This window comes from Microbispora sp. NPDC049125, from assembly GCF_040802045.1.
Lineage (GTDB): Bacteria > Actinomycetota > Actinomycetes > Streptosporangiales > Streptosporangiaceae > Microbispora.
The window spans coordinates 55373-110024 of record NZ_JBEZDW010000022.1 but is presented as its reverse complement, the minus strand read 5'-3'; the positions used below and the strand labels follow the sequence as shown (position 1 = coordinate 110024).

General features: G+C 71.2%; 58 protein-coding genes, 2 tRNA genes and 1 other RNA gene (2 of these 61 cut by a window edge). 30 read left to right on the top strand and 31 right to left on the bottom strand.

Going from position 1 to position 54652, the window contains the following annotated elements:
- Positions 1 to 702 carry the 5' portion of a hypothetical protein gene (locus AB0B72_RS24555; RefSeq protein WP_367741263.1) on the bottom strand. 264 nt of this gene lie to the left of the window's left edge, so 702 of the gene's 966 nt are visible here — the first part of the coding sequence; its start codon is at positions 700 to 702; the stop codon falls past the left edge of the window.
- 1056 nt (positions 703 to 1758) lie between these two features.
- Positions 1759 to 2043: a zinc-binding dehydrogenase gene (locus AB0B72_RS24550; RefSeq protein ID WP_367741262.1), complete on the bottom strand. Its 285-nt coding sequence runs from the start codon at positions 2041 to 2043 to the stop codon at positions 1759 to 1761.
- Between AB0B72_RS24550 and AB0B72_RS24545 the strand changes: the two genes are divergently transcribed.
- The gene (locus AB0B72_RS24545; protein ID WP_367741261.1) at positions 2042 to 3145 is read left to right on the top strand and encodes a hypothetical protein; all 1104 of its coding nucleotides are present in this window, start codon (positions 2042 to 2044) and stop codon (positions 3143 to 3145) included. The genes AB0B72_RS24550 and AB0B72_RS24545 overlap by 2 nt on opposite strands.
- Before the next feature lie 86 nt (positions 3146 to 3231).
- Here AB0B72_RS24545 and AB0B72_RS24540 read toward each other — a convergent pair whose 3' ends face one another.
- On the bottom strand, positions 3232 to 3765 hold the full coding sequence (locus AB0B72_RS24540) for a PadR family transcriptional regulator (RefSeq protein WP_367741260.1): 534 nt from the start codon (positions 3763 to 3765) through the stop codon (positions 3232 to 3234).
- A gap of 92 nt (positions 3766 to 3857) precedes the next feature.
- On the opposite strand from AB0B72_RS24540, the gene AB0B72_RS24535 reads away from it, so the two are divergent.
- The gene (locus AB0B72_RS24535; RefSeq protein ID WP_367741259.1) at positions 3858 to 4415 is read left to right on the top strand and encodes a hypothetical protein; all 558 of its coding nucleotides are present in this window, start codon (positions 3858 to 3860) and stop codon (positions 4413 to 4415) included.
- Positions 4416 to 4484: 69 nt separating this feature from the next.
- Here AB0B72_RS24535 and AB0B72_RS24530 read toward each other — a convergent pair whose 3' ends face one another.
- From AB0B72_RS24530 to AB0B72_RS24500, 7 genes are all read right to left on the bottom strand, one after another.
- Positions 4485 to 5234 (bottom strand): metallophosphoesterase, encoded by a 750-nt coding sequence (locus AB0B72_RS24530; protein WP_367741258.1) that lies wholly within the window; start codon positions 5232 to 5234, stop codon positions 4485 to 4487.
- Positions 5235 to 5261: 27 nt separating this feature from the next.
- Complete coding sequence (locus AB0B72_RS24525) at positions 5262 to 5708, bottom strand: SRPBCC family protein (protein ID WP_367741257.1); 447 nt, start codon at positions 5706 to 5708, stop codon at positions 5262 to 5264.
- A 75-nt stretch (positions 5709 to 5783) separates the two neighbouring features.
- Entirely contained in the window at positions 5784 to 6575 is a 792-nt protein-coding gene (locus tag AB0B72_RS24520) for a helix-turn-helix domain-containing protein (RefSeq protein WP_367741256.1), read from the bottom strand.
- Between the two features lie 121 nt (positions 6576 to 6696).
- Complete coding sequence (locus AB0B72_RS24515; RefSeq protein WP_367741255.1) at positions 6697 to 7449, bottom strand: SDR family NAD(P)-dependent oxidoreductase; 753 nt, start codon at positions 7447 to 7449, stop codon at positions 6697 to 6699.
- 28 nt (positions 7450 to 7477) lie between these two features.
- Positions 7478 to 8053 carry a TetR/AcrR family transcriptional regulator gene (locus AB0B72_RS24510; RefSeq protein ID WP_367741254.1) on the bottom strand — a complete coding sequence of 192 codons (576 nt, stop codon included), beginning with the start codon at positions 8051 to 8053 and terminating at the stop codon, positions 7478 to 7480.
- A 39-nt stretch (positions 8054 to 8092) separates the two neighbouring features.
- Entirely contained in the window at positions 8093 to 8941 is an 849-nt protein-coding gene (locus AB0B72_RS24505) for an ABC transporter permease (protein WP_367741253.1), read from the bottom strand.
- Positions 8942 to 8950: 9 nt separating this feature from the next.
- Positions 8951 to 9814, bottom strand: coding sequence for an ABC transporter ATP-binding protein (locus AB0B72_RS24500; protein WP_367741252.1), 864 nt, complete (start codon positions 9812 to 9814; stop codon positions 8951 to 8953).
- A gap of 131 nt (positions 9815 to 9945) precedes the next feature.
- Here AB0B72_RS24500 and AB0B72_RS24495 point away from each other — a divergent pair, with 131 nt between their 5' ends.
- The 3 genes from AB0B72_RS24495 to dnaN all read left to right on the top strand — a co-directional run bounded on the left by AB0B72_RS24495 (position 9946) and on the right by dnaN (position 13254).
- On the top strand, positions 9946 to 11442 hold the full coding sequence (locus AB0B72_RS24495) for a sensor histidine kinase (RefSeq protein WP_367741251.1): 1497 nt from the start codon (positions 9946 to 9948) through the stop codon (positions 11440 to 11442).
- Positions 11433 to 12080 (top strand): response regulator, encoded by a 648-nt coding sequence (locus tag AB0B72_RS24490; protein WP_367741250.1) that lies wholly within the window; start codon positions 11433 to 11435, stop codon positions 12078 to 12080. The genes AB0B72_RS24495 and AB0B72_RS24490 overlap by 10 nt, the downstream gene beginning before the upstream one ends.
- Before the next feature lie 82 nt (positions 12081 to 12162).
- On the top strand, positions 12163 to 13254 hold the full coding sequence (gene dnaN, locus AB0B72_RS24485; RefSeq protein ID WP_367741249.1) for a DNA polymerase III subunit beta: 1092 nt from the start codon (positions 12163 to 12165) through the stop codon (positions 13252 to 13254).
- Between the two features lie 24 nt (positions 13255 to 13278).
- Here dnaN and AB0B72_RS24480 read toward each other — a convergent pair whose 3' ends face one another.
- The 6 genes from AB0B72_RS24480 to upp form a co-directional block, all read right to left on the bottom strand.
- Positions 13279 to 13968: a FadR/GntR family transcriptional regulator gene (locus AB0B72_RS24480; RefSeq protein WP_367741248.1), complete on the bottom strand. Its 690-nt coding sequence runs from the start codon at positions 13966 to 13968 to the stop codon at positions 13279 to 13281.
- Between the two features lie 97 nt (positions 13969 to 14065).
- Entirely contained in the window at positions 14066 to 15391 is a 1326-nt protein-coding gene (locus tag AB0B72_RS24475; RefSeq protein ID WP_367741247.1) for a helix-turn-helix domain-containing protein, read from the bottom strand.
- Between the two features lie 132 nt (positions 15392 to 15523).
- Complete coding sequence (locus AB0B72_RS24470; RefSeq protein WP_367741246.1) at positions 15524 to 16054, bottom strand: PH domain-containing protein; 531 nt, start codon at positions 16052 to 16054, stop codon at positions 15524 to 15526.
- On the bottom strand, positions 16051 to 16227 hold the full coding sequence (locus AB0B72_RS24465; RefSeq protein WP_367741245.1) for a hypothetical protein: 177 nt from the start codon (positions 16225 to 16227) through the stop codon (positions 16051 to 16053). Before AB0B72_RS24465 ends, AB0B72_RS24470 begins: the two co-directional genes overlap by 4 nt.
- A 76-nt stretch (positions 16228 to 16303) precedes the next feature.
- Positions 16304 to 16522, bottom strand: coding sequence for a hypothetical protein (locus AB0B72_RS24460; protein ID WP_367741244.1), 219 nt, complete (start codon positions 16520 to 16522; stop codon positions 16304 to 16306).
- A gap of 109 nt (positions 16523 to 16631) precedes the next feature.
- Entirely contained in the window at positions 16632 to 17270 is a 639-nt protein-coding gene (upp, locus tag AB0B72_RS24455; protein WP_367741243.1) for a uracil phosphoribosyltransferase, read from the bottom strand.
- A gap of 135 nt (positions 17271 to 17405) precedes the next feature.
- On the opposite strand from upp, the gene AB0B72_RS24450 reads away from it, so the two are divergent.
- The 4 genes from AB0B72_RS24450 (at position 17406) to AB0B72_RS24435 (ending at position 19023) form a co-directional block, all read left to right on the top strand.
- Entirely contained in the window at positions 17406 to 17900 is a 495-nt protein-coding gene (locus AB0B72_RS24450; RefSeq protein ID WP_367741242.1) for a tRNA adenosine deaminase-associated protein, read from the top strand.
- A 15-nt stretch (positions 17901 to 17915) separates the two neighbouring features.
- Positions 17916 to 18404 carry a tRNA adenosine deaminase-associated protein gene (locus AB0B72_RS24445; protein ID WP_367741241.1) on the top strand — a complete coding sequence of 163 codons (489 nt, stop codon included), beginning with the start codon at positions 17916 to 17918 and terminating at the stop codon, positions 18402 to 18404.
- 32 nt (positions 18405 to 18436) lie between these two features.
- The gene (gene tadA, locus AB0B72_RS24440) at positions 18437 to 18883 is read left to right on the top strand and encodes a tRNA adenosine(34) deaminase TadA (protein ID WP_367741278.1); all 447 of its coding nucleotides are present in this window, start codon (positions 18437 to 18439) and stop codon (positions 18881 to 18883) included.
- A 53-nt stretch (positions 18884 to 18936) separates the two neighbouring features.
- Positions 18937 to 19023 (top strand) — tRNA-Ser (locus tag AB0B72_RS24435).
- A gap of 68 nt (positions 19024 to 19091) precedes the next feature.
- Here the strand turns inward: AB0B72_RS24435 and AB0B72_RS24430 are convergent.
- A complete protein-coding gene (locus AB0B72_RS24430) occupies positions 19092 to 19403 on the bottom strand; it encodes a type II toxin-antitoxin system VapB family antitoxin (protein ID WP_367741240.1) in 312 nt (103 codons plus the stop codon).
- Between the two features lie 69 nt (positions 19404 to 19472).
- Positions 19473 to 20339 (bottom strand): neutral zinc metallopeptidase, encoded by an 867-nt coding sequence (locus AB0B72_RS24425; protein ID WP_367741238.1) that lies wholly within the window; start codon positions 20337 to 20339, stop codon positions 19473 to 19475.
- A gap of 159 nt (positions 20340 to 20498) precedes the next feature.
- On the opposite strand from AB0B72_RS24425, the gene AB0B72_RS24420 reads away from it, so the two are divergent.
- Complete coding sequence (locus AB0B72_RS24420; protein ID WP_367741237.1) at positions 20499 to 22088, top strand: dolichyl-phosphate-mannose--protein mannosyltransferase; 1590 nt, start codon at positions 20499 to 20501, stop codon at positions 22086 to 22088.
- Positions 22089 to 22094: 6 nt separating this feature from the next.
- On the opposite strand, the gene AB0B72_RS24415 is transcribed toward AB0B72_RS24420, so the two are convergent.
- Positions 22095 to 23270 carry a lipase family protein gene (locus AB0B72_RS24415; protein WP_367741236.1) on the bottom strand — a complete coding sequence of 392 codons (1176 nt, stop codon included), beginning with the start codon at positions 23268 to 23270 and terminating at the stop codon, positions 22095 to 22097.
- Between the two features lie 305 nt (positions 23271 to 23575).
- A tRNA-Ser gene (locus AB0B72_RS24410) sits at positions 23576 to 23661 on the bottom strand.
- Positions 23662 to 23745: 84 nt separating this feature from the next.
- Between AB0B72_RS24410 and ffs the strand changes: the two genes are divergently transcribed.
- Together ffs and AB0B72_RS24400 are read left to right on the top strand one after the other, a co-directional pair.
- Positions 23746 to 23844, top strand: an RNA gene (gene ffs / locus AB0B72_RS24405) — signal recognition particle sRNA small type.
- Between the two features lie 40 nt (positions 23845 to 23884).
- A complete protein-coding gene (locus AB0B72_RS24400) occupies positions 23885 to 26443 on the top strand; it encodes a DNA polymerase III subunit gamma and tau (RefSeq protein ID WP_367741235.1) in 2559 nt (852 codons plus the stop codon).
- Between the two features lie 79 nt (positions 26444 to 26522).
- On the opposite strand, the gene AB0B72_RS24395 is transcribed toward AB0B72_RS24400, so the two are convergent.
- Entirely contained in the window at positions 26523 to 27929 is a 1407-nt protein-coding gene (locus AB0B72_RS24395; RefSeq protein WP_367741234.1) for a GAF domain-containing protein, read from the bottom strand.
- Positions 27930 to 28344: 415 nt separating this feature from the next.
- Between AB0B72_RS24395 and AB0B72_RS24390 the strand changes: the two genes are divergently transcribed.
- From AB0B72_RS24390 to AB0B72_RS24325, 14 genes are all read left to right on the top strand, one after another.
- Positions 28345 to 28692, top strand: a complete 348-nt coding sequence (locus tag AB0B72_RS24390; protein ID WP_367741233.1) for a YbaB/EbfC family nucleoid-associated protein — start codon at positions 28345 to 28347, stop codon at positions 28690 to 28692.
- 3 nt (positions 28693 to 28695) lie between these two features.
- Positions 28696 to 29295 (top strand): recombination mediator RecR, encoded by a 600-nt coding sequence (gene recR / locus AB0B72_RS24385; protein ID WP_367741232.1) that lies wholly within the window; start codon positions 28696 to 28698, stop codon positions 29293 to 29295.
- On the top strand, positions 29288 to 29818 hold the full coding sequence (locus AB0B72_RS24380) for a DUF5063 domain-containing protein (protein WP_367741231.1): 531 nt from the start codon (positions 29288 to 29290) through the stop codon (positions 29816 to 29818). Before recR ends, AB0B72_RS24380 begins: the two co-directional genes overlap by 8 nt.
- 135 nt (positions 29819 to 29953) lie before the next feature.
- Entirely contained in the window at positions 29954 to 31228 is a 1275-nt protein-coding gene (locus tag AB0B72_RS24375) for an aspartate kinase (protein WP_367741230.1), read from the top strand.
- Complete coding sequence (locus tag AB0B72_RS24370; protein ID WP_367741229.1) at positions 31225 to 32292, top strand: aspartate-semialdehyde dehydrogenase; 1068 nt, start codon at positions 31225 to 31227, stop codon at positions 32290 to 32292. Before AB0B72_RS24375 ends, AB0B72_RS24370 begins: the two co-directional genes overlap by 4 nt.
- A gap of 207 nt (positions 32293 to 32499) precedes the next feature.
- A complete protein-coding gene (locus AB0B72_RS24365) occupies positions 32500 to 33147 on the top strand; it encodes a TetR family transcriptional regulator (RefSeq protein ID WP_367741228.1) in 648 nt (215 codons plus the stop codon).
- A 99-nt stretch (positions 33148 to 33246) separates the two neighbouring features.
- Positions 33247 to 34191, top strand: a complete 945-nt coding sequence (locus AB0B72_RS24360; protein ID WP_367741227.1) for an LLM class F420-dependent oxidoreductase — start codon at positions 33247 to 33249, stop codon at positions 34189 to 34191.
- A 127-nt stretch (positions 34192 to 34318) separates the two neighbouring features.
- Positions 34319 to 35347 (top strand): PHB depolymerase family esterase, encoded by a 1029-nt coding sequence (locus tag AB0B72_RS24355; protein WP_367741226.1) that lies wholly within the window; start codon positions 34319 to 34321, stop codon positions 35345 to 35347.
- Between the two features lie 91 nt (positions 35348 to 35438).
- Positions 35439 to 35765 carry a YkvA family protein gene (locus AB0B72_RS24350; protein ID WP_367741225.1) on the top strand — a complete coding sequence of 109 codons (327 nt, stop codon included), beginning with the start codon at positions 35439 to 35441 and terminating at the stop codon, positions 35763 to 35765.
- Between the two features lie 129 nt (positions 35766 to 35894).
- Complete coding sequence (locus tag AB0B72_RS24345; protein ID WP_367741224.1) at positions 35895 to 37418, top strand: ABC transporter substrate-binding protein; 1524 nt, start codon at positions 35895 to 35897, stop codon at positions 37416 to 37418.
- A gap of 72 nt (positions 37419 to 37490) precedes the next feature.
- Positions 37491 to 38456, top strand: coding sequence for an ABC transporter permease (locus AB0B72_RS24340; RefSeq protein WP_367741223.1), 966 nt, complete (start codon positions 37491 to 37493; stop codon positions 38454 to 38456).
- Positions 38453 to 39316 (top strand): ABC transporter permease, encoded by an 864-nt coding sequence (locus AB0B72_RS24335; protein WP_367741222.1) that lies wholly within the window; start codon positions 38453 to 38455, stop codon positions 39314 to 39316. The genes AB0B72_RS24340 and AB0B72_RS24335 overlap by 4 nt, the downstream gene beginning before the upstream one ends.
- On the top strand, positions 39313 to 40125 hold the full coding sequence (locus AB0B72_RS24330; RefSeq protein WP_367741221.1) for an ABC transporter ATP-binding protein: 813 nt from the start codon (positions 39313 to 39315) through the stop codon (positions 40123 to 40125). Before AB0B72_RS24335 ends, AB0B72_RS24330 begins: the two co-directional genes overlap by 4 nt.
- On the top strand, positions 40122 to 40940 hold the full coding sequence (locus AB0B72_RS24325; protein ID WP_367741220.1) for an ABC transporter ATP-binding protein: 819 nt from the start codon (positions 40122 to 40124) through the stop codon (positions 40938 to 40940). Before AB0B72_RS24330 ends, AB0B72_RS24325 begins: the two co-directional genes overlap by 4 nt.
- Before the next feature lie 100 nt (positions 40941 to 41040).
- Here the strand turns inward: AB0B72_RS24325 and AB0B72_RS24320 are convergent, their stop codons facing one another.
- A complete protein-coding gene (locus AB0B72_RS24320; protein WP_367741219.1) occupies positions 41041 to 41925 on the bottom strand; it encodes a sigma-70 family RNA polymerase sigma factor in 885 nt (294 codons plus the stop codon).
- Between the two features lie 83 nt (positions 41926 to 42008).
- On the opposite strand from AB0B72_RS24320, the gene AB0B72_RS24315 reads away from it, so the two are divergent.
- Positions 42009 to 42458 (top strand): carboxymuconolactone decarboxylase family protein, encoded by a 450-nt coding sequence (locus tag AB0B72_RS24315; protein WP_367741218.1) that lies wholly within the window; start codon positions 42009 to 42011, stop codon positions 42456 to 42458.
- Positions 42459 to 42489: 31 nt separating this feature from the next.
- Here the strand turns inward: AB0B72_RS24315 and AB0B72_RS24310 are convergent, their stop codons facing one another.
- From AB0B72_RS24310 to AB0B72_RS24290, 5 genes are all read right to left on the bottom strand, one after another.
- Positions 42490 to 43686 (bottom strand): amidohydrolase family protein, encoded by a 1197-nt coding sequence (locus AB0B72_RS24310; protein WP_367741217.1) that lies wholly within the window; start codon positions 43684 to 43686, stop codon positions 42490 to 42492.
- A gap of 159 nt (positions 43687 to 43845) precedes the next feature.
- On the bottom strand, positions 43846 to 44085 hold the full coding sequence (locus AB0B72_RS24305) for a helix-turn-helix domain-containing protein (protein ID WP_367741216.1): 240 nt from the start codon (positions 44083 to 44085) through the stop codon (positions 43846 to 43848).
- Positions 44086 to 44730, bottom strand: coding sequence for a hypothetical protein (locus AB0B72_RS24300; RefSeq protein ID WP_367741215.1), 645 nt, complete (start codon positions 44728 to 44730; stop codon positions 44086 to 44088).
- Between the two features lie 73 nt (positions 44731 to 44803).
- Positions 44804 to 45586: an SURF1 family protein gene (locus AB0B72_RS24295; protein WP_367741214.1), complete on the bottom strand. Its 783-nt coding sequence runs from the start codon at positions 45584 to 45586 to the stop codon at positions 44804 to 44806.
- Between the two features lie 9 nt (positions 45587 to 45595).
- Entirely contained in the window at positions 45596 to 46099 is a 504-nt protein-coding gene (locus AB0B72_RS24290) for a winged helix-turn-helix transcriptional regulator (RefSeq protein ID WP_367741213.1), read from the bottom strand.
- 207 nt (positions 46100 to 46306) lie between these two features.
- On the opposite strand from AB0B72_RS24290, the gene AB0B72_RS24285 reads away from it, so the two are divergent.
- Positions 46307 to 46909 carry a TetR/AcrR family transcriptional regulator gene (locus AB0B72_RS24285; RefSeq protein WP_367741212.1) on the top strand — a complete coding sequence of 201 codons (603 nt, stop codon included), beginning with the start codon at positions 46307 to 46309 and terminating at the stop codon, positions 46907 to 46909.
- Positions 46910 to 46943: 34 nt separating this feature from the next.
- Here the strand turns inward: AB0B72_RS24285 and AB0B72_RS24280 are convergent, their stop codons facing one another.
- Positions 46944 to 47261, bottom strand: coding sequence for a hypothetical protein (locus AB0B72_RS24280; protein WP_367741211.1), 318 nt, complete (start codon positions 47259 to 47261; stop codon positions 46944 to 46946).
- A 122-nt stretch (positions 47262 to 47383) separates the two neighbouring features.
- On the opposite strand from AB0B72_RS24280, the gene AB0B72_RS24275 reads away from it, so the two are divergent.
- Positions 47384 to 48853: a methyltransferase gene (locus AB0B72_RS24275; protein ID WP_367741210.1), complete on the top strand. Its 1470-nt coding sequence runs from the start codon at positions 47384 to 47386 to the stop codon at positions 48851 to 48853.
- A gap of 268 nt (positions 48854 to 49121) precedes the next feature.
- On the opposite strand, the gene AB0B72_RS24270 is transcribed toward AB0B72_RS24275, so the two are convergent.
- The gene (locus AB0B72_RS24270) at positions 49122 to 52136 is read right to left on the bottom strand and encodes a BTAD domain-containing putative transcriptional regulator (protein ID WP_367741209.1); all 3015 of its coding nucleotides are present in this window, start codon (positions 52134 to 52136) and stop codon (positions 49122 to 49124) included.
- Positions 52137 to 52359: 223 nt separating this feature from the next.
- Here AB0B72_RS24270 and AB0B72_RS24265 point away from each other — a divergent pair, with 223 nt between their 5' ends.
- On the top strand, positions 52360 to 52911 hold the full coding sequence (locus AB0B72_RS24265) for a hypothetical protein (protein ID WP_367741208.1): 552 nt from the start codon (positions 52360 to 52362) through the stop codon (positions 52909 to 52911).
- Positions 52912 to 53001: 90 nt separating this feature from the next.
- On the opposite strand, the gene AB0B72_RS24260 is transcribed toward AB0B72_RS24265, so the two are convergent.
- Both AB0B72_RS24260 and AB0B72_RS24255 read right to left on the bottom strand, forming a co-directional pair.
- Complete coding sequence (locus tag AB0B72_RS24260; RefSeq protein ID WP_367741207.1) at positions 53002 to 53649, bottom strand: GNAT family N-acetyltransferase; 648 nt, start codon at positions 53647 to 53649, stop codon at positions 53002 to 53004.
- A 251-nt stretch (positions 53650 to 53900) separates the two neighbouring features.
- On the bottom strand, positions 53901 to 54652 hold the final stretch of the coding sequence (locus tag AB0B72_RS24255) for an FAD-dependent monooxygenase (RefSeq protein WP_367741206.1). Its footprint extends 928 nt past the window's final position; only the last 752 of its 1680 coding nucleotides appear in the window; its start codon lies beyond the right edge, outside the window; it ends in the stop codon at positions 53901 to 53903.

The following is a 54652-nucleotide window of genomic DNA, read 5'->3' as shown; positions in this document are numbered from 1 at the left end:
TTGATCATTCTGATCCTCGAAGGGCACGAAGTTCGGCTCACGAAGCAACCGAAAACGCTGTTGCACAACCCGAGCAAGATCTTCGATGTATACAGCCCCCTGAGCCGCCTCGAGGACCGCTTCTACGACCGTCAGGAGAGTCTCCGTGGTCGCACGCGGGGTCTTACCGGAATGGTTCCACCGAGTGATCTCCACGCCGCGCACGCCGAAGGCGGCGCGCTCCAAGGTCGCGAGATCACCTTGCCATCTAGTAGGGGGCCCACTGGCCAGCATCCAGCAGTCTTTTGCAATGGGATGGAACCGCTCGTCGGCTTCAAAGAGCGTCTGCAGCCTTCGCCGGAGTTGGCCACGGGCGGTGCCCTTGGCCTGGTCCTTGAGGAAGTTCTCGATCGTGGCCAGCAGCAGCCGTTCTAGGGATGGCCCACCCGTGGCCCGGAGGTAGCAGTTGAGAAGGAACTTGTGTCCCTGTCCGGGATTGTCTCGATCTTCCCGGTCGAACATGTCGGCGAGCAGGTGGTCGACGGCGTCGTCGCTCCACCAGGTGTAGCCCTCAGGCGGCGGGAAGTTGGTCCGTAAGGATCGCGTGCATTGGCGTCCCATCTGCTGCAGTAGCGCCACGGTCGCCGGGCCTGGCTGACCATGGTTCAGCTCTACCAGGGCGGCCTCGGCGGTAGTGCCTGTGGCCAGCTCGTCAGACGCCATACTCGCCTCGCCATTCGTCGTAGATCCAGCGAACTCCGCACCCGCAGGGCGCTTCGGCAGGCGAGAACCGCGAGGCTCACGAAGGGTGTTGGTCCGGGCATGCCGAAGAAACACAAGTTGTGGAGTTCGCCATCGCTGACACCACTACATGTTGTGGTTCTACGCTAGGAGCCCGTATCTCTGGCATGCAACCGCAAACGGTGGTCTCCAAGAAAGAGCCAGCTCATCGCCTACGGAACAGAAACTCGGGCGTGTCGCGGGGAACCAGGCCGCAGATCATGATCGCGGCTTTCGAGAGCTGCGCGCCGCTCGTCTGGCGCGCGGCTGCACTCCTTGATTGGTCTGGCCCCAAGGTGAGCGGCTCAGTAGGGGCTCCTCGCCTGATCGTCCCGTCCACTGGCTGGGATGCGAGTCGCCAGGTAGCCGGCGTGGCGGGAAAAACGCCCTTCGGCCGCCCAAGGGCCTCGATTCACCCTCTTGCACCAAAACTTGTTCGCCTCGTGCTGGCGATACGGCGGCGGCCACGATAGCCTCCGCGCAGGAGGCAACTCCGATGAGCCTTAAGCCCCGCCCGAGCGCGGGGCCTTCGTGCATCTACGGCAGCGGCACCCAGCAGTGCCGGTGAACGACACGATTTGCGATCCGCTGTCGCAAGGCCGCATCTGCGCGCCTCAGGCGGGTTGTGGCAGATGATCCACCGCCGAGCGAGGGTGCCGTCCAGCTTGACCTCCTTGATCCGGAGGTTATCGGCGATCTCGGTGTAGCGACCTTGGCGGGCGAGCCCTGCTTGGCCCGGGCGCTGCCCTCGCGCATCTTGATCCAGATGGTGAAGTGCCCGCTGGCACGTATCAGATAGGTCAGGTTGTCGGCGGAGAAAAGCCGGGGTCGACCACAGTGACCGCCTGGCCCAGCCGTCGGTGCTGCCGACGGAGATCACGCGAGGAAAATGCCAAATCGGTGAGACAAATCAGCCGCCAAACGCTTGAGACAGGATCAAGCTTTGCAGGTCACCGACGCGCCGTATGCCATGAGCTTTGAGACCCTACAGAGAGCCGGTCAGGAATGGACGACCACCATCTTGCCGCCGGCTTCGCCGGCCTCCATCACGCGATGCGCCTCGCGTATCTCCTCGAAGCGGAACACCCGTGACGGCTTCGCGTTCAGGCGGCCGTAGACCGGCCGGGCCGCCTGGATCAGCCGGTGGTGCCGCCCGTGCCTTCGTCGTGTTCCCGCCCGCCACCAGCCGTACCTCTGGGATGGCGGCTGCGCGGGCCGTCGATGGTGGACGAGTAGCTCAAAGGTGACGATGCGGTCATCGATCGCCCAATAGCATCGCCCCATGCGTCTCACCCGCGGTCTGGTCGCCGTCATTTCCGTGTTGTCCGTCCTACCGGCGTGGGCCTCCGCGGCCTCGGCCGCCCCCTCCGCCGAGGGTCGTGCAAGCACGCGGCCCGCGTCGGCCCCCGGCAACCCGAGCGGGCGGGCCGTCGTGCCTCCCGAGGCGCGGGCCGTGAACACGTCCCGCCCGACGCGGGTGGTGGGGAACGGCACGCCCGGCAGCTGCACCTCCCAGGCGGTCGTCTCAGCCGTCGCCAAGGGCGGGATCATCACCTTCTCCTGTGGCCGGAAGCCGGTGACGATCAAGATGAGGGCCACCGCCAAGGTGCGGAACGTCAGCGCGCGCGTCGTGCTCGACGGAGGCGGGAAGGTGACGCTGAGCGGCGGCGGCACCCGGCGCATCCTCTACATGAACACCTGCGACAAGGCCCAGGGGTGGACGACGTCGCACTGCCAGGACCAGGAGCGGCCCCAGCTCGCCGTGCAGAACCTGACGCTCGCCGACGGCAACTCCACCGGTCAGCGGGCCGAGGGCGGAGGCGGCGGTGCGATCTTCGTACGGGGCGGCCGGTTCAAGGTGGTCAACTCCAGGTTCGTACGCAACCGCTGCGACTCCACCGGCCCCGACCTGGGCGGAGCGGCCATCCGCGTGCTCGACCAGTCACGCGACCTGCCGGTCTACGTCGTGCACAGCACGTTCGGCGGGGCGGCCGGCCAGGGCGGCGTCTGCTCCAACGGCGGCGCGCTGAGCAGCATCGGGGTGTCCTGGGTCGTGCTCAACAGCGTCATGACGCACAACAGGGCGATCGGCCGGGGCGCCAACCCGGCCAAGGGCGGCACTCCGGGCGGCGGCAGCGGGGGCGCGATCTACACCGACGGCAACCGGTTCACCGTGCGGATCGCCGGATCGGTCATCCAGGACAACCAGGCCAGGGAGGGCGGCGGCGCCGTCTTCTTCGTCAGCAACGACCGCACGGGTACGCTGGCGATCGAGGGCTCGACGCTGCGCCGCAACCGCAGCGCGGGGTTCGAGACGGCCGGCTTCCCCGGCATCTTCTTCCTCGGCGCCGGCAAGCCGAAGGTGGTCTCCTCCTCGCTGAAGTGACCGCGGCCGCTCCGGCGGTCAGCCCCGGCCTCAGTGCGGCCGGTCAAGGCGCGGGCGAGGTACGGGCGGTCTACGGCTGTGGGCGGTCAACGGCTGTGGGCGCCGAGGCTCGCCACCCGGTCGGCCGCCCACTCGGCCCACTCGCGCTGCATCGCGGTGAAGCGCAGCCCCCACTCCAGGGCCATGCTCCCGTAGACGTGCAGCGCGTCATCGCCCTGGTTCACCGTCTCGCGCAGTTCGAGCAGCTCGTCACGGGTCTGCTCCGCCCGGGCCGCCCGCTGCTCCAGGAACCGCCTGGCCTCCTCGGGCCCGAGCTGGTCGAGGAAGAAGACGCGGAGCAGCATGTCGTTGCGCCGCAAGGGCTGGGGCTCGACCTCGGTCAGCCAGTGGCGCAGCTCGGCCCGTCCCTCCTCGGTGATCGCGTACTCCTTGCGGCCGCGCGGGCCCTCGGCTGAGACCTCGATCTGGCCGGTGTCCGCCAGGCGGCTCAACTCGGCGTACACCTGGCTCTGCGTCGCCGACCACACGTTGTTCAGGGAGCTCTCGAAGATCTTCAGCAGGTCGTAACCGCTTGCGGGGCCGCCGGCCAGAAGGCCGAGCATGCTGTGACGGAGGCTCATGTGACAAGCCTATCTTCCTACGTTGACATGTCATTACAGGACGTTCTAAGTTCGACATGTCAATCATGGAATGTCCTGTGAAGGAACCCCCCATGCTCCGGTATCTGCGCACCTTTCTTCCTTGGATCGCCTTCGCCGTGCTGAGCACGAACGGGGAGGCCAGGTACGGCGCGGCCGCCGGGCTCCTGCTGTCCCTCCTGTTGCTGGCCGGCGACCGGCGCGGCGGGCGGGGCTGGGACGAGCTCGTGATCGAGGTGAGCTCCGCGGTCTTCTTCGCCGGGCTGACGGCCGCCGCGCTCACCGTCTCGCCCGCGCCCTTCGGCGAATACGGCCCAGCGGTTTCCGTGGGGTGGCTCGCCCTGACCGCGTGGGGTTCGCTGGCGATGCGCAGGCCGTTCACCCTGGGCATCGCCCGCCGGACGACCCCGGAGGATGTGCACTCGACGCCGCTGTTCTACCGGGTGAACGCTGTGATCACGGCCGTCTGGGCGGCGGCCTTCACGCTGAACGCCCTCGTCCTGGCGTTGCTGTTCGCCGTGGCCCCTCAGGCCACGGCCGCGATCGTCACCGTCAAGATCTGCGGGTTCGTCCTGCCCGCTCTCTTCACCATCCGTTATCCGCAGATCGTCCGCGCTCGTCACACCGTCTGATCGGAGCGCCTCATGCGGCCTCCTCGCTCCCGGCCCCGGATGAGTGGCCGCCAGACGAGTGATCCGCGATCAGGGCACGGGACGGAAGTGCGTGGTGATCCGGCCGTCGTGGAGCACATGGACGGCGATGGCCGGGGGCAGGCCGAGGTCGACCGGCGGCCGGGCGGTCGTCTCGGACGGCAGCAGCGCCGTGCTGGCCACCCCGGGCGCGACCAGCAGCGGCAGCCCCGCGAAAGTGGTGGCGGCCGCGGTGTGCGCGTGGCCGGCCAGGACGGCCACCACGTGCGAGTGCCGTTCCAGGACCTCCCGAAGCCGCTCGGCCCGTCCGAGCCTGATCTCGTCCACGTACGGGATGCCCAGCTCGACCGCCGGATGGTGCATGCCGACCAGCGCGGGGACGCCGGGGGTGGCGGTGAGCACGGAGTCGAGCCAGTTGACGGTGTCGTCGTCGAGGTCGCCGTCGTCGCGGCCGGGAATGCTGGAGTCGCAGAGCGCGATGGTCGCGGCGGGAAGGTTCAGCGCCTGGTTGACCGGGTGGTCGCCGTCCTGCTCCAGCAGCACCTTGCGGAGGTTCCCCCGGGTGTCGTGATTGCCGGGACACAGCACGAGCGGCACGTCGCCCCCGGCGGTCAGCTCGCGGACGATCTCATACTCCTCCACCGCCCCGTGGTCGGCGATGTCCCCGGTGAGGAGGATCGCGTCGGGCCGCAGCGAACGAGCGTAACCGAGCGCCCGAGCAGCTCGCGCGGTGTTCCGCTCGTCACCGTCGATGTGGATGTCGCTGACGTGGGCGAGCACGACCATGGGATCTACCTCCACAGTTTGGAGCTCCAGCTTCTCACGGGCTCACGAGGAACGCGCCGGCAACCGCTCCGCCAAGATCCGCGCTCGGGCGAGCTGGACCTTGCGGGCCTGTCCGGCGGCGTACGCGATCAGGAACCACGGGGCGGACAACTCCAGCCGGTCGTCGACGCGGGTTCCGGCGCCGTCCGGGGCCATGTCGAAGCGGTACGACATCCGCACCCCGCCGGGGCTCCTCACCTCGCCGCGGACCGAGAGGGCGGAGGCGTGCAGGGTCACCCGGATGGGGTTGTCGTGCGTGATCAGACCGAGGAACCGGAACCGCTCGACGGCGGTGTACCGGATCACGCCGGGCTCCGGCGTGTCCACGTCTTTCACCGCCACCACGAGGGGTGACAGGCCGACGTAGCTCTCCGGCGTGGTGAGGTGCGCGAACACCGTCTCAGGAGCGGCGTCGATCGCGAAAGTATGAGCGAGCACCCTCGTGGGCACCGTGGCCTCCCCCGGAAAACATGATGTCTTGCCGGAATTGTGGCAGCACAGGGCACCGAATAGGGAATAGCCCAATCACGAAGAGGCGTCGCGCAGGAACGCCGCGGTCGTGGGGTCGGCGGGGTAGAACGACTCGATGGCCAGCTCGGAGACGGTGACGTCGAGAGGCGTCCCGAAGGTCGCGACGATGCTGAAGAACGACAGCTCACGCCCGCCCCGGCGGATCCTCAGGGGTATCAGGATGTCGCCGGGGCTGGGCACCTCCACCTCGGGCTCCGGCTGGTCGCAGGGGTAGCCGCGCAGCTCCGCGTACAGGCCGGCCAGACCGGGGTCGGCGGTGAGCGAGATCTGGCGCTTGAGCCGTCCCAGCAGGTGCGCCCGCCACTCGCCGAGGTTGACGATGTGGGGGGCGAGGCCCTCAGGGTGGAGGCTCGCCCGCAGCACGTTGCCGAGCAGGTCGGGGTCGATGCCCTCGGCGAGCAGCCCGATGCCGGCGTTGGCGTCCACCATGTTCCACCCCCGGTCGACCACCAGAGCGGGGTAGGGATCATGGGCGCTCAGGAGCCTGCGGATCGCGTCGCACACGGCCGCCATCCGCGGCGAGTCGAGCGCCGACTCGGCGTACACCGGCGCGTAGCCGGCGGCCAGCAGCAAGGCGTTGCGTTCACGCAGGGGGATGTCGAGGTGCTCGGCCAGGTGGAGCGCCATGTCGCGGCTGGGGTTGGCCCGCCCGGTCTCGAGGAAGCTGAGATGCCTGCTGGAGACCTCCGCCTGCACGGAGAGGTCGAGCTGGCTGAGCCGCCGGTGCTCGCGCCACTGCCGGAGCAGCTCGCCGAAGGGCCGCTGGTAGATCTGAGCCTCTGTCACCCTTCGAAGCTATCCACCGGCCCGGCGCCAGGCGATTACCCGCCAGGTAAGCATCCCGCGTCACGGCGCGGTGGAAGCCGCCACGCCGCCGTCGAGGTGGCCACGACAGGAGGCGAGGCGGTCACGCGGCCACGCCGCCGTCGAGGACGAAGTCCTGGCCGACCGCGAACCCGGCCTCGTCGGACGCCAGCCACAGCACGCTCGACGCGAGCTCCTCCAGCCTGCCGACACGACCGATCGGCACCGACTTCTTGACGCGGGCCGCTCGGGCCGCCTCGTCCTCACCCGGGCGCATCGACATGGGCGTGTCGTGCGGGCCGGGGCTGATCGCGTTGATCCGGATGCCCTCGCGGATGTGGTCGAGGGCCGCCGTCCTGGTGAGCGCGCTGACGGCCGCCTTCGACGCGGCGTACGCCGCCGTGTTCGGCATTCTCCGATGCGCCCCGACGGTCGAGCTGAGGTTGACGATGACACCGCCGCCACGCTCCCGCATCGCCGCGACCTCGTGCTTCATCGACAGGAACACGCCCTTCACGTTGACGTCCATCACGCGTGCCCATTCGGCCTCGTCGAGGGAGGCCACGGTCCCCAGGGCGAACACCCCGGCGTTGTTGACCGCGATGTCCAGCCCGCCGTGCCGGGAGACGATGTCCTGGACCAGCAGGGCCACGTCGGCCGAACGGGTGACGTCGGCCGTCATGAACGACCCGGTCCCGCCCGCCGACTCGATGAGCGCGACCGTCTCCCGGAGCGGCTCCTCGCCGCGGCCGGTCACGACCACCGTCGCGCCCTCACGGGCGAACGCCCTGGCGACGGCGCGCCCGATCCCGCCGCCGCCTCCCGTCACCAGGGCCACCTTGTCAGCGAACCGCATCTTCCCGCTCCTATCTGGACTGATCGTTCTATTTGAGGAGAGCCAGTGCCTGCTCGGTGGCGTCCTGAAGGCGAGCCGGTTCGGGGGAGGCCTTGGCCATGACCCGGAGCCCCTGCATGAGGACCAGGAGCAGCCGGGCGAGCGCCTTCGGGTCCGTGCCCTCCCCGAGCTCGCCCTGAGCGCGGGCCCGGATGAGGGCCGAGGTGAGAGCGGTCTCCAGCTCCGCCCACCTGCCACTGACGAACCTGCCGACCTCCTCGTCCGACGGGAGCATCTCGGCCGCCGCGTTCACGACCAGGCATCCCCGCGCGTCCGCGATCGAGAGCTCGCAGTAGTCCCGGAGAACGGCCCGTACGGCGGGCAGCACCGGCCCTGGCTGGGCGAGCGTCTCGACGGGCGAGGGGTCCCGCAGCTCGGCGTAGCGCCGGAGGGCCTTCATGTACAGGGCGTGCTTGTCGCCGAAGGTGGCGTAGAGGCTCGCGCGGCCGATCCCGAGACGCTCGACGAGGTCCGCCATGGACGTCCCTTCGTAGCCGCGCTCCCAGAACAGCTCCAGCGCCGCCTGGAGGGCCACGTCCGGGTCGAACTCCTTCACCCTCGCCATGAAGCTCATCATACTAGAACGATCGATCCAATTGAAAGGTCATTGCCAGCGGAAGGACCGGGCGGCGACGAGGCCGGCGGCCAGCGCCCACACGGCGAGCACGGCGAGGTGGAGCGCCTGAGGGGCGTGTCCGCCGATGGCGTCGAGCAGGCCCTGACCGAAGGCGCCGCTCGGCGTGAAGTCGCTGATCCTCCGCAGGAGGTCCGGCATCGTCGGCCGGGGCACCCACATACCTCCGAAGAACAGCAGAGGGAACAGCAGGATGGTTCCCGTGCCCTGCACCATCCGGGATCCGGAGGCCACGGCGGCGAGGGCCAGCCCGAGGGCGAACATGGCCAGGCCCCCCAGCGTGAGCACGGCCGCGAACCACCACGGCGCCCCGGGGGCCGGCGCCCGCAGGACGAGGTGGCCCAAGCCCAGCGTCAGGACGGTGGCGACGACCGCCACGGTCGTGTTGAGCGTGAGCTGGACCGCCAGCAGCATGCTCGGACGTACGGGCGTGGTGGACATCCGCCGCAGCACGCCGCGCTCCCGGTAGACGGCCAGTGTGATCGGCAGCGTGCTCAGCGCGAGCGTCATCACCGACAGCAGGACCATCATCGCCGGCAGGTGCGCGTCCACTACGCGCAGGCCGCCGAGCGCGGGGTCGGGCGTGCGGAAGGCGGGGATCGAGGTGCCGAGCACGAGCAGCAGCGCGACGGGCAGCAGCACCGAGAAGAACACCGTGGCGGGCTCACGAAGGAACAGTCGGGTCTCGACGGCGGCCAGCCTGCCGAAACGGGCGGTCGTGGTCATCGGGGTCTCCTTGAAGTCACGACGAGGGGGGTCGCCGGGCGACGGGCGGGTCTCGACGGCGGCCGGCCGGCCGGGACGGGTGGTCGTGGTCATCGGGGTCTCCTACGAGGCGGTGTGGCCGGTCAGGGAGAGGAACGCGTCGTCGAGCGTGGCCCGCTCGACCCGCAGGCCGGACAAGACGGAGGTGGGCAGCACGGCCACCACCGCTCCGAGCAGGTCACCGGATCCTGTGACCACGACCTTGTCGCCGTCCCTGCCGACCGACGCGACCTCGGGCAGGTCGCGCAGGGCCTCGACGGAGGCGGTCGTGCGGAAGACGAGCCGCTCGCTCCCGCCCGACCGCGCCACCAGTCCGGCGGGTGTGTCCACCGCCCTTACGCGGCCTTCGGAGATGACCGCGATCCGGTCGCACAGCCGCTCGGCCTCCTCCATGAAGTGGGTGACCAGCACCACGGTCACGCCGCGGTCCCTGATCCGGGCGATCAGCTCCCAGGTGTCCCGCCGTGCCTGGGGGTCGAGCCCCGCGGTGAGCTCGTCGAGGATCGCGATCCGGGGGGCGCCGACGAGCGCGAGCGCGATCGACAGCCGCTGGCGCTGCCCGCCGGACAGCTTCGCGAACGGGACACTCTCGTCGAGGCCGACCTCGGCGAGCAACTCGCGCCAGTCGGCGGGGTGTGAGTAGAACGAGGCGAACAAGCCGAGCGCCTCCCCGACCCTGATCTTGTCGGGCAGCGAGCAGTCCTGGAGCTGGACGCCGACCTGCTCCTTGAGGTCGGCGTCCACCTGGACCGTCCCCGACGTGGGTGTGCGCAGCCCCGCCACGCACTCGACCGTCGTCGTCTTGCCCGCGCCGTTGCGTCCGACGATCCCGAAGATCTCGCCCTCCTCGACGGAGAACGAGACGTCCTTGACCGCCACCCGCGTCCCGTAGGCCTTGCGGAGGTGTTCCACACTGATGATTGCCATGCCGGCGACGCTAGGAACCGGCGGGCGCGCCGGGAATGCGCCTGGAGACCCGGCCGGGGTGTGCCTACCTCCACCGTTTCCGGGCGTCTGGGAGCAGTGCGCCGCCGTACGGCCTGGCTCAGACTGGGCGCATGGTGCGCAGAACACTTACGGCGCTCGGCGGCGGGACGGCGCTTCTGGGGCTGGCGCTGCTCGGGCAGATCGTCGGCCTCATCACGCTCGCGGGGGTGCTGCTCAGCTTCATGCTGGGCCTCGTCTTCGCGTTCCCCCCGGCCGTACGGCTCGCGCGGGCGACGATCGGACTGCACCGGTCGCTGGTCCTGCGGCTGACGGGCACCCGGATCGACGTCCCGTACCTGCCGGCGCCTCCCCCGCCCGTGCCGCTGCACGACGGGTGGTACCGGGACGGCCGCAAGCTCTACAGGACACCGTTGATCCCCTCGTTCAACCAGCGGCTCAACTGGTTGTTCAAGGATCCCGCGACCTGGCGGGACCTGACCTTCCTGCTCATGAACCTGTGGACAACCGGCCTCGTCGTGGCGGCCCCGGTGCTGCTCGCCGTGTTGGGCGTGGTCCGACTCGTCTCGGGCGATCCTCTCGGCGTGGTCTGGACGGCCCTCGGCGCGGGCGTCGCGCCGTGGTACGCCCCCAGGGCCGTGCGGGCGTATGGGCGGGTGGCCGAGGCGATGCTCGGCCCGACGCGGAAGGCGAGGCTCGCCCAGCAGGTGGACCGCCTGTCCGCCGCGCGTACGGAGGTCGTGGACTCGCAGGCGGCGGAGCTGCGCCGTATCGAGCGTGACCTGCACGACGGCGCCCAGGCCCGCCTGGTGGCCATCGGCATGACGATCGGCGCGGCCGAGGAGCTTCTGGAGACCGACCCGAACGCCGCCAGGGCGTTGCTCGGCCGGGCGCGTGACGCCTCCGCGACCGCCCTCCAGGAGCTGCGCCGGCTCGTGCGCGGAATCCATCCCCCTGTGCTCGCGGAGCGCGGTCTCGGCGACGCCGTGCGCGCCATCGCCCTGGACACCCCGTTGCGCACGCACGTGACCGTCGACCTGCCCGGCCGGCCCGAGGCCCCGATCGAGTCCGCCGCGTACTTCGCCGTGAGCGAGCTGCTCTCCAACGCCGTGCGGCACGGCGGCGCGGGCGAGGTGTGGATCGACATCAGCCACCAAGGGCCGGTCCTGCGCGTCACGACGACCGACGACGGGCACGGCGGCGCGGACGCCTCCCGTGGCACCGGCCTGAACGGCATCGAGCGCAGGATCGGCGCGTTCGACGGGATCCTCGCCGTCAGCAGCCCCCCGGGCGGGCCGACGACGGCCGTGATCGAGCTGCCGAGGGCCTTCGCCGCCCCAAGGCGGTCACCCATCGCCGACTGGCGGACGATCGTCATCGCCATGTGCTGGACGCTCTGCTGGATCCCGCTGTTCCCGCAGGGACTCGTGACGATGGGGCTCAAGCTCGCCGGAGTGCGGGTGAAGTCGTGGTTCCTCGCGATGCACGTGGCCGAGCCCTTCCAATGGCCGGTCATCATCGGCATGATCCTCTTGGGGGGCGCGATGCTCACCACCGGCGTGGTCCTGTCCGCGCGGCAAAGGGAGGCGGAGGTCGGCGTGTGCGCGTAGTGCTGGCGGAGGACCTGCACCTGCTCCGGGAGGGCCTCGTCCACCTGCTCAGGGCGCACGGGTTCGAAGTCGTCGCCGCCGTCGAGTCCGGCCCCGAGCTGCTCGACGCCCTGGTCCGTGAGCGCCCCGACGTCGCCGTCGTCGACGTACGGCTCCCCCCGACCTTCACGGACGAGGGCCTCCAGGCCTCCCTGGAGGCTCGCCGGCTCGTCCGCGGGCTGCCGATCCTCGTGCTGTCGCAGCACGTCGAGCAGTTGTACGCCCGGGAGCTGCTGGCCGACGGCACGGGCGGGATCGGCTACCTGCTGAAGGACCGGGTGTTCAACGGCGATCAGTTCATCGACGCCGTACGCCGGGTGGCCGGCGGGGGCACGGCCATGGATCCCGAGGTCATCGCCAAGCTGCTGGTGAGCAATGCCCGCAGCGAGCCGCTGGCCCTCCTCACACCACGGGAGCGTGAGGTCCTGGAGCTGATGGCCGAGGGCCGGTCCAACGCCGCGATCGGCCAGCGGCTCTATCTCAGTGAGAGCGCGGTCGGCAAGCACACGGCCGGCATCTTCGCCAAGCTGGGCCTGGCGCCCTCCGACGACGACAACCGGCGCGTGCTCGCGGTGCTCGCGTTTCTGAACAGCCGTTAGGGCCCGAACAGCCGTAGGGGCGCGTTCTGTCGGTGGCGCGGGTTACGTTTGGCAGGCGAGTGCGGCGTGAACGGGAGGTCGGATGAAGATCCAGGTGAATCGTGATGTGCTGGCCGACGCGGTGGCGTGGGCGGCGCGCGTGCTGCCGGGCCGTCCCGCGCTTCCCGTGCTCGCCGGCCTGCTGCTGGACGCCGCGGACGATCTGCGGATCTCGGCCTTCGACTACGACGTGTCGGCACGGGCCGACATCGAGGCCGAGGTCGCCGAGCCGGGGCGCGTGCTGATCCCGGGGCGGCTCCTCGCCGAGATCACCCGGAGCCTGCCGGCCCGGCCGGTCGAGATCGTGACCAGCGGTGCCGAGGCGGTGCTGACCTGTGGCAGCGCGGAGTTCGGCCTGCTGACGATGCCGGATGAGGACTTCCCGTCCATGCCGGCGATGCCGCCGAGCATCGGCGTCGTCGGCGGCGGCGTCTTCGCCACGGCCGTGGGCCAGGTCGCCGCCGCCGCGAGCCGCGACGACTCGCTGCCCATGCTCACCGGCGTCCGGGTCGACATCGAGGGCGTGCGGGTGACGATGGCCGCCACCGACCGTTACCGCATCGCGGCCAGGGAGCTGCTCTGGCACCCCGAGCGGCAGGACGAGCGGCGCGGTGTCGTGGTGCCCGCACGGGTGCTCGTCGAGGTGGCCCGCGCGCTGCGGGGCGGGGAGGTGTCGATCGGCATCGGCGACACGGTGGCCGGCTTCGAGAGCCAGGGGCGCACGACGACGGTGCGGCTGATGGACGAGCAGTTCATCGACTACAGCAGCCGGCTCACCCAGCAGTGGCCGACCTACGCCGAGCTGGCGGTGGCCCCGCTCGTGGAGGCGGTCAAGCGGGTGGCGCTGGTCGCCGAGCGTCACACCCCCGTCCGCCTGGCCTTCTCCCAGGGCCAGGTGCTGATCCAGGCAGGAGGCGGCGACATCGGCCGGGGAGCCGAGGTCGTCGAGGCGGACCTGGAGGGAGAGGAGCTCCAGATCGCCTTCCAGCCGCACTTCCTGCTCGACGGGCTCGCCGGGGTCGAGACCGAGCGGGTCCGGATCCACCTCGACTCGCCCACCCGCCCCGCCCTGATCTCGAACGAGGGCGACGACCCCGACTTCCGCTACATGGTGATGTCCCTGCGCCTCAGCTGATCAAAGGCCAGGAGCCTCGCCTGATCAGGAGGTGAGCGTCGGCGACTCGGTGAGGGCGATCAGGATGTGCTCCATGCACGCGTGGCCGGCGCGCTCGGCCGCGGTCGCGTCGCCCGCCGCGATGGCCCTGACTATCGCGTCGTGCGGGATGTAGTTCTGCTCCAGGGAGCCGCCCGCCGCCGCGATGCTCGCCCGCAGGGCGGCCGAGAAGTCGCTGTAAAGGTCGATCAGCACCTGGTTGTGCGTGGCCTCCACCACGGCCACGTGGAAGGCGAGGTCGGTCTCGACGAAGCTCTCGGGGTCGCCGTCCGCCCAGGCCTTCTCCCGCTCGGCCAGTGCCGCCTCGATCGACGAGATGTCCTGGTCGGTGCGCCGGGTCGCCGCGAGCCGGGCCGCCTCCACCTCCAGTGCCCGCCGCACCTCGAGGATCTCGAGCTGCTCGGCCGCCCGCAGCCGCCTGGCCATGGCGCCGGACAGCTCGCTCGTCGCCCGTACGTAGGTGCCGTCCCCCTGGCGGCACTCCAGCAGGCCCGCGTGGGTCAGCGCCCGCACCGCCTCGCGTACCGTGTTCCGGCCGACTCCGAGGTGCTCGGCCAGGACGGTCTCCGTTGGGATCTTGGCATGCATCTGCCAGGAACCCGAGGTGATCTGCTCCTTGAGCTGGTCGATCACCTGGTCCACGAGAGACGCCCGCTGCGCCGTCCGCAGGCTCACGTCAGCCTCCTCTGGGTAACCAGTCATCCGATGATTGAATGACTGGTCGACCCTAATTATTCCAGAGCCCCCAGAACAAATCCGGAGCTCCGGGAGGCTATCGGGCGAGCACCGCCGAGGTCGTGGAGCCCGGTATGTTCACGCGGATTCCCACGGCCTCCAGAGCCCTACGATATGCCCCGGCCTGCCTGTCGATCGCACCGGCCTGTCCCCAGAGGTCTCCCAGCGTCCGCCAGGTGCGCGCGGTGTCGCGTTCGAGGGACACACCGGCGTCGAGCATGTCCTGTGCGCGCTCCAGCGTGGGAACCGCGTCTTCGGACCGTGCCAAAGCGATCTCGGCGAGAACCATGTACGCGGCCGCCGCCGTCGTCCCGCGGCCACCGGCCAGCAGGTTCAGCGCCCGCTCGGCGAGCTCTGTGGCGGATTCCGCGTCACCGGACCGGAATCGGACGTGGCTCAGCACGACGAGACTTCTCGCGTGCTCCTGCTTCTCGGCCGGGAAACCGGCGAGGACGTCGGTGGCGGTCTCGGCCAGCTGGTTGGCTCGATCCAAGTCCGTGTCCTCGGGATCCGCCGCCGTGATCCTCGCCCAGTGCATCGCGATCCGGGCGGATCGCAGGGCCATCCGTGCCGGCCGGCCCGCCGCGAGAGCGTCCTCCGCGAGCTGGACGGCGAGCGCGGAGTCCTCGCCCTCGGCCGCGGTCACGCTCGCCTGCCACAGGGCGAGCACCTCTGAGCTGCGGTCGGTCGCCGTCACCGGTCCGGCCGCGTCCAGCACGCGCTCGACGTACGGCAGGCCGGTCTCGGCCTCGACCAGCGCGAGCGCCAGATCGACCGCCAGCTCACCCTCGACGAATCCGAGCTGCTCGGCCTGTGCGAGCGCGTGAGCGCCCAGGTCACGGGCCCGCAGCCGGTCGCCGGCCCGCTGGTAGCACCGGCACAGCGCGATGGTCAGCGGAAGATCGGCGAGACGCTCGGGGTGTGCGGCGGCCTCGCGGCGCAGCCGTTCGTAGGACTCGACGGCACTTCCGGTGCGCCCCTGCGCCTCCAGTGCCCGCGCCATGCCGAGCCGGGCATGCGCGGCCAGCATGGCGTTGTCCTCGCCCGCCGCCTTGACGATGTCGCCGAACCGGTCACCGGCCACGGCGGGGTCGCCGTGATGCAGCTCCAGCTCGGCGTGCCGGAGACCCAGCTCGGTGTCGATCCGCTGCCGCGGCTCGATACCGTGCAGCAGGAACTCGGTGGTGCAGCCGAGTCGCTCCGCGAGGAGTCGCGCGACGACCGGCGTGGGCGTCCGCTTCCCCGACTCGATGAGGGAGACGTAACTGTCTGACAGGTCAGGCCCGGCTAACTGAGCCTGAGACATGCGCCTGCTTAACCGCAATCCACGGACGCGGTCACCGATGGTTCCCTGACTCGGCATCTGATCTCACAGGGCGGGGGATGGTCAATGGTGTCGCCATAATGGCATGAAGCGACCGAATCGTGTAACCCTCCGTCAAGAATCGCGACGGTGTAGGTTCGATCACGGTACAGAAACTACGGACAGGCGACGTCAGTCGTCGTCCCCGTCCTTGCTGGGGAAGATCATCTGGCAGACCTCGAGGTACAAGGTCTCGGGGTAGGGGATGTGGGGGACGGTGCGCAGGGCCTGGTCCTGGCCGGCCGACTCCATCACGAACTCGCCGTAGCCGAGCATGCGGCCGAGGAGCGAGCGCTGGAAGCTCATGTCGGTGACCTTGGCCAGGGGCATCATCGCGACCTTGCGCGTGATCAGCCCTGTGGTGAGGAGCATGCGCTGTGAGGTGACGACGAAGTAGTCGACCGACCACTCCGCCACTTTCCAGACGAAGCGGATGAGCAGCAGCAGCCAGGCCCACCAGATGAGGACGATCCCCTGGCCCGCTCCGTTGTCGTTCAGGAACTTGCTGAGCACTCCGGCGAGGATCAGTCCGCCGAAGATCTCGGCGACCGGGCGCAGCAGCACGGCGGGATGGCGCCGCACCATGATGACCTGGTGCTCATGGGGGAGAAGGTAACGGTTGACCGACGACGGGGCGGAGTCCCCGTGGGTCACAAGTCTCATGTCAGGCTGGCGAAGAACACTGCCATCTGGTTGGCCGCGCTCACCACTCCGTTGAACGCCCCGTGCACCGTCTGCGCCGCGTCCGTCGGCCGCGACAGAAGGTAGAAGGCCCCGACACCGATGGCCCCCCACTTAAGGATCTTCTTGCCCTGCACTGCCGTCACCACTCCCATGACCTATACATTACCCAGGCGTCCCGTTCGGTAAAGCGGTAAAACGCGAACGGTGTACGCGTCGGACCGGGCGACGTCAGCCGCGTTCCGCGGCGGCGGTGGCCAGCACCCGCAGGTGCTTGCGGGCGATGCGCTCGACCAGTGCGGCGGTCGCGTCGCCGGTGACCTCCAGGGCACCGTGGTGAGCAGCCTGAACGCACCGGGTGACGGTCGCCGGGGGGTGGACCCCGGCGAACTCCTCCCTGAGCAGGGTCTCGAGCTCCTGGTAGTGCTCGTCGCCCGAATGCTGGCTCATCGCTCTCCCTGTGGCGCCGCTCGCGCTGACGCGAGGAGACGTCGTCGTCACTGACAGTACCCCGAAGGGTGCGCAGAGTAACTATGACGTGAGAGGACGGCGGAAGGGGTCAGACCACGCCGTAGAGACGGTCTCCGGCGTCGCCGAGGCCGGGCATGATGTAGCCGTTCTCGTTGAGCCGCTCGTCGAGCGCGGCGGTCACGATCCGGATCGGCCTGGCGCCGTCCCTGAACGCCTCGTCCATGGCGGCGATGCCCTCGGGAGCGGCCAGCAGGCAGATCGCGGTGACGTCCTCGGCGCCGCGGTCGAACAGGAACTGGACCGCCGCGGCCAGCGTGCCGCCCGTGGCGAGCATGGGGTCGAGGACGTAGCACTGGCGCCCGGACAGGTCCTCGGGCAGCCGGGTGGCGTAGGTCTGCGCCTTGAGGGTGGACTCGTCGCGGATCATGCCGAGGAAGCCGACCTCGGCGGTGGGCAGGAGGCGGGTCATGCCGTCGAGCATCCCGAGCCCGGCCCGCAGGATCGGCACGACGAGCGGCGCCGGGCGGGCCAGCCGTACGCCGTGGGCAGGGGCGAGCGGGGTGTCGACGGTCGCGTCGACGACGCGGACGTCCCGGGTGGCCTCGTAGGCGAGCAGCGTCACCAGCTCGTCGGCGAGCCGGCGGAACGTCGGTGAGTCGGTCCGCACATCGCGTAGCGCGGTGAGCTTGTGGGCGACGAGCGGATGGTCGACGACGAGGGTCTCCATGGCTGAGAAAGTTACCGTGTCCTGGGACGACCCTCGACGTCGCCTGACTCTTTTGATCACAATTTGATCCGAGGGCCGTACGGTGGGTCTGCGAGTCTGGGACGATTACGTGACGTGAGGACCGTGCCGGTGGGGATGACGATGACAGACGTAGACGCGCTCGACTTCGCCATCGTGATCTACCGAGAGGACGACCGTTGGGAGGCGGAGATGCTTCCCGTGTCGCTCACCTCCGACCTGCGCGGCCTTGTCCACGCACTGCGCCAGACGCCCAGCATGGGGACCACGATTGGCATGGTCGCCGTGGGGGATGACTTCTTCGTGGCTTTACGGGTCTTCGGCGAGCACGTGAGCGTTTTCCTCTCCGACATCACCGCGGCGTGGGACTGGCCGCTGGCCCAGCAGATCCTCGACTACCTCGATGTGCCCGTTCCCGAGGAGGAGGAGCTCGACAGCGTGCTCCCCGCCGGGGACCTGTCCATCTTCGCGGACCTCGGCCTCGACGAGATGGAGCTCGGCGCGCTCTCGGGCGACCTCGACCTCCTGCCGGACGAGGTGCTGTCCAGCATCGCCGCCCGGCTGGGGTTCTCCCAGCCGTTCGAGCGCGCGGTCGACGCCGCCATCGGCTGACCTCGGGAGACGGCAATGCCCTCGAGATCCAATCTCTTCTCCGCCGCCTTCGCCAAGAGCGGAAGCGGCTGGACCGGCGCCGAGGTCGAACTCGGCGAGGCCGAGATCGCCGACGACCTCGGCGACGCCGTGCAGGAGGCGCTCGGGCTGAACGGCGACGAGCTGGCCCTGCTCTGCGTCGAGGTCGAGGACGAGTGGTTCGCCGTCATCCGCTACGAGGGCGAGCTCGACCCGCGGGTGTTCATCTCCGACGCACACGCCGTGCAGAACGACACGCTGGGTGAGATCTTCGCCGACCTGGCCGGCGCGGCGGTGGTGGTGGAAAAGGACGCTCCCGACCTGGGCATCCGCCCCGTCGGCGACCTTGAGCTGCTCGCCGATTTCGGGCTGAGCGCCGAGGAGCTGCTCGAGCTGAGCATGGAGGAGGGCGTGCTGCCCGCCGACATCCTGTCGATCATCGCCGAGCGTCTCGGGTTCGCCGACGAGCTCGACCGGGTGCGGTGACCGCTCCTCCGCCGGGCGCGTACGAGGCCGCGATGCGGCTGGCGCTGGCGGAGGCCGTGCGGGCGGGAGAGCGAGGTGAGGTGCCCGTCGGCGCGGTGGTGCTCGGGCCCGGTGGGGAGCAGCTCGCCGCGGCGGGCAACGACCGTGAGGCCAGCGGTGACCCGACGGCCCACGCCGAGGTCCTCGCGCTGCGCGCGGCCGCCCGTACGGCCGGGCAGTGGCGGCTGTCCGGCTGCACGCTTGTGGTCACCCTGGAGCCCTGCACGATGTGCGCGGGCGCGGCGGTGCTGTCGCGGGTGGACCGGGTCGTGTACGGCGCCGTGGACGCCAAGGCCGGGGCCGCCGGCTCCCTGTGGGACGTCATCCGGGACCGGCGCCTCAATCACCGGCCCGAGGTCGTCATGGGCGTGCTGGCCGGGGAGTGCGCCGCCGTGCTGACCGACTTCTTCGCCCGGCGCCGGCCCACGCGTCCCGTGTGAACGGAGCGAAACGGATGCGCGCGGACGCCTGTTCGTCCGGTAAGCTGCTGCGCGGTGGAGTCGCCTAGTGGCCGAGGGCGCACGCCTCGAAAGCGTGTGATGGGGCAACCTATCCGTGGGTTCAAATCCCACCTCCACCGCTCACACGAGAGCCGCCGGTCTGGACGCCCAGACCGGCGGCTCTCGTCATGTGCGGGGAGACCGCACCTCAACCGTTCGGATTCCGGTCGTCGAGCTCCAGCACCCGGGCGTGCAGCACCGAGCGCTGGTGGAGGGCGGCCCGCAGGGCGCGGTGCAGGCCGTCCTCCAGGTAGAGGTCGCCGTTCCACTGGACCACGTGCGGGAACAGGTCGCCGTAGAACGTCGAGTCCTTGGCCAGCAGCGAGTGCAGGTCCAGCACCGCCTTGGTGGTCACCAGCGTGTCGAGCCTGACCTGGCGGGGCGGGATCCGCGCCCACTCGCGATGCGACAGGCCGTGCTCGGGGTAGGGCCGTCCGTCGCCGACCATCTTAAAGATCACGGTAGGTAGTTTAGGAGACACGCCCTCGCACGGCGTCCCGTTTGGTGCTGTACGCCCGCTGCTGGGGCATCAGATGCTGCCCGAGAAGGTGTCGCAGCGCGCGGGGTCGCCCGAGGAGTAGCCGTTCGTGAACCACTTCGTCCGCTGCGCGGAGGTGCCGTGCGTGAACGAATCCGGGTCGACCCGCCCCTGGGCCTGCTCCTGGATGTGGTCGTCGCCCACCGCCGACGCCGCGTCGAGCGCCTCCTTGATGTCGGCGTCCGTGAACTTCGACGCGTAGAAGCCGGTGTCGACCGCGTTCTTCGCCCAGACGCCCGCGTAGCAGTCGGCCTGCAGCTCCAGCCGTACGGAACCGCTCTCGGCGCCCTGCTCCTGCCCGACCTTGTTCATCGTGCCGAGCAGGTCCTGCACGTGGTGGCCGTACTCGTGGGCGATCACGTAGGCCTGGGCGAACGGGCCGCCCTTCGCCCCGAACCGCGACTGAAGCTCGTCGAAGAACGACAGGTCCAGGTAGACGTGCTTGTCCTGCGGGCAGTAGAAGGGCCCGACGGACGCGTCCGCCGCGCCGCAGCCGGTCTGGACCCCGCCGGAGAACAGCGTGGTCTTCGCGGTGGAGTAGTCCTGGACCTGGCCGCCCCAGTACTTCTGGATGCTGTTGACGACGCCCACGACGCGGCACTTCTCTGATTGGTCGGCGTCGGCGCCGGTCTTGCACTGCGCGGCCAGGTCGGTGCTGGGCTGCACGCTCGCCGGGTCCTGGCTCCCGCCGCCGGTGACGTCCCCCGGGTTCAGCCCGAAGATCACGGCGATGATCAGGGCGATGATTCCCGCGGCGCCTCCGCCGACGGCCAGCCCTCCGCCCCGGAACCCTCCGCCGCCTCCGCCGACGTCCTCCACCTGCGATGCGTCAAGTTGAGCTTTGTCGTCGAAATCCATGAGAGACGCTCCCGATGATGGGGCGCTGGTGTGCGCGGTCGATGTTGTCGCCAGCGCATACTGCCCCAAAGGGAAAGGATCATGCCTGGGTGGGGTGAGCGCCTCCGACACGCGGCCCGCTTCGCCCTGGTTCGCGGGCATACGGGCTAGGATGCCCGAGTGTCTCAGACCGCCTCTCAGGCGATCGTCGAGCCGGCCGGCGCTCCCCCGATCCCGGTACGTGACCGGCCGGCCCCCCCGATGCCGGGTAGCGCCCTGTGGGGGTGGATCGGCCCACTGATCGTCACGGTCTTCGGAGGCTTCCTCCGCTTCGACCGCCTGGGAACGCCCAATGCGGTGGTTTTCGACGAGACCTTCTACGCCAAGGACGCCTACTCCCTCATCACGCACGGGGTCGAGCGGCAGTTCGTCGGAAACGCCGACAAGCTCATGCTCCAGGGGAGCACCGGCCTGTTCAAGGCGTGCGGTGACGTCGCCCAGTGCGCCACCTACGCGGCTCACCCTCCGCTGGGCAAGTGGATGATCGGGCTCGGCGAGTGGCTGTTCGGCCTCACGCCGTTCGGCTGGCGCTTCGCCGCCGCGGCCACGGGGACGGCGTCGCTGCTGATCCTGGCCCGGCTGGCGCGCCGTCTCACCCGCTCGACTCTCCTCGGCTGCCTCGCGGGCTTCCTGCTCGCGCTGGACGGCCTGCATCTGGTGCTCTCCCGGGCGGCCCTGCTCGACGTCTTCCTGACGTTCTGGGTGCTCGCCGCGTTCGCCTGCCTCGTCGTGGACCGGGACGCCGGCCGGGCCAGGCTGGCCGACTGGTACCGGACGTCCTCGACATCGGGGGAGGGCCCCCGGCTGGGCGCCCGGCCCTGGCGGCTGGCCGCCGGGCTTTGCCTGGGCGCGGCCGTGTCCACCAAGTGGACCGGCCTCTTCTTCGTCGTGGCGTTCGCGGTCATGGCGCTCGTCTGGGACGCGGGCGCACGCATGGCCCTCGGCCTGCGCCGTCCCCGTGTGGAGGCGGCGCGGCTCGACGCTCCGCTGGCGGTGGGGTGGCTGGGCGTTGTGCCCTTCGCCGTCTACGTCGCCTCGTTCGCCGGCTGGTTCGCCACGGCCGGCGGGTGGGGCAGGAACTGGGGGCAGGCGACCTCCCACGGCTGGGCCTTCTTCGTCTTCGACTCCCTCCGGTCGCTCGCCCGCTACCAGGGCCAGGTGCTCGGCTTCCACGAGGGCCTCAGCACCCATCACCCCTACCAGTCGGATCCCTGGCAGTGGCCGCTGCTGCTGCGGCCGGTGGCGTTCTTCTACCAGTCGCCCAAAGGGGTGTGCGGGGCGAGCGACTGCTCGTGGGCGATACTCGGCACGGGCACCCCGCTCATCTGGTACGCGGGACTGGTCGCGCTGGTGGCGTTGATCGCCTGGTATGTCGCGACCCGCGACTGGCGAGCCGGCGCCGTCCTGGCGGCGTACGGCGCGGGGTGGCTGCCGTGGTTCTACTTCGCCCTCGCCGACCACCGGACCATGTACCTGTTCTACGCGCTTCCCATGGTGCCCTTCATGATCCTCGCGATCGTGCTGTGCTGCGGGCTGGTCCTCGGCCGGGCCGGCGCCACCCCGGCGCGCCGGGCCGCGGGGGCGTCGGTGGTGGGGGCGTTCGCGCTGCTGGCACTGGCGAACTTCTGGTGGCTGCTTCCCGTCCTCACCGCGGTGCCCGTGCCGTACGACCAATGGTTCGGGCGCATGCTCTTCCGGAGCTGGATCTGACGGCCGCTACGGCGCGTGAGCGAAGAGCCGGTCGGCCCACTCGCGCACCCGCCCGGCGACGGCGGGCAGCAGCGTGATGTGGTCGACCCCGGGCACGGGGACGAACGTCACGTCGGAGCTCGCTCCCGCGAGCTGGCCGGCCGTCATCTCGCTCAGCGTGACCGGCAGCTCGTCGTCGGCGCCGTGCACTATGTACACCGGCTTCGGGTAACGCATCACCGGGATCTCCTCGTCGGCCAGGGCCCGGGCGAACTCGTCGTCGGCCGCCGGCGGGTCCTTGAGCACGTCGCCGTTGGTGACCCCGGCCACCGTCTGGAGCATCTCGGTGACGCAGATCCGCCCGGCGAGGTCCACCAGCTCCTGCCCCTTCGGGGTGTACCAGTCCGCGACCCGGAACCCGGGGCGGGTGAGGGCGAGCGAGCGCCCGGTATAGGGGATCGTGTGGTTCACCTGCCGCACGGGGTCGCGGAACGCCGGGCCGGACGTCTGGACGCGCCATTGGGTGGTCGGCGCCATCGCGATGGTGCCGACGTGCCGCAACGACGGCGCGTACGCGGCGGCCAGGGCGCCGGTGAACAGGGCGGCGTGCCCGCCCAGGGAGTAGCCGACCGACGCCCACGACCGCGACACGGGGGCGATCCGCCGCGCCGCCCTGACGATGTCGACCATGGTGTGCGCCTCGGCGCGCCCGTCGATGCCCGGGCTCTCGCCGGGCGTGCCGATGCCCTCGAAATCGGTCACGGCGACGGCGTAGCCGGCGCCGATCAGCTGCTCCTGCACGGCCCGCTCCCACGGGCTCGGCCCGGTGACCGAGGGGGCGCAGGCGTCCGCGGACCCTCCGAAGCCGTGGCCGAAGCTGACGACGGGCCAGCCGTCCCTGGGCGGGCGCCCGGAGGGCAGCGACAGCGTGCCGCTCACCGTGGTCCGGCGGCCGTTCCAGGAGGTGGACAGGTAGCGCAGCGACCACGACGCGCCCGCTCCGGCGAGCCTGATCGCTGCGGGCAGGGGCTCCACCCTGACCGGCGTGCCCTGCCATCCCGCAGCGCCGGCTCGCTCGTGCACCTCGGCGGTTCCCGTGGCTCGCGGCGCCGCCGCCGTCTCGGCGCTTGCGACGGCGACGTACGGACCGCCAGAGATCACGATGACCGCGGCCACAAGCACCGCCGTACGCGAGTCGGCCATGGTGTCTCCGTATCGACAGGGGGCCGGAAGGTGAGGATCTGTGCAGCAGTGTGGCGAGCTGGATCGGCCCGTCAACGGCGGCGCCCGCCTCCAGCGGACCGGGCTGCGCGAACGCGCCCGGCCGGCTGAAACGTTCGCGTGTGTGGCTGCGCCAGGTCGCATGTGTGCTGTGCCGGGTCGCGCTCGGGGGCGAGGACTCCGGGCGAGGACTCCGGACGGAGACGAGGGCGGACGAGGCGGGAAAGCACGAAGGGCCCGGTTGGATGGACCGGGCCCTTCGTCTTCTTGCTGCTCTCAACCAAGCGCGGAGGATAGGAGATTCGAACTCCTGAGGGGTTGCCCCCAACACGCTTTCCAAGCGTGCGCCCTAGGCCAACTAGGCGAATCCTCCGTCGGCTAGCTTAGCGGACTTTCCGCTGTGCGGTGACCGTCCTTTCCCCGTCCTGCGCACGCGCTCCGAGTGGTTAGACTGTCCACCGGACCCCTCGCGCGGCGTCATCCTGTGAACCTCCCCAGGGCCGGAAGGCAGCAAGGATAAGCGGGCTCTGGCGGGTGTGCGAGGGGTTCCTCAGTTAGCGGAAACGCCGGCCGGGTCGACCCCCCGAGGAGGCGGCATGAGTCTTGCGCTGTACAGAAAGTACAGGCCCGGGACGTTCGCCGAGGTCAAGGGGCAGGAGCACGTCACCGAGCCGTTGCGCCAGGCGTTGCGCAGCGGGCGCATCCACCACGCCTATCTCTTCAGCGGCCCGCGTGGCTGCGGCAAGACCTCCAGCGCCCGGATCCTCGCCCGCTCCCTGAACTGCGAGAAGGGCCCGACGCCCGACCCCTGTGGAGAGTGCGGATCGTGTGTGGCCCTGGCCGCGACCGGGCCCGGCCACCTCGACGTGATCGAGATCGACGCCGCCTCGCACGGCGGTGTGGACGACGCCCGTGAGCTGCGCGAACGCGCCTTCTTCGCTCCGGTCTCCGCGCGCTTCAAGATCTACATCATCGACGAGGCCCACATGGTCACCCGTGAGGGCTTCAACGCGCTGCTCAAGCTGGTCGAGGAGCCTCCGCCGCACCTGAAGTTCGTCTTCGCGACCACCGAGCCCGAGAAGGTCATCGGGACGATCAAGTCGCGGACCCATCACTATCCCTTCCGCCTGATGCCGCCCGCCACGCTCCGCCAGCTCATGGTGGAGATCCTGGACTCGGAGTCGGTGCCGTACGAGCCGGCCGCGTTGCCGCTGGTGGTGCGGGCCGGAGCCGGCTCCGCGCGGGACTCGCTGTCGATCCTCGACCAGCTCCTCGCGGGCGCCGGTGACGAGGGCATCACCTACCAGCGGGCCGTCTCGCTGCTCGGCTACACCGACGGCGACCTGCTCGACGAGGTGGTGGGCGCGTTCGCCGGGCGGGACGGCGCCGCCGTCTTCCACACCGTCAACCGCGTCGTCGAGGGCGGTCACGACCCCCGCCGGTTCGCGGCCGACCTGCTGGAGCGCTTCCGCGACCTGGTGATCCTCGCCAACGTGCCCGGAGCGGCGGCCAGCGGGCTGCTGGACCGCCCGGCCGACGAGCTGGAGCGCCTCCAGGCGCAGGCCGCCTCCATGGGCCCGGCGGAGCTGACCCGGGCGGCCGAGGTGTTCAACGCCGGGCTGACCGAGATGCGCGGCGCGACCTCGCCCCGGCTGCTGCTGGAGCTGATGTGCGCCCGCGTGCTGCTGCCCGCCGCCGACCTGACCGAGGCCGCGCTGCAGACCCGGCTCGAACGCCTGGAGCGAGGCATCCCGGTGGCGCCCTCCTCGGCTGCAGCCGCCCCAGTCGCTCCGCCGCAGGCCGCGGCGGCTCCGGCGGGCACGGTCTCGGCGGGCATGGTCTCGGCGGGCACGGCTCCGGTGGGTACGGCTCCCGCCTCAGCGCGGTCCGCGCCAGGCGGCACACCAGGCGTCGCGGCGCCCGGCCCGGCGGAAGCGACATCGGCCCCCACGGCCCCTACGGCCTCCGGAGCCGCCGCGGCCCAGCCCGCCGGCTCCGCGGACGCGGCCCAGGACGACTGGCCCACTCCGGTGCGGCCCGGGAGCGGTCAGGCCGCGCCCGCGGCCTCCTCTCCCCGTACGGCTCCCGCACCGCCGGAAGGAGTCCAGTCCGGGCCCGTACAGCAGGCGTGGCCTCAGGTGCTGGAGGCCATAAAGAGGCGCCAGCGGGTCGCCTGGATGATCCTCAACGCCCAGGGGCGGCTGCTCGCCGTGGAGGGCAACATCGTCACCGTCGGCTTCGAGAAGCCCGGTGACGTGCAGGGCTTCCTCAAGGGCAAGCGCGACGAGGTGGTCGCCGCCGCGCTGGGCGACGTGCTGGGAGGGAACTGGCGGGTCGAGGTGGTGGTCGGCGGCGCCGGCCCGGGCGGCCTCGGCGCCCCGGTCACCCGGGGGCCCGCCGGGCCTTCCGCGGGGCCCTCGGGATCCGCGCCGGCCGTTCCCTCAGCGCCGGTCGCGCCCTCGCCCGGACCGGTGGCCCCGGCCGGGCAGACGGACACGCCGCCCGCCGGCCCGGGAGGCCCTGGTGGCGGGGCCACCGATCCTTCCGCCGCCTCCGCTCCCGGAGAGTCCGCGACCTTCCAGGCATCCCCGGCGGCGTCCGTGGCATCCGGGCCCGCCGGATCTGGGGCGCTCGCCCCAGCCTCGCCCGCGTCCTCGCCCTCGGCCGCCGGCGTCGCGACCGTCGCCGGGCCGGTCACACCGGCCAGGGCCGCCGCGTCCAACGGAGCCGCGGTGAAGACCCGCTCGAACGGGTCCGCCGCGTCCACCAGGTCCACCGGGTCCTCCGGGTCGACGGGCGCGACGGGGACGACCGACGAGACGTGGCCGGACGCCCCGTCCGACGACTTCGACGCCCCCGATCCAGGCCGCAGGTCCATGTCCGGCCCCGGCGGCGCCTCCGGTGGTGGCTCCGGCGGCGGCTCCGCCCCGAGCCCCGGCCTGGCCGCCGCCCGCTCGGCGGCGAGGGCCGCGGCGCAGGCCGGGCCGCGCCCCGCGTGGCCGGACGCCGTTCCCGGCCGCAGGACGGGGGGCGGGGACCTCGACGAGGTCGACCCGCTGAACGACGCGGACGCCGACGTGAGCGATCTCACCGGCATGGCGCTGATCCAGCGCGAGCTCGGCGGCCGGATCATCGAGGAGATCGACCACTCCTGAGGCCGGTCGAGGTCCGGCCCTGACCGGTGCCGGCCAACGGGATCGGCTCGTCTGGATCGGCTGATCTGAGTTGGTGCTGTCAGTCGTCGATCCAGTCCAGCCGGGCCGATGCCGCGGCGTGGCGCTGGTCGGCGTCCGGCAGCATCGTGACGAGGCGTTCATGCACCTCGGCGTCGTCCTGCCCGGTGGAGGTCTGCGCGTAGGCCCACAGATCCTCGACCGAGCCCCGCGACAGCATCTCCGACCGCACCCGGACCTCCAGCTCGTCGCGTGCCCGCCGGATCGCGGGCGCCTCCGAGCGCGGCAGCAGCGGGCCCTGGTAGAGCCGGGCCGCCTTGGCGAGCTCACCCGTCGCGAGGGCCTGCCGCACCTCAAGGAAGTCGCCCGAGACCTCGCACGTCAGCCGGTACGGCTTGGCCGCCACCGCGCCGTCGAGCTGGGCCCGCAGCCGGTGGATCTCCGCGCGGATCGTGACGGGGTTGCCGCCGTCGCCGTACAGCAGGCAGCAGAGCCGCTCGGCGGTCAGCCCGCGCGGGTGGGAGGCCAGCAGCGTGAGGATCTCCGCGTGGCGCAGGGACAGGGGGATCCGCGCCCCGTTCAGGTAGGCGTACGGCTGGTGGACGCCGAGGACCGTCAAGGTGAGCTGGGAGGTGGCGCGGCTCGCGGTGAGGCACAGCCGGTATCCGTCACCCAGGGGCTCGATCAGTGCCACCCGCCCGTCCGACAGGAGCAGGCGCTCGCCGGACTCCGGCAGCCGTACGCGGGGCCCCAGGCTGAGGTCGCCTCCGATGACCCGCCCGGAGAGCGTGACGAGCGCGCCGGGGCCGGTGGCGTCGTGCCGGGAGCGGAGCCGCTCGTCGCGCTCCCGCATGCGCAGGGTGAGGTCGCTCTCGGCGAGCCGTGCGGCGGCCCGGACGAGGGCGACGGTGGCGGGGTGCAGGGAGTCCGCCGCGCCGCTGATGTCGACGCAGCCGAGGATCTGACCCGTGTCGGGGTCGATGACGGGGGCGCCCGTGCACGACCATTCGTGCAGCACGCGTGCCAGGTGCTCGGCCGAGTAGACGTGGGTCGCCCGGCCGGTGGCCAGGGCGGTGCCGATGCCGTTGGTGCCAACGGCGGGCTCCGACCAGCGGAACCCCTCGGCCAGCCCGATCCTGTCGGCCCGCCGCAGCACCTGCCGGTGACCCTCGCGCCACAGCACGTCGCCGACCGCGTTGGTGATCACCATCGCCTGGGCCGTCTCGTCGGCGACCTGCAGCAGGGTCTGGCGGAACATGGGGAGCAGGGCGCTCAGGGCGTGGGCGGACCGGATCTCGCCGATGACGCCCTCGTCGTACACGAGCGGCGCCTCGTGCGACTCCGGGTCGATGCCGGCGTCCAGGCAGCGGCGCCAGGAGGCGGAGATCACGTCGCGGGGGACGCCTCCGGCAAAGCGCTGACCGGTCACGTATGCCTCGTGAATCCGGCGGATCGACGGATCGCGCATCCATGTCTCCCGGTCGGTGCGGTCAAGATTATGGTGACCTGTCGGCGGAGAATTGACTCGCCCCTGGGACTATTTGCCAATGTCCATGAGTAACCGAGCGAGCGCAACCTGTATGCAACGTTCGGCGGTTTACGTTTACCGCGTCATGTCGGCCGGTCACGACCGGCGTGGTGGAACGGCCGGGTCCCGGACGCGTGGAGGGGGGACGGGGCCCGGCCATTCCCTGGATTCCGCATGGGCGGGAGCGCGGGGGTAGCGCGCTTTCCGTCCATGCGGTTTCCCATGCGGAGCCGAGCACGCCGCTCCCTCGACCCTCACCGCGGGGAACACGCGCATGCGCCGGTGTCGGAACAGCGGCGGACACCGTAGGCTCGTCGCGACGAACATGTCGCTGGACGCTGAGGAGCGCACGATCGTGAATCCAGGGGATGTCAACCTCCAGCAGTTGCTGGAGCAGGCTCAGCTGATGCAGCAGCAGCTCGTCACCGCGCAGCAGGAGCTCAGCGATGCCGAGGTCGAGGGCAGCGCCGGTGGGGGGCTCGTCGTCGCGACCGTGAACGGGAGCGGCGAGCTGCTCGAGCTGCAGATCAGCCCCCAGGCCGTCGACGTGAGCGACCCGGAGGAGACGGCGCAGACGATCGCCGACCTGGTCCTGGCCGCGGTGCGGGACGCCGTACGCGCCGCGGGAGAGCTGCAGCAGGAGAAGCTCGGCCCGCTCGCGCAGGGCCTCGGAGGCGGCATGGGTCAGCTGCCGGGGTTCTAGGTCATGTACGAAGGGGTCGTCCAGAATCTGATCGACGAGCTGGGGCTGCTGCCCGGCGTCGGTCCCAAGAGCGCGCAGCGGATCGCGTTCCATCTGCTCGCCGCGGACCCGGCCGACGTGAAGCGGCTGGCGCACGCCCTGCTCGAGGTCAAGGAGAAGGTCCGCTTCTGCCGTGTCTGCGGCAACGTGGCCGCCGAGGAGGAATGCCGGATCTGCCGGGACCAGCGGCGCGATCTCCATGTAATCTGCGTCGTCGAGGAGTCGAAGGACGTGGTGGCGATCGAGAGGACCCGCGAGTTCCGCGGCCGCTATCACGTGCTCGGCGGGGCGATCAGCCCGATCGACGGCATCGGCCCGGACGACCTGAAGATCCGTGAGTTGATGGTCAGGCTGGCCGACGGCCAGGTCACCGAGCTGATCCTCGCCACCGACCCCAACCTCGAGGGCGAGGCGACGGCCACCTACCTGGCCAGGCTCGTCAAGCCCCTGGGTTTGAAAGTGACACGACTGGCAAGCGGCCTGCCCGTGGGCGGTGACCTCGAGTACGCCGACGAGGTCACCCTGGGCCGCGCATTCGAAGGACGGAGGCTGCTGGATGTCTGACGACTGGAGTGACCTGGCCGCACGCGTCGCCGGGCACGCGGAGGACTTCATCGACGGCCTCACCCGCCTCGCCGGGGGCGAGGGCGGTGACGCGACCCTGCCGCTGCTGCTGGTGGAGGTGGCCCAGGTCAGCCTCGCGGGCACCCAGCTCGGGGCAGCACAGGACGTGATCCTGCAGGGCAACTTCGAGCCCGCGCTGAGCGAGGACCCCGACATCGACCCCCTCCGTACGGCTCTCGCCGCCCGGCTGGCCCCGGTGGACGACTACGCCGAGGTGTTCGACCCCTACAAGGACACGCTGGTCACGCCGTACCGGCTGTCGGACGACCTCACGGCGGTGGCCGCCGACCTCATCCACGGGCTGCGGCACTTCCAGGCGGGCCGCCCCCTGGAGGCGCTGTGGTGGTGGCAGTATTCCTACTTCAACACCTGGGGCAACCACGCCGGCGCCGCGCTGCGCGCCCTGCAGGCGCTGGTCGCCCACACGCGCCTCGACGTGGTCGAGGAGAGCACGGTCGTCTGACCCGCCGGGAAGCACGGGGGTCCGGCGCGCCGGGGCCCCAGGCGTCCGGCCGTCCACATCGTGGTCGCCGCCGGTTCAGCTCGCGGACGCGCAAGTACACTGTGAGCTCCACGTCCTGATTCGTTGGAGATTCAAGTGGCGCTCGTTGTCCAAAAGTACGGTGGTTCGTCCGTCGCCGACGCGTCCTGCATCAAGCGGGTCGCCCAGCGGATCGTCGCGACGAAAAAAGCCGGCAACGACGTCGTCGTGGTGGTGTCCGCCATGGGGGACACCACCGACGAGCTGCTGGATCTGGCCCAGCAGGTGTCGCCGCTGCCCCCGGGGCGCGAGCTCGACATGCTGCTGACCTCCGGCGAGCGGATCTCGATGGCGCTGCTCGCGATGGCGATCGCCAACCTCGGCCAGGAGGCCCGTAGCTTCACCGGCTCGCAGGCGGGTGTGATCACCGACTCGACGCACGGCAAGGCGCGCATCATCGACGTGACGCCGGGCCGGATCCGGGGCGCGCTCGACATCGGCCAGATCGCGATCGTGGCCGGGTTCCAGGGCGTCTCGCAGGACTCCAAGGACATCACGACGCTCGGCCGGGGCGGCTCGGACACGACGGCGGTCGCGCTCGCCGCCGCGCTCGGCGCGGACGTCTGCGAGATCTACACCGACGTGGACGGCATCTTCACCGCCGATCCCCGCATCGTCCCGACGGCCCGCCAGATCCCGCGCATCTCCTACGAGGAGTCGCTCGAGATGGCGGCGTGCGGGGCGAAGATCCTGCATCTGCGCTGCGTGGAGTACGCCCGCAGGTTCACCCTGCCGATCCACGTCAGAAGTTCGTTCAGCACCAGGGAAGGCACCTGGGTCGTCTCCGACCCCAAGACCGAAGGAACCCAGATGGAGCAGCCCATCATCTCCGGCGTGGCACACGACCGGAGCGAGGCCAAGATCACTGTGGTCGGGGTGCCCGACAAGGTCGGCGAGGCTGCCGCCATCTTCAAGACGCTGGCCGACGCCGAGATCAACATCGACATGATCGTGCAGAACGTCTCGGCGGCCGCCACCGGCCGCACCGACATCTCGTTCACGCTGCCGACCAACGACAGCCAGACGGCGCTGACGGCGCTCAAGAAGATCCAGAGCCAGGTGGCCTTCGAGTCGCTGCTCTACGACGACCAGATCGGGAAGGTCTCCCTGATCGGCGCGGGAATGCGCTCCCACCCCGGTGTCACCGCGAAGTTCTTCGGCGCGCTGGCCGACGCGGGCGTGAACATCGAGATGATCTCCACTTCGGAGATCCGCATCTCCGTCATCGTCGGGCAGAACGAAGTGGACGCGGCGGTCACCGCCGCCCACGCGGCGTTCGACCTCGACTCCGACCAGGTGGAGGCCGTGGTGTACGGAGGTACCGGACGATGAGCCGCAAGCCCGTTCTCGCAGTCGTCGGCGCGACCGGCGCCGTCGGCACCGTGATGCTCGACATCCTGACCAACCGCACCGACCTGTCGGACGCCTACGGCGAGATCCGGCTGATCGCCTCGCCGCGCTCCGCCGGGAAGGTCCTCAGCGTCCGCGGTGAGGACGTCACCGTCCAGGCCCTGGCGCCCGAGGCGTTCGACGGCGTCGACATCGCGATGTTCGACGTGCCGGACGAGGTCTCCGCCGAGTGGGCGCCGGTCGCGGCCTCGCGCGGCGCGGTCGCCGTGGACAACTCCGGCGCCTTCCGGATGGACCCGGACGTGCCGCTGGTGGTCCCCGAGTGCAACCCCGAGCAGGCGCGCGTCCGGCCCAAGGGCATCATCTCCAACCCCAACTGCACGACGCTGTCGATGATGGCCGCGATGGGCGCGCTCCACCGGGCGTACGGCCTGCGCGAGCTGGTGGTGGCCTCCTATCAGGCGGTCTCGGGCGCCGGGGTGATCGGCCCCGAGCGGCTCTACGAGGAGATCGAGGCCGTCGCCGGCGACCGCACGATGGGCACGGTCGCGGGCGACGTGCGCAAGGCCGTGCCCGACCTGGCCGCTTCGCCGTTCCCCGCCCCGCTCGCGTTGAACGTGGTGCCGTGGGCCGGTTCGCTCAAGGACGGCGGCTGGTCGTCGGAGGAGCTGAAGGTCCGCAACGAGTCCCGCAAGATCCTCGGCATCCCCAGCCTCAAGGTGTCGGCGACCTGCGTCCGCGTGCCGGTCGTGACCACGCACTCGCTGGCCGTGCACGCGACGTTCGGCCAGGAGGTCACGGTCGAGGGCGCCCGGGCCATCCTGGAGGCCGCGCCGACCGTGGTGGTGCTCGACGACCCGGCGGCCGGCGTGTTCCCCACGCCGGCGGACGTCGTGGGAACCGACCCGACCTACGTCGGCCGGATCCGCCAGGCGCTCGACTTCCCGAACACGCTGGACCTGTTCGTGTGCGGGGACAACCTGCGCAAGGGCGCGGCACTCAACACGGCCGAGATCGCCGCGCTGGTGGCCACCGAGTTCGCCTGATCCGCAGCCCGGATCCCGCGTCGTGGATCCCGGCCCGGATCCCGCGTCCCGGATCCCAGCCCGGGTCTCGGCCCGATGACCGGCGGGTTCCGGCCCGGCTCCCGGCTCGCGTACGGCGGTGATTCGTCGTGCCGCGGGCCGGGAACGGCTCTCGATCTTCGAGATGGTCCATGACCATACCTGGGCGTGAGCCGTACAGTTTCCAGCGTGGCCGAGAAGACACGTGACCTGATCGTCGAGACGGCCCTCCGGTTGTTCCGGGAGCGGGGATTCGAGGCGACCACCATGCGGGCCATCGCCGCGGAGGCAGGCGTCTCCGTGGGCAACGCCTACTACTACTTCGCGTCGAAGGAGCAGTTGGTCCAGGCCTACTACGAGCGGGCGCAGGCGGCGCACGAGGCGGCGTGCCGCGAGGTGCTGGAGGTCGAGACGTCGTTCGCCGGCCGGCTGCACGGCGTCCTGCGGACCTGGGTGCGGATCTCCGAGCCGTACCACGAGTTCGCGGTCAAGTTCTACAAGCACGCCGCTGAGCCGGGCAATCCGCTCAGCCCCTTCGGCGCCGACGCCGCGCCGGCCCGGGAGTCGGCCATCGCCCTTTACCGCAAGGTCGTGGAGGGCTCGTCCGGCCGGATGGACGCCGAGCTGCGGGCCGAGCTCCCCGAGCTGCTCTGGCTGCTGTCGATGGGCGTGGTCCTGTTCTGGGTGCACGACACCTCTCCCGGCTGCGCCCGCACCTACCGGCTGATCGACCGGGTGGTGCCGCTGGTGGACCGGCTGGTGGGCCTGTCCCACCTTCCCGGCGTACGCGGGATCGCCAGGGACGTCATCGAGCTCGTCCACGAGCTCCGGGTATGACCCGTCCTCCATACCGTCTGGTTGGTATGGTCGGATCCTGAGTCGGATTCCGATGGGCCGGATTCCGAGGGGGAGGGGGTGGCCGTGGACCGCTGGGGCATGACGATTCCGTTCTCCGGGGAGACGCCGATGGAGTCGAAGGCGCTCATAGCGGAGCTGCCGGGGCTGGGCTACACCGACGCCTGGTCGGCGGAGGTCTCCGGCAGCGACGGCTTCGTCCCGCTGGCGCTGGCCGCCGAGTGGGCGCCGGGGCTCCGGCTGGGGAGCGCGATCGTCCCCGTCTACACCCGTGGCCCGGCTCTGCTCGCCATGTCCGCGGCCACGCTGGCCGACGTGGCCCCCGGGCGTTTCGTCCTCGGCATCGGCGCCTCGTCGCCGGTCATCGTCGAGCAGTGGAACGCCGTGGAGTTCGCCGAGCCGTACGCTCGCACGCGGGACACGCTGCGCTTCCTGCGGACGGCGCTGGCGGGGGAGAAGATCACCGAGAGCTACGAGACCTTCGGCGTGAGGGGATTCCGTCTGGAGCGCGCCCCAGCCGTCCCGCCGAAGATCGTGCTGGCCGCCCTGCGGCCCGGCATGCTGCGGCTCGCGGGCCGGGAGGCCGACGGCGCGATCACCAACTGGGTCTCGCCCCAGGACGTACGGAAGGTCCGGGCCGAGCTCGGGCCGGGGACCGAGCTGATCGCCCGGCTGTTCGTCATCGTCGGCGAGGACGCCGACCGCGTGCGCGAGATCGCCCGCCGGATGCTCGCGGCCTACCTCACGGTGCCCGTGTACGCGGCCTTCCACGAATGGCTGGGCCGGGGCGAGGTGCTGCGGCCGATGTGGGACGCGTGGGCGGCGGGCGATCGCCGGGCCGCCCTCAAGGCGATCCCCGACGAGGTGGTCGACGACTTGGTCGTGCATGGCGACGCCGCGACCTGCCGGGCCCGGATCCGGGAGTACGTCGCGAACGGGCTCGACACCCCCGTCCTCGCACCCCTCCCCGGCGGCGAGGTGCCCCTGGCGCAGGCGGTGCGAGACCTGGCGCCCGGGCTCGCCTGACATGCGGGAGCCGTACGGCGCGCGCCGGCCGTACCTGTCTCGGCGGATGGACGGCGTGCGCCGGCCGTACCGGGGTCGGCGAGCGGGCAGGGACGGCGGGCGGGGACTGTCGGCGACGTTGCCGAGGATGTTGCCGAGGATGCTGCCGGGGGTGCTGCCGGGGGTGCTGCTGGGTGCGGTGATCGCGTTGGCGGGGTGCTCGGCGGAGCCCTCGCCGGCCCCGGCACACCCGTCCACCGCGTCAACGGGCCCCTCCGCCGCCAAAACATCCTCCAGTGCGTCCACAGGCTGTGGAAAAACCACGCCGGTCGGCGGAAGGATCGAGGCCCGGGCTCACGGGATCGCGCTCGACTACCTCCTGACGCTGCCGGCCGGTTTCCCCAACACCGAGCCGGCGCCGCTGGTGCTCAACTTCCACGGCCTGGGGTCGAACGCCGTCCAGCAGGACGCCTACACGCGGCTGCCGATCGCCGGGTCCAACCTGGGCTATGTGATCGCCACCCCGGAGTCGGCCTCAGGGCTGCCCGGCTGGATCATCCCGGGATTCGGCAAGGGGCGGCTGAAGGACCAGCAGATCGAGATCAGGGCGGCCCGCGCGCTGCTCGACCACCTGGAGTCCACTGTCTGCGTGGACACGGCCAGGGAGTTCGCGACCGGCATGTCGAACGGCGCGGGAATGGCCGCCGCGCTCGTCTGCGGGCTCGGCGGGCGGCTCGCGGCGGTCGCGCCGGTCAGCGGGATCACCATCGCCCAGCCGTGTGCCCACCCCCGGCCCACTTCGATCATCACGTTCCACGGCACGGCCGACCAGGTGGTGCCGTTCGGCGGCGGGCAGGTGAGCCTCGGCACGCGGGTCCAGGGGTTCCAGGTGCCCGTGTGGCTGCGCAGCATCCGGCTGCCGGGCTTCGAGACCACGCTGGGCCGGTGGACCCGGGCGATGGGCTGCGGCCACGCCGCCAAGGGCAGGCCGGCCTCCGACGTGACGCTGCGGACGTTCCGCTGCGACGGCGGCGCGACCGTCGAGGCGTACGTTGTCGAGGGGGGCGGGCACACATGGCCGGGCGGCATCCGGCTCGACTCGCTGGGCAGGACGGCCAAGCTCGACGCGACCGGTCTAATCCTCCAGGCCTTCGGCCGCCACGCCGCGAGGCGCTGACCAGCGGCGCCGGTCGGGACGGAACCGAGGTGGGCCCCTGGGACGTTATCGGGACAGCACAGGGGGCAGTTGCCGTCCGGAGGTGGCCATCATGGTGAAAGCAGGACGCGCGGCCGCGACATACCGCGCCTACCGGGAGGTCTCCCGGCCCGGCTCCCCCGGCCTCGGGGCCCGTGTGCGGGCACTGCCCCGGATGCTGCGCGCGGGGATGAAGGGCCACTACCCCGGCCTCACCAAGGGGAAGCTCGCCATGCTCGGCATGGCCGTGCTGTACATCGTGTCCCCCATCGACGTCGTCCCCGACTTCCTGCTGGGCATCGGCGTGGTCGACGACTTCGGCGTCTTCCTGTGGCTGGCGACCGCGCTGCTCGGCGAGAGCGGCCGGTACGTCGACTGGGAGAGAGACGCTCATCACTGAGTTTCTGCTGGCCGAAAACCCCCTAAACTTGTAGGGTAATGTCCAAACGTCGTCAATGGTGCTGATCATAGTGCTCGGGCGACCGATCGAAACGGGCATGGGCGGTACGGCCGCCGACCAGGAGACACAGTGAACAGCAAGACGACGTCGCTGATCGGCGCCGCCATGACGCTCGCGCTCGCCATCGCCGCGTGCGGCTCGGAGACCGGCTCGCAGGCGACGGCGGCCGGGTCGTACGACGCGAACGCGACGATCGGCGTCGGGTCGCTCTACGAGCCGCAGAACCTCGACAACACGGCCGGGGGCGGCCAGGGCGTGACCGAGGCGTTCAACGGCAACGTCTACGAGGGCCTGTTCCGGCTCACCGACGACGGCAAGGTGGAGAACCTGCTGGCCACGGACCACAAGGTGAGCCCGGACGGCCTGACCTACACGTTCACCCTCCGCAGCGGGGTGAAGTTCCACTCCGGCAAGCCGCTCACCTCGGCCGACGTCAAGTACAGCATCGAGAAGGTGACCGCGGGCGACTCCCAGTCGGCACGCAAGAGCCAGCTTGAGGTGATCAAGAGCATCGACACCCCGGACGACGCCACGGTCGTGGTGAAGCTCTCCGGCAGGTCGATCTCCCTCGTCTACAACCTCAGCTACGTGTGGATCGTCAACTCCCAGGCGAAGGACCGCACGACGTCGGAGGACGGTACCGGCCCGTACAAGCTGGGGATGTGGAAGCGCGGCTCCTCGCTCACACTCGACCGGTTCCCCGGCTACTGGGGCACCCCTGCGACCAACAAGCAGGTCGTCTTCCACTACTTCACCGACGCGACCGCGCTCAACAACGCCCTGCTGACCAAGGCGGTCGACGTCGTGACCAGCGAGCAGAGCCCCGACGCTCTCGCGCAGTTCGCCGGTGGCAAGGACTACAAGGTCAACGACGGCCACTCGACGACGAAGCTGCTGCTGGCCTTCAACGACCGCAAGGCGCCGTTCGACAAGGTTCTCGTCCGCAAGGCCGTCACCTCGGCGATCGACGACAAGAAGCTGCTCAGCTCGATCTGGGGCGAGCACGGCTCGCTGATCGGCTCGATGGTGCCGCCCACCGATCCGTGGTACGAGGACCTGACCAAGGTCAACCCGTACGACCCGAACCTGGCGAAGCAGGAGCTGGCGCAGGCCGGCTACGCGAGCGGCTTCTCGTTCACGCTCGACACCCCGAACTACGACCCGCACCCCACCGTCGCGACGTTCCTGAAGTCGGAGCTGGCCAAGGTCGGGATCACGGTGAACATCAACGTCATCACCGCCGACCAGTGGTACACGAAGGTGTACAAGAACCACGACTTCGCCGCCACTCTGCAGGAGCACGTCAACGACCGTGACGTTGTCTGGTACGGCGACCCCGGCTTCTACTGGGGCTACGACAACCCGCAGGTCACCAAGTGGGTGAAGGAGGCCGAGGAGGCGGATACGGCCGACGGGCAGACGGCCCTGCTGAAGAAGGTCAACGAGCAGATCGCGGCCGACGCGGCGAGCGACTGGCTGTACCTCTACCCCCAGATCGTCGTGGCGTCGTCGTCGCTGACGGGCTACCCCGTCAACGGGCTGAACTCCCAGTTCTACGCCTTCGGCATCAAGAAGACCGGCACGACGGGCTGACCCGCCGGCCCCGCTCTCTCCGGGGCCCCTGGGCGCTGTACCTCCTCCTGCTCTCCACCGATCGGTCCTCCCATGGCTGTCTACCTGCTCCGCCGGACGGCGTTCCTCGTCGTGTCGCTGTTCCTGGCAGGCGTGGTGCTGTTCCTGCTGCTGCGCCTGCTGCCGGGCGACCCGGCGAACTCGCTGCTGTCCGTCGGGGCGACGCCGGACCAGATCGCCGCCGCCAGGCACCAGATCGGCACGGACCGGCCGCTACCCGAGCAGTTCGCCTCATGGCTGGGCCAGATGGCCACCCTGAGCCTCGGCACGTCGTTCGTCAGCACGCTGCCCGTCGGCCCGGAGATCGCCGCACGACTCGTGGTGACGGTCCCGCTCACCCTGCTGGCCTTCCTGCTGGCGGTCGTGATCGCCGTACCGGTCGGCTTCGTCGCCGCCCACCGGGCGGGCACCTGGTACGGATCCCTGCTGAGCGCGCTGTCGCAACTGGGCGTCGCCGTGCCGGTCTTCTGGGTCGGCATGCTCCTGATCACCGTCTTCTCGATCTCGCTCGGAGTGCTGCCGGCCGGGGGCTTCCCCACCGACGACTGGGCGAGCCCGGGTGACGCGCTCACCTCGCTGGCGCTGCCGACCGTGACCATCGCGCTGGTGATGTCGGCTTCACTGATCCGCTACGTCCGCTCCGCCGGCCTCGACGTCCTCGGCAGCGACTACCTGCGCACGTCCCGGGCGCTCGGCTCCTCGTTCACGATGGCGATGTGGCGGCACGGCCTGCGCAACGCGATCGTCCCCGTCGTCTCGATCCTGGGCATCGAGCTCGCCACCACGTTCCTCGGCGCCGTCGTGGTGGAGAGCGTGTTCGCCCTGCCGGGGCTGGGCAGCATGCTCGTCAAGGGCTTCGCGCAGCACGACTACCCGGTCATCCAGGGGATCCTGGTCGTCAGCACCTTCGCCGTACTGATGATCGGGTTCGCCGCCGACGTGGTGCAGCGGCTCATCGATCCCCGGCTGCGCCGTTCGCTCGCGAGGGACGCCGGATGAGCGCGGTGGATGCCGGGATGAGCGCGGTGGAGGCGGACGGCCGCCGGGTGCCGCGATCGGTGACGCTCCTGACCGGCTGCGTCCTGGCCGGGCTGATCGTCGCCGTCGCGGCCGTGTCGCTGCTGTGGGTGCCGTACGCCCCGGAGGACACCTCTGGGGGCCGGTTGACGCCTCCCGGGCTGCCGCACCTGCTGGGGACCGACAAGCTCGGCCGCGACCTGCTCACCCAGCTCATGATCGGCGCACGGGTGGCGCTGGAGGCGGGGGCCGGGTCGGTGGTGATCGGCGGCGTCGTGGGCCTCGCCGGCGGCCTGGCAGCGGGCTTCGCCACCCGGTGGCTGGACGACACGATCTCGGCCTTTCTCGACATCCTCATCGCCTTCCCCACGGTGTTGGTGGCCATGCTCGTCACCGCCGCGCGGGAGGCGTCACTCGGCTCGGCGATCATCGCGATCGGCCTGGCGATGTCCGCGATCGTGGCCCGGCTGACCCGGGTGCTCGTCAAGCGCGTGCTCGCGCAGGACTTCATCACGGCCTCGCGGACCTCGGGGACGTCGTGGCCCCGCATCGTCGCCGAGCACGTGCTGCCGAACATCTGGCCGACGCTGTCGGTCAACCTGGCGCTGCAGTTCGGCCTGGCCGTGCTGGCGGAGGCGAGCCTGTCCTATCTCGGGCTGGGCGCGCCGCCCCCGAACGCCTCCTGGGGCCGGATGCTGCAGGAGGCCCAGGCGAGCGTCTTCATCGCCCCGCTCGGCGTAATCGCCCCCGGCGTCCTGCTCGTCGTGCTCGTCATCGGGGTCAACCTGATCGCGGACGGCGTCCGCGACGTGGCCGACCCGACCCGGAGGAGGGCGCGGTGAGCCTGCTCGACGTCGCCGGGCTCGGCGTCCGCTCGGCGGACGGCCGCGACCTGCTGTCGGACGTGTCGTTCTCCCTCGACGCGGGCGGCCGGCTCGGCCTGATCGGCGAGTCCGGCTCGGGGAAGTCGCTGACGGCCCTGGCCGTGATGGGGCTGGCGCCTCCCGGAATGACCGTGTCGGGCAGCGTGGCCGTCGATGCCCCGGGGCTCGGCCGTACCGAGATCGTGGGCGCGGGGGAGCGGCGGCTGAACCGGCTGCGCGGCCGCGCCACCAGCGCCGTCTTCCAGGAGCCGCTCACGGCCCTCGACCCGCTGATGCGGGTGGGCCGCCAGGTCTGCGAGCCGCTCCGCCGCAGGCGTGGCCTGCGCGGGCGGGCCCTGCGCGAGGCGGTGGTGGCGGCGCTGGAGGAGGTGCGGCTGCCCGATCCCGTACGGGTCGCCAAGGCCTATCCTCATGAGATCTCCGGAGGCCAGCGGCAGCGGGTGGCCATCGCCATGGCCCTCGCCTGCGACCCGGCCCTGCTCATCGCCGACGAGCCCACCACGGCCCTCGACGTGACCGTGCAGGCCGAGATCCTCTCGCTGCTCGACGGCCTGGTCGCCGAGCGGGGGATGGCACTGCTGTTCATCAGCCACGACCTCGCGGTGGTCTCACGGGTCACCGACCGGGTCCTCGTGCTCAAGGACGGCCGGGTCGTGGAGTCGGGGCGCGTCGAGGACGTGGTGGAGGCGCCGAGTCATCCGTACACCAGGGACCTCGTGGACAGCGCGCGGCACCTGGACGGCGCGCTGGACTGGAGGACCCCATGATCCGGCCGGAGACTCCGCCCGCGCCGGACCCGGTTCTTGAGGCGCGGGACGCCGGCTTCGCCTACGGCCGTTCGGCGCCCGTGCTCACCGGCGTCTCGGTCGCCGTGACGCCAGGGCGCGGCCTCGCCCTGGTCGGGGAGTCGGGGGCGGGCAAGACCACGCTGCTGCGCCTGCTGCTGGGGCTGGCCCGGCCCACCAGCGGGCGGATCCTCTACGAGGGTGAGGACCTCGCGCCGCGCGACCGGGCACGGATGCGGCACTTCCGGCGGGGGGTGCAGACCGTGTTCCAGGATCCCTACTCGTCCCTCGACCCCCGCCAGCGGGTGGGCAGGATCGTCTCCGAGCCGCTGCGCTCGCTCGGCCTGCTGGACGGCCTGCCGTCGCGCGACAGGCGGAAGGAGACGGACGTTCGCGTCGCCGCGGCCCTGTACGCGGTCGGCCTGCCCGAGGACGCGGCGAGCAGGTATCCGCATGAGTTCTCCGGAGGGCAGCGGCAGCGGGTGGCGATCGCCCGGGCGATCGTGTGCGAGCCGCGCGTCCTGCTCGCCGACGAGCCCGTCAGCGCGCTGGACGTCACCACGAGGGTGCGCGTCGTCGACCTGCTGGCGGAGCTGCGCGAGACCCGGGCGCTGACGGTGGTGATGGTCTCGCACGACCTCACGGTGGTGGCCACGTTGTGCCAGGAGGTGGCCGTGCTGGAGCGGGGCCGGATCGTGGAGCAGGGCGGCACCGCCCAGGTGCTCGGCTCTCCCCGGCACCCCTACACGCGCCGGCTCATCGGCAGCGTGCCCCGGCTGCCCCCGCGCAGACGCTAGGGCTTCAAACCGGTTGGAAGGCCTCGGCCCCACAAGACGGCTTCGCACAGACGAAGGCGCGGGTAGCTCGCAATGCCGCGATCTCATGCTCGGCAGTGACTCACCCCGGATCCGGCAGGTCCGTCGACGCGAGCTTGGCCGGGTCGATCACGCTCGTGATGGCGACGATCCGGCCGTCGACGACGGTGAACGCCATGACCGAGAGCGGAGCTCCGTCCTCGCGCCAGGCGACGAACCCGGGAAGGCCGTTGACGAGCACCGCTCGCCCCCGCGCGGCTGTGCCGGCGGCGACTCGCGCGGTTGCGCCGGCGGCGACCTTGGTGGCGCCGAGGATGACGACCACGCCGTCGGAGGCGTCGACGGTCAGCCTCACCTCCGGGTCGAGCACGCGCAGCAGGCCCTCGAAGTCGCCGCGGCGAGCCGCCGCCAGGAAAGCCTGGACCACCTCGCGCTGCTCCCGTCCGGCGGCCGTCGGCCGCTCGGTCGCCCGCACCTTCCTTCGTGCGCGGCTGGCGAGCATCTTGGTGGCGTCCGCGGACCTGCCGAGGATCTGGCCGATCTCGTCGAACGGCACCGCGAACAGGTCGTGCAGCACGAACGCCAGCCGCTCGCCCGGCCCGAGCGACTCCAGGACGACCAGGAGCGCGAGCCCGACCGAGTCGGCGAGCGCCACGTCGTCCTCCGGCGCGAGGCTGTCGTCGACCGTCACGACGAGATCGGGCAGCCGGTCGTCGTAGGACGCCTCAGGGCGGGCCTGGCGTGATCGCAGGACGTCGAGACTGATCCGGCCGACCACCGTGGTCAGCCAGCCGGCGAGGTTGTGGATGGTCGCCGTGTCCTGACGGGAGAACCGCAGCCAGGCCTCCTGGACCACGTCCTCGGCGTCGGCATGCGAGCCGAGCATGCGGTAGGCGACCGCGCGCAGCCGGTCGCGCTGGGCCTCGAACGCCTCGCCCACCGGGTCCGCCGGGCTGGTGTCGGACATGTTGTTACCTTCCTCGGATCCGCTCCGTCATAGGTCATGACGGGCCCGGACGGGCACAGGTAACCGATGAGGGAGCAAGACCGATGGAAGCACGCATGAAGAGCCGGGCGAACGCCGACGTGATGACGGCCATCCAGCACCTCCACAAGGCGATCCACGCCGGTGGCGTCGACCAGCGCCTACTCGGGCTGGTCCACTTGCGTGCCAGCCAGATCAACGGCTGCAGCCCGTGTGTCTTCGCCGCGACCGCGACGGCCAAGAAGCACGGGGAGACCGACGAGCGGCTGCACAACGTGGTCGCCTGGCGTGAGACGCCGTTCTTCACCGAGGCGGAGCGGGCGGCGCTCGCGCTGACCGAGGCCGCCACCCGGATCCAGGACGGCGCGCCGGGTGTGACCGACGAGATCTGGGACGCCGCCGCGGCCCACTTCGACGACGAGCAGCTGTCCGCGCTCACCCTGGAGATCGCGCTGACCAACTTCTTCAACCGGATCAACCGCACGATTCGGGAGCAGGCCGGCAAGAGCTGGTGAGCCGATGGCATGACCCCTGTGCGTACAGGTCCTAGATCTCCTCCTGCCGGAGCCACGCGCGGGAGGGCAGCGGATGGCCGAAGAGCCGGGCGGCGTTGCCGTACGCGACGCGGGCGATGTCGGCGGGCGGGAGGCTGCCGAGGTTGCGCGCCACCGTGCGCTGGGTGTCGGGCCAGGTGGACTCGGCGCGCGGGTAGCCGCTCTCCAGCAGCACGTGCTCCATGCCGACCGCCAGCCGGACCGCGCCGAGGGCGTTGTCGTCGAGCGTGCCGAAGTAGAAGTTGCGGCGCAGCACCTCGCTCGGCTTGAGGCCGCCCTCCCAGCTCGCCTCGCCCGCGACGGGGTGGTCGAGCGCGTAGTCGGCGCGCTCGGCCAGCATAGGCAGCCAGCCGACGCTGCCCTCCACGATCAGGATGCGCAGCGCGGGGAAGCGCAGCGCGATCCCCGACCAGAGCCAGTCGGCGCAGGCGAACATCGCCGACGCCGGGATCAGCGTGGTGATGGCCTCGATCGGGGTGTCGGGCGACGGCACCGGCGCCCAGGACGAGGCGCCGGTGTGCAGGCACACGACCGTGCCGGTCTCCTCGCAGGCGGCGAAGAACGGGTCCCAGTGGCCGGTGTGGATGGACGGCAGCCGCAGCCGCGTGGGGAACTCGGGGAACACGACGGCCTTGAAGCCCCGGGCGGCGTTGGCCCGGATCTCCTTGGCGGCCGTGTCGGGGTCGAGCAGCCAGGGAAGCTGCAGCGCGATCATACGCTCGGGGTAGGTGCCGGCCCACACGTCGACGTGCCAGTCGTTCCAGGCCCGCAGGAGGGCCAGCCCAAGGTCCTGGTCACGGGTGCGGGAGAAGAGCACGCCGGCCTGGTTGGCCAGCATGCCGGGGAAGCACAGGGCCGCCCAGATGCCGGCGCGGTCCATGTCGCCGATCCGCGCCTCGATGTCGTAGCAGCCGGGACGCATCTCCTCGAAGCGGACGGGGTCGAGCGTCCACTGCTCCTTGGGCAGGCCCGCCCCGACGTCCACACCCGCGCAGGGGTAGGTGGCGCCGCCGTACCGCCAGACCTGGTGCCCGGCGTCGGTCTCCACGACCTTCGGCGCGTGATCCTTGTACTTGTCGGGCAGGCGGTCCTCGAAGAGGTCGGCCGGCTCGATCAGATGATCATCGGCCGAAATGATCACGTAGTCCCGCCGCCTCGGCTCTGGGTCGGGATGCAGCGGCGTCGTCACGGTAGTAAACGGTACGGCCAAGGGATAACACCGAACAAGCTGCAAGGTCTCCGGTTGGTATCCGTTCGCTCACCTTGTGATGCCAGGGACGTCACAGCCCGTGATGACCGCGGGTGCGGGCGGCTGTCCGAGGCGCGGCGTGCCTGGTGGCGGGCCTGTTCAGGCATCCGGCGGGAGCGCGGAGTAGCGAAGCAGGTCGCCCGGCTGGCATTCGAGGACCTCGCACAGCCTCGTCAGGGTGGAGAACCGGATGGCCTTGCCCTTGCCGGTCTTGAGGATCGACAGGTTGGCGATGGTGACCTCCACCCGGTGGGACAGCTCGGTCAGCGTCATGCCGCGCCGCGCGAGCAGCTCGTCGAGCCGGACGTCGATGTGCCCGCTCGCCTCGATCGGCGGCAATCAGATCGTGCCTTCCAGCTCGTCCAGCATGACGAGACCCCGCCGGACCACCTCTGCCACGACGAACGCCCCCATTCCCATCATCAGCGCGAGCACCGGCGGCTCGATCATGCCCGGCACCGCAGACGCGTGGACCATCAACATGTGGGCCGCCACGGTCCTGGCCGCGAAGTCCAGGACGAACGCCCCGGCAGACCCGATCATGAGGATCGTCCCGATCCTACGCAGGCGGACGACGGTTTCGGCGGAGAACAGCAGCCTGTCTCCGGCGACGCCCGCGGCCGTGATGCGCTGCAGCAGGAACAGCACCGCCAGCACGGTCGCCGTGCCGGGCACCCAGGTGAACAGCTGCAGCACGGCCAGCAGGGGAGCGTGCTCGGGATCGTTCAGCGTGAGACTGATCGTGGCGTCCACCTGGCGGACGCCGGGCTGGACGACGCCGTCGAGCAGCACCCGCGCGTCGGGGGCCCACAGGCCCCTGAAGCCGTAGGCGTTGGGCCAGGGGAGCGCCATCGCCGCGGTGTTCACCAGTCCGAGCACGGCGCCGATGACTCCGAGGGCGAGGATCGTGGTGACCAGCCCGTTGAGCCGTGAGATCCACTTACCGTCGGACGGGGGCGCCGGTGTGGTGCGGGAAGCGCTCATCGTGGAATCCCCCTTATCGATTATCGATGCATCTCTTTCACGGTAACATCGAAAAACGATAAAACAAGGGCCGTCAGGCGGGGGAGCCGGCCGGGTGAGCGGTCTGCTCGGCGGCCTGGAGATCGCGGGCCTCGCGGCGGATCAGCAGCGCCCATCCGCCGACGGCGATGCCGATGAACAGCCACCACTGGATGGCGTACGCCAGGTTGAGCCCTCCGCCGCCGCCCACGTCCGGCGGGGGGAGCGGGTCGGGGGCCGGGCTCGCCTGAGGCCGCTGCGCGGTCAGCTCGACGAAGCCGCCGAAGAGCGGGTGCGCCATTCCCTTGCCGATGTCCGCCGTGTTGATGATCAGCACCTGGCCGCGCGGCAGGCCGGACCGGTTCCGGATGCCGCTGTTGTCCTCGGTCTCGGCCGGGCGCAGCCGCCCGGTCACCGTCACGTCGCCCGCGGGCGGCGGGGGCACCGGGGGATGGGCGTCCGGTGTGGCACCGGGCGGGACCCATCCGCGGTTCACCAGGACCGCCCCTGCCGGGGTGACCAGCGGGGTCACGACGTAGAACCCCACCTGGCCGTTCTGGGTGCGCCTGCGCACCACCACCTCGCCCCCCTGGTCGTACCGGCCGGTGGCGGTGACCAGCCGGTAGCGGTCCGCCTCGGGTACGGCGGCGCCCACCGCGTCGAGCCGTCCGATGGGAACCGGCGCCGCGGCGAGGTTGGCGTTGATGGCGACGCTGGCGGCCGACCGCTGCTCGAAGCGTCCCCACTGCCATCTCCCCAGGAAGAGGAAGGAGGGGATCAGCGCGAGGACGAGCAGGTGGAACCCGACCCAGCGCGGGGTGAGCAGGAACCGGTACACGTGACCAGCCTAGGCAGCCCCTGGTGTGGTCGTGCTTCCAGCACCGGGCGTTCCGGCGTTCAGGCGGAGGCCGGGGCCCGGGCGCGGTGTGATCTCGCGCGGCCCGGCCACCTCGTGGCCTTCCTCGCAGGTCATGCGCAGGGATACGGGTGCGCCGCAGCCCCGGTGGGTCACGAGGACCGGCGGTCCCTCGGGATCGGCCATGTGCCGGTCGCCCCAGTGCATCATCGAGATGAGGATGGGATGGAGGTCCAGGCCCTTCTGGGTGAGGCGGTACTCGTCACGCTGCCGCTGGCCGGGCTCCTGGTAGGGCACCTTCCGCAGCAAGCCCTCCTCGACCAGCCTCGCCAGCCGGGCGCTGAGCACCTGGCGCGGGGCGCCGGTCAGGGCCTGCAGGTCGGCGAACCGCCGCACGCCGTTGAACGCCTCGCGCAGCACGAGGAACGTCCACTTCTCGCCGAGCACGGCGAGGGTCCGCTCGATGGAGCAGTTGTCCACCCGAAAGCGCCGCATGTCACGCATCGTATGCAATACCTTCCGCCCGATCTAAGTCTATTTCGCGTACTCAGGAATCGGTGTGAGCGGTGTCGGCGCCCGGTTCGCGTCCGCGGCGCGACGGGCGCGGCCGGATGCGACAATGGAGGTCGAATCCCGGTCCGTGACGGTCGGAGCTGGCCTCATGTTTGCAGAACAAGGTTCTGTTGGGTCACCATTGACCGTGTGACGAGCACGAGGAACGGACGGGACGGACGGACGAGGATCATCGAGGGCGCGCTGCGCCGGTTCAGCCAGAGCGGTGTCTCCGCGACCACGCTCGCCAGCCTCCGTGAGGAGAGCGGCGTCAGCGTCGGCAGTTTCTATCACCACTTCGCGAGCAAGGAGCACGTCTTCGGCGTGCTGTACGCCCAGACGCTCCAGGCGTACCAGGACGCGTTCCTCGCGGAGCTGACCCAGCATGAGGACGCCAGGGGCGGCATCGAGGCCATCGTGACGCTTCACATGGCCTGGTGCGGGGACAACCCGGAGCGCGCACGGCTGCTGATCAGCGAGCGCCCGCCCCGCCGCAACGAGCCCGGCGGCCCTGAGGTCGCCGACTCCCGGCGCGCCTTCCTGCGCCAGGTGGCCGACTGGTGGCGGCCGCACATGAAGGACGGCGTGCTCCGGCCGGTCCCGGCGACGCTGTGCTACGTGCTGTGGCTCGGCCCGGCCCAGGAGATGTGCCGCCTGTGGTTCGCCGGCGCGCACCAGCCGACCGAGGAGGAGATCGGCAGCCTCGGCGAGGCCGCCTGGAACAGCCTGCGGATGCCGTCCGCTGAGCGCTGACGCCGGCGATCCCCGGGCGTTCGCCCCCCTCGCGTCAGCAGGCCGCCCCGCAGACGAGGTGCAGCTCGCGGGTGCGGATCCGCCAGACCTTGCCGTCCAGGCAGATCTCCAGCCGCAGGTCGTGGCGGCGCCGCCGCATGCCGGGCACCCGGATCCGGTCCTGCACGTCGTACCGCCCCTGTCGCACGTAGCCGAACGCCAGCTCGCCGGGGAAGACGCGGATCTCGTCCCGGTTGCCGCAGCGCGGGCACGTCCAGGCCACCAGGTCCCTGCTGCGGTTGTAGTCGTGGCAGGCGCGGAAGTAGTCGTCCGGAGGGAATCGGGATTCGCAGGCAAGGCAGGGGATCATCATCACGGGGTCCTCGCTGAGGGCGGCTACCGTCCAGGAGTACGCCCGCCCGCTTGAACCCCGCTTGCGAGCCACTTACAGCCGAAGCCTGCTGACGGGCCGCCGCCACGCGATAGATTCGTTCCGTGGACGCCCCATCTGAGCTGGTGCGACGGCTTCGTGACAGGTTCGCCCAGACCGGTTACACGACCGAGGGCGTGCGCGAGCGCCTCGGCGAGACGGCTGTCGCGGCCCTGGAACGCGAGGAGATCGTGCCCGCCCTGCGCGCGACGCGGGACGGCGACCCCCTCGCCACGCTCGTCCGCCTGTGGTGGCTGGGCGCGCCGGTGAGCATGGCCGCCGCCGACCTGCCGCTGCACGACCTGATCGAGGCCGGCCTGCTCGTGCGGCTCGGCGACTCCGTCCAGGCGACGGTCCACGTGCGCCCCTGGGACACGCGTACGGGTGAGGCGGCGTGGGTGGTCTCCGACCGCAAGGTACGGCCGGGCGACCCGTCGATCCGGGCCGACCACGTCGTCGGCGCGGGAGGCGCCTCGGCGAGCCTGGCGCAGCTCGGATGGACGGCGCCGGTCGGCCGGGCGCTCGACCTGGGCACCGGCTGCGGCGTCCAGGTGCTGCACCTCGCCGGGCGCGCGGACCGGATCGTCGCGACCGACGTGAACCGCAGGGCCCTGCGGCTGGCCCGGCTGAGCTGGGGCCTGTCCGGGGTGCCCGAGGTCGACGCCCGTGAAGGGTCGATGTACGACCCGGTGGCCGGCGAGCGGTTCGACCTGGTCGTCTCCAACCCGCCGTTCGTGATCTCCCCCGCGCTCCGGTACGCCTACCGGGAGTCGGACTTCCAGGCCGACGACTTCTGCCGCGAGCTCGTCCGGCTGGCGCCCCGCCACCTGGAGCAGGGCGGGCACGGCCGGTTCCTGGCCAACTGGCTCCACGTGAAGGGCGAGGACTGGCAGGACAGGGTGGGCGGCTGGCTGACCGGGACCGGCTGCGACGGATGGGCCGTGCAGCGCGACGTCCAGGACCCCGCCGAGTACGTCGAGCTGTGGCTGCGCGACTCCGCCGAGCAGGGCACGCCGGCCTACCGGGACCGGTACGACGAGTGGCTCGCGTGGTTCGAGTCGATGGACGTGACCGGCGTCGGGTTCGGCTGGATCGCCCTGCACCAGTCGGGGGCGCTCGACCCGGTGGTCCGGGTGGAGGAGCTGCCCCAGCAGGTGGAGCCGCCTGTCGGGGCCCTGGTGGACGACGTGCTCCAGGCCGCCAGGACGGCGCACCGCATCACGGACGACGCCCTGCTCGACGCCGCGCTGCTGATCGCCGAGGGGGTCGTGGAGGAGCGGATCGGCCCGCCGGGGGCAGACGACCCGTCGCGGATCCTCCTGCGGCAGACCGGCGGGCTCCGCCGTACCGTCCCGGTGGGCACGGTGGAGGCGGCCCTCGCCGGGGTGTGCGACGGCGACCTGCCCACCCGCCCGCTGCTCGCCGCGATCGCGGAGCTCATCGGGGAGGACCCGGAGGCGCTGCCCGCCCGGGCGACCGGCGCCCTGCGCTCCCTGGTCGCCGGGGGTTTCCTGCGCGTTGCAAGCCCGCGTTGATCGGACGTTGACCGGGATGCGCGACTGTGGGTTCCATGCGCGGGTCAGGGGGATTCGGATCCGCGCCCAGTCCGGCCGGTCGTCAACGTGAGGCGGCGAGCCGTCACCTGGCGCTCCGGAATAGACCGGGCCCCCTGCGCGCCGGGTGCGGCAGGCGGCCGGCCGGACGCGGCACCGGTCCGCGCGGGCGATGGGGCTCCGCGGACACCCACGTGAGCGGAGAACATCAGTGATCAACCACATCCGGATGACGCGGCTCGACGACGACCTACGTCTCGACCTGGTCGAGCTCGGCGATGACCTTCCGGATGTCGTCGGCCTCCGGGGAGCCGAGCCGGCTGAAGAGGTCGAGGGCCTGGGCTAGGGCCTCCCTGCCCCTGCGGGCCTCGCCCAGGCCGCGCAGCGCCCGGCCCAGCGCGGCCAGGGACTGCGCCTCGCCGTACGGATGGGTGATCTCCCGGCTGACGGTCAGCGCCTGCTCGGCGTGCCGTACGGCCTCGGCGAACCGCCCGGCGGCGATGAAGGTGGCGGCGAGCCGGTAGCACACCCGCTGCTCCCAGACCCGCTGGTTGCTCGCGCGGAAGAACTCCAGGCACTCGGCGTGGTGGACGACGGCCTCGTTGAGCCGGCCGACGTAGGACAGCACGATGCCGAGGTGGTAGCGCGCCCGGGCGACTCCGGCGCCGCTGCCGATCTCGGAGAAGATCGTCAGGCCGCGCTCGGACGCGGCGATCGCCTCCTCGGGGTGGCCGAGCCCCAGGTGATCGCGGGCCGAGTAGCTCAGCACCAGCGCCTCGCCCGCCGGGTTGCCGACCTCGCGGTAGATCGCGGTCGCCCGCTCGAACCAGTCGAGGGCCTCGTTGTGGCGGCGCCGGCGCCCGGCCACCACCGCCAGCGCGTTGCACGTCTCGCCGAGCACGATGTGGTCGCCGGTCTCCTCGCCGAGCTCCCGCGCGGCCAGGAACTGCTCCTCGGCCTCGGCCAGGCGGTTGGCCCCGAACATCACCCGGCCGAGCACGTACCGGCAGCGCATCTCGCTGCGCCGGTCGCCCGCCCGCTGGGCGGCGGCGAGCAGCGCCGACCCCCGCCGGTCGAACTCCCGCTGGGCGGTCCCCGACTCGAGCAACGGCTCCAGCGCCAGCAGCAGGTCGGCCGCCGGGAGGAGGTCGGCCTGCTCCGCCGGCTGCTCCGCGGCCTGGCCGACCGCGGCGAACATGTCCTCGGCCTCGACCGACAGCCAGGCCACCGCGTCGTCGGCGGAGGCGAAGACGTGGCCCCGCACACCCGTGTCGAGGAGGTTGTCGGCGACGGCGCTCCCCTCGTACGCAAGCCGGTGGGCCGATCGGCCCGACGCCAGGTAGAAGCCCAGCAGCCGCCGGAGGGCGAGCGCGCGGGCCGCGGGCTCGTCGGCCTCCTCGGCCTGGCGGCGGGCGAAGAGCTTGAGCAGGTCGTGGAAGCGGTACCGGCCCGGGGCCGGCGCTTCGAGCAGGCTGGCGTCGACCAGCGACTCCAGCACCTCCTCCGCCTCGAACGGCGGCAGATCCAGCACGGCCGCCGCGGCGAGCACCGAGATGTCCGATCCCGCCGGCAGCGACAGCAGGCGGAAGGCCCGCGCCTGGCCGGGCTCAAGCTGGCCGTACCCGAGGGCGAAGGTCGCGGAGACGGCGAGGTTGCCGATCTTCATCTCGTCGAGGCGCCGCCGTTCGTCGGCCAGCCGGGGGACGAGGGAGGCGACCGTCCAGGAGGGGCGGGACGCGAGCCGGGAGGCCACGATGCGGACCGCGAGCGGCAGGAAGCCGCATGCCGCCACCACGTCCATCGCGGCGGCCCGCTCGGACGCCACGCGCTCCTGCCCGGCGACGGCGGCCATCAGCGCGAGGGCCTCGTCGGGCTCCATGACGTCGAGGTCGATGAGGCGGGCCGAGGGCAGGTCGGCCAGCTTCCCCCGGCCGGTGATGATCGCCGCGCAGCCCGAGGTGCCGGGCAGCAGGTGCTCGACCTGCTCGGCGTCCCTGGCGTTGTCGAGCAGCACGAGCATGCGGCGGTCGGCCAGCAGCGACCGGAACAGGGCGGACCGTTCCGCGAGGCCGTCGGGGATGACGTCGACCGGGATGCCGAGGGCACGCAGGAACGCGACCAGCGCGGTCTCCGGCGACGTCGGCTCGGCGCCGTAGCCGCGCAGGTCGGCGTAGAGCTGGCCGCCGGGGAACAGGTCGCCGGCCAGGTGGGCCACGTGGACGGCCAGGGTGGTCTTGCCCACGCCGCCGATGCCGGACATGGCGGCGATCGGCATGCCGCCGCCCGCACCCTCCCCGCTCAGCAGCGCGAGCAGCCGGTGGACGAGCCCGGCGCGGCCGGTGAAGTCGCCGGCGGCGGCCGGGAGCTGCGCGGGCCGCGGCATCTCGATCGACGGCTCGACGGTCTCGGGCGAGGCGTCCGCGGCGGCGGCCTCCGGCTCGGACGCGGCGAGCCGTACGGGCTCGGGAGGACGGCCGGGGGCGAGCTCGGGGTCGGCGGCGAGGATGCGGCGGTGCAGCCGGGTCAGCTCGGCGCCGGGCTCGATGCCCAGCTCCTCCACGAGCGCCTGCCGGGTCTCGGTGAAGACCGACAGGGCTTCGGCCTGCCGTCCGCAGCGGTAGTAGGCGAGCATGAGCTGGGCCCGCAGCCGCTCGCGCAGCGGGTGCTCCGCGGCGAGCGCGATCAGCTCCGAGATGACCTCGGCGTGCCGGCCCAGCTCCAGATCGAGCTCCATCAGCGCCTCGACCGTTCCGATGCGCCGCTCCACGAGCCGGTCGCGCTGGTGGTCGGCGTACGGCCCGACCGCGCCGCCGAGGGGCTCGCCCGCCCACAGGGCGAGGGCGGCGCGCAGGTTGCGGGCGGCCTCCTCGGCCCTGCCGGCCTTGCGGGCGGCGTCCGCCGCCGCGCATTCGCGCTCGAAGACGCCGAGGTCGAACCGGTCGGTCTCCAGGCGCAGGGCGTAACCGCGGCCGACCGAGGTGAGCAGCTCAGGGCGGGTGCGCGGCGAGCGGTCGGGCTCCAGGACCGTCCGCAGCCGGGAGACGTAGGTGCGCAGCGCGCCGAGGGCGCGGGGAGGCGCGTCCTCTCCCCAGACACCGTCGATCATCTCGGTGGGGGTGACGGCGCGGCCCTCGCGGAGCAGCAGTATCGCGAGGATGGAGCGTTGCAAGGGGGTACCGAGGTCGAGCTCCCGGCCGCCCCGCCATGCGACGACGGGTCCGAGTACGGCGAAGCGCAGGCCGTCCTCTGTGGCGTGACCAGGCATGGGCCCATTTCTCCCAATGGAAAGTTAGTCGGCCAATGATAGATCGAACCGCACGTCGCCCATAGGGAGCGATTCCACAGTTAACTTCCCGTTCAGACGGCTGAAAGTGAGGTGCAAAGCGCTGTCGGCGCTCTGAAAGCCGCTTGCAGGCGGGGGGGCTTAGAAATCAGGTGCAACCCCGGAAGCACCCCGCAACGGGGGATCGTCCTCAAGGAGAACCGAAATGCACCGCTCCATCCGCACCGCCCTGGGTCTCGCCGCCGCCACCGCCGCCGTGGCCGTCGCCCTCCCCGCTCTCTCGACGCCGGCGAGCGCCTCCACCGCCAGTGCCGCCACCTCCTCCGCCACCTCGTCCCACCACGACGACTGGGACTACGACGGCTACTGGGGCTCGTACTGGTCGAGCAACCACCTGGCCAAGGCCAAGGGCTGGGTCGACGCCAACTACGACGACGAGGAGTCCAACAAGGTCCACGTCACCGGCAAGCTGTGGGACAACGACCACCGCACCTACGACGAGGGCGGCAAGTGCGCCTACATCAAGTTCCGCGTCCAGTCGTGGGACGACGACGAGGACGACTGGTCCTCCAGCTTCAAGTCATACAAGTACTGCGGCGCCGGTGGGTACAAGGCCATCAACTTCTGGCGTTACGACGTGGCGCAGGTGCAGGCCAAGGTCTGCCAGATCGGCCTGTACAGCAGCCACCCGGTCAAGTGCGGCTCGTGGCACGACATCTACAACGCCTACGACGAGGACTTCGGCTACGAGGACTGATCTCCTCACAACCGCGGCATCCCCTCACAACACGACGCGGCCCGCTCCCCTTCCCAGGGGGGCGGGCCGCGCCCTTGCGCGCGGTCCGGGTCAGGCCGCCGCCTCCATCAGACCCAGCCGCGCGCACAGCCGTTCTCGTACGGCCGGCCACTCGGGCCGCAGGATCGAGTAGTACGCCGTATCTCGGACCGTGTCGTCGGCGCCTCGGCTGTCCGCCCGCCGCACACCGTCAAGGTGCGCGCCGAGGGCCTCGATGGCGGCCCGGGATCGGCTGTTGCGTACATCTGCCTTGAGCGTGATCCGGTGCACCTGCCAGGTCTCGAAGGCCAGGGACAGCATGAGGAACTTGCTCTCCCTGTTGACACCGGTCCCCTGGGCCGAAGCGGCGAGCCAGGTGTAACCGATGTCGGCGACCGACGGGACCTCGCCCACCACGCCCTTCGTCCCCGGCGGCCAAGGCATCGGGCCCTGCCAGTACTCCAGGTTCATCAGACGGGTGGCACCGACCACACGATCGGTGTGCAGCCACCGGATGGCGAAGGGCATCGTGCGGCCCTCCGCCTGCTCAGCCAGGGTGGCGTCCACGTAGGAGGCCATCTCTTCCCGATCTGCGGGAACGCGAGTGAAGGAGTACGTGGAACGGTCCTCACTCGCCGCGGCGACGAGGTCGTCGACCGCCGCGTGGCTGAGCGGTTCCAGGCGCACGGAGCGCCCGGACAGGGTGACAAAAGCGGGCATGAGCACATGATGAGGGCTTACGTACACTCCCGGTGCCAAATGGCACGCGACATCTTGGTGTGGCGCAGGTTAAGACGGCCATGGAGGCATGAAACCGCAGGTCACGCCGGTAAGTCACAGAGCGCGCCAGCGATGTCCCGGGTAAAGATTTCAGCCCGGGCCCGTGACCCGCGGCAGGGGCCGCCGGGAGTGGCCGGAGAGGGGCGCCGCGGCCGCCGGGAGAGGCTTCCCGGACAGCGCGTGCGGAGGCGTCAGGCGTGGCCGGAGGAGGATGCCGCGGCCGCCGCGAGAGGCTCCCCGAGCCATGTGCGGAGGGCGGTGGCGAGCGCCTCGGGATCGGCCCGGCCGGGGTCGGCCGCCCAGGCCACGAACCCGTCCGGCCGGACGAGCAGCGCGGCCGGGGCGCGCTCCTCCAGGAACGCCGCCGTCACGGTCGCCACCCGGTCGCCGTAGCCCTCGGCGAGGGACAGGAGGTCGCCCGCGGGGTCCACCAGGAGGGGCCTTCCGTCGTGCAGGTGGTCCGCGAGGCGGGAGCCGTCGGCGAACTCGTAGTCGGGCGCGCTGTGGCCGGTCAGAGGGTGGTCGCCGGGTAACTCGTACCGCTGCCACACCCCCGAGATGCGCTTGACGAAGTAGGTGGTCCCCGCGACGGTCTCGATCAGGTCGTTCACCACCTGGCGCAGAGCCCGGGCGCGGGGGTCCGGCCGCATGAGCGCGACCTGGGCGCGCGTCCAGTCCAGCACCCACGCGCCGATGGGGTGCCGCTCCTCGGTGTAGGTGTCGAGCAGCCCCTCGGGGGCGTCGCCGCGCACCGTGGCGGCGAGCTTCCACCCCAGGTTCATCGCGTCGCCGAGGCCCAGGTTCAGGCCCTGCCCGCCGAACGGCGAGTGCACGTGGGCCGCGTCGCCCGCCAGCAGCACCCTGCCGAGCCGGTACGTGGCGGCCTGGCGGGCGTTGTCGGTGAACCGGGTCACGCTGGTGATCGCCTTGACGACCACCGGGG

Excerpts from the sequence above, each read along its gene's own strand:
- AB0B72_RS24545 (WP_367741261.1), top strand. The coding sequence starts at position 2,042 with ATGCGTCTCACCCGCGGTCTGGTCGCCGTCATTTCCGTGTTGTCCGTC.
- AB0B72_RS24540 (WP_367741260.1), bottom strand. The coding sequence starts at position 3,765 with ATGAGCCTCCGTCACAGCATGCTCGGCCTTCTGGCCGGCGGCCCCGCA.
- AB0B72_RS24425 (WP_367741238.1), bottom strand. The coding sequence starts at position 20,339 with ATGGATTTCGACGACAAAGCTCAACTTGACGCATCGCAGGTGGAGGAC.
- AB0B72_RS24500 (WP_367741252.1), bottom strand. The coding sequence starts at position 9,814 with ATGGCAATCATCAGTGTGGAACACCTCCGCAAGGCCTACGGGACGCGG.
- AB0B72_RS24340 (WP_367741223.1), top strand. The coding sequence starts at position 37,491 with ATGGCTGTCTACCTGCTCCGCCGGACGGCGTTCCTCGTCGTGTCGCTG.
- AB0B72_RS24465 (WP_367741245.1), bottom strand. The coding sequence starts at position 16,227 with ATGGGAGTGGTGACGGCAGTGCAGGGCAAGAAGATCCTTAAGTGGGGG.
- upp (WP_367741243.1), bottom strand. The coding sequence starts at position 17,270 with ATGGAGACCCTCGTCGTCGACCATCCGCTCGTCGCCCACAAGCTCACC.
- AB0B72_RS24475 (WP_367741247.1), bottom strand. The coding sequence starts at position 15,391 with ATGCCGAGTCAGGGAACCATCGGTGACCGCGTCCGTGGATTGCGGTTA.
- AB0B72_RS24395 (WP_367741234.1), bottom strand. The coding sequence starts at position 27,929 with ATGCGCGATCCGTCGATCCGCCGGATTCACGAGGCATACGTGACCGGT.
- AB0B72_RS24350 (WP_367741225.1), top strand. The coding sequence starts at position 35,439 with ATGGTGAAAGCAGGACGCGCGGCCGCGACATACCGCGCCTACCGGGAG.
- AB0B72_RS24510 (WP_367741254.1), bottom strand. The coding sequence starts at position 8,053 with ATGGCGAGGGTGAAGGAGTTCGACCCGGACGTGGCCCTCCAGGCGGCG.
- AB0B72_RS24360 (WP_367741227.1), top strand. The coding sequence starts at position 33,247 with ATGACGATTCCGTTCTCCGGGGAGACGCCGATGGAGTCGAAGGCGCTC.
- AB0B72_RS24280 (WP_367741211.1), bottom strand. The coding sequence starts at position 47,261 with ATGATGATCCCCTGCCTTGCCTGCGAATCCCGATTCCCTCCGGACGAC.
- AB0B72_RS24300 (WP_367741215.1), bottom strand. The coding sequence starts at position 44,730 with ATGAGCGCTTCCCGCACCACACCGGCGCCCCCGTCCGACGGTAAGTGG.
- recR (WP_367741232.1), top strand. The coding sequence starts at position 28,696 with ATGTACGAAGGGGTCGTCCAGAATCTGATCGACGAGCTGGGGCTGCTG.
- AB0B72_RS24470 (WP_367741246.1), bottom strand. The coding sequence starts at position 16,054 with ATGAGACTTGTGACCCACGGGGACTCCGCCCCGTCGTCGGTCAACCGT.
- AB0B72_RS24270 (WP_367741209.1), bottom strand. The coding sequence starts at position 52,136 with ATGCCTGGTCACGCCACAGAGGACGGCCTGCGCTTCGCCGTACTCGGA.
- AB0B72_RS24515 (WP_367741255.1), bottom strand. The coding sequence starts at position 7,449 with ATGCGGTTCGCTGACAAGGTGGCCCTGGTGACGGGAGGCGGCGGCGGG.
- AB0B72_RS24265 (WP_367741208.1), top strand. The coding sequence starts at position 52,360 with ATGCACCGCTCCATCCGCACCGCCCTGGGTCTCGCCGCCGCCACCGCC.
- AB0B72_RS24505 (WP_367741253.1), bottom strand. The coding sequence starts at position 8,941 with ATGACCACGACCACCCGTCCCGGCCGGCCGGCCGCCGTCGAGACCCGC.
- AB0B72_RS24535 (WP_367741259.1), top strand. The coding sequence starts at position 3,858 with ATGCTCCGGTATCTGCGCACCTTTCTTCCTTGGATCGCCTTCGCCGTG.
- AB0B72_RS24460 (WP_367741244.1), bottom strand. The coding sequence starts at position 16,522 with ATGAGCCAGCATTCGGGCGACGAGCACTACCAGGAGCTCGAGACCCTG.
- AB0B72_RS24315 (WP_367741218.1), top strand. The coding sequence starts at position 42,009 with ATGGAAGCACGCATGAAGAGCCGGGCGAACGCCGACGTGATGACGGCC.
- AB0B72_RS24400 (WP_367741235.1), top strand. The coding sequence starts at position 23,885 with ATGAGTCTTGCGCTGTACAGAAAGTACAGGCCCGGGACGTTCGCCGAG.
- AB0B72_RS24445 (WP_367741241.1), top strand. The coding sequence starts at position 17,916 with ATGCCCTCGAGATCCAATCTCTTCTCCGCCGCCTTCGCCAAGAGCGGA.
- AB0B72_RS24290 (WP_367741213.1), bottom strand. The coding sequence starts at position 46,099 with ATGCGGCGCTTTCGGGTGGACAACTGCTCCATCGAGCGGACCCTCGCC.
- AB0B72_RS24370 (WP_367741229.1), top strand. The coding sequence starts at position 31,225 with ATGAGCCGCAAGCCCGTTCTCGCAGTCGTCGGCGCGACCGGCGCCGTC.
- tadA (WP_367741278.1), top strand. The coding sequence starts at position 18,437 with ATGCGGCTGGCGCTGGCGGAGGCCGTGCGGGCGGGAGAGCGAGGTGAG.
- AB0B72_RS24495 (WP_367741251.1), top strand. The coding sequence starts at position 9,946 with ATGGTGCGCAGAACACTTACGGCGCTCGGCGGCGGGACGGCGCTTCTG.
- AB0B72_RS24550 (WP_367741262.1), bottom strand. The coding sequence starts at position 2,043 with ATGGGGCGATGCTATTGGGCGATCGATGACCGCATCGTCACCTTTGAG.
- AB0B72_RS24325 (WP_367741220.1), top strand. The coding sequence starts at position 40,122 with ATGATCCGGCCGGAGACTCCGCCCGCGCCGGACCCGGTTCTTGAGGCG.
- AB0B72_RS24415 (WP_367741236.1), bottom strand. The coding sequence starts at position 23,270 with ATGGCCGACTCGCGTACGGCGGTGCTTGTGGCCGCGGTCATCGTGATC.
- AB0B72_RS24320 (WP_367741219.1), bottom strand. The coding sequence starts at position 41,925 with ATGTCCGACACCAGCCCGGCGGACCCGGTGGGCGAGGCGTTCGAGGCC.
- AB0B72_RS24380 (WP_367741231.1), top strand. The coding sequence starts at position 29,288 with ATGTCTGACGACTGGAGTGACCTGGCCGCACGCGTCGCCGGGCACGCG.
- AB0B72_RS24260 (WP_367741207.1), bottom strand. The coding sequence starts at position 53,649 with ATGCCCGCTTTTGTCACCCTGTCCGGGCGCTCCGTGCGCCTGGAACCG.
- AB0B72_RS24335 (WP_367741222.1), top strand. The coding sequence starts at position 38,453 with ATGAGCGCGGTGGATGCCGGGATGAGCGCGGTGGAGGCGGACGGCCGC.
- dnaN (WP_367741249.1), top strand. The coding sequence starts at position 12,163 with ATGAAGATCCAGGTGAATCGTGATGTGCTGGCCGACGCGGTGGCGTGG.
- AB0B72_RS24355 (WP_367741226.1), top strand. The coding sequence starts at position 34,319 with ATGTTGCCGAGGATGCTGCCGGGGGTGCTGCCGGGGGTGCTGCTGGGT.
- AB0B72_RS24450 (WP_367741242.1), top strand. The coding sequence starts at position 17,406 with ATGACGATGACAGACGTAGACGCGCTCGACTTCGCCATCGTGATCTAC.